We start from the raw sequence: 56752 nt of genomic DNA, 5'->3' as shown, positions 1-56752 counted from the left end.
GTCTGCTCGATCAGTTCAAGGTAACGGGGCGGGCCGGAGACATAGACCAGCCGATTATCCGCATCGGGGCGCCAGCCAAAGCGGGGCTCCCAGATCCCGGCTCGTTGCAGCGCCTGTTTGAGTTCTGCTGCGCCAGTCTGCTCAAGATTGATGAGACGGGACTGCACTTCGCTGTTCTTGAAGACGTAGAGCACATTGCCGTCGTAGTACCAGACCAGGTTGTAGAGGGAGGAGAGCTGCTGCAAAAAGGCGAGCGGCTCGTCATGCTCAAACTGACCGTTGACCTGATCGTTGACCTTGTCGCTGACCACCACGGAGACCTCGTAGTTGGCACCGAAGTTGACCAGCACGTCGCGCAGACTCTCCCCTTCTGCCACATAGCTGTAAGGCATGGGCACCCAGTCCAGCTCCTGTGCCATGGCGGGTCGCTGCCACGCCATCACGGCGAGGCAGATCCACAACAGGGGACGCAGCAGGGGTTGCACACTCAAGGGTGCCATATCATCTGTCTCCATTGGGGGGCCAAGGCGGCCTCGGTCAATTGGGGTTCCAACCGCTCCAGCAGGGCGATGTGCTGGCTCAAGCGCTCCGCCAGCAGCGCCTCGTCGAGCCACTCCAGCGCGAGCCGCGCCTCCAGCTGCAAATTGCCAAGATCATCCAGCACCAGGGCATGGGGGGCATGACGCCCCCAGGCCACCACCTGTTGCAACAGGCGCTTTAGCAGCGCCGGATCATGGGTCTCAGCGCCATTCCTCTGGCTGCTTGCAAGCGGGGTGCTCAGCAACAACTCACCGTTTCTGGGGGTCAGAAAAAGGGGATAACCATCGATCCGCAGATGGTACTTTCCCTGTGCGTCGGCAATAAAAGGCCCTTGGCCAAGGTTTGCGGCCAATCGATTCAGTAGCGTTTGCATAGTTCCTCGGGCTATCTAGGGCGCAGGAGGCTGCCAGTAGAAGTGATCCTGACCCAAGGCAATGCCCCGACCGGCCAGCCACTCATGCAGGGTTAGGGCTGCCTCGTCCTGATGGGGCAGAGCCTGCAGGGCATGCCAGAATGTGCCGAGCTCAAGCGGTACCGGCATCAGGTGAACCGGGTCCCCCTCCTTGCTCGTTTGCGCATACCAGGCAGGCCAGGCCAGCTGGAGACGTGTCTCACAATCAGTCTGCAGCCGGGTGAGCTCCTGCTCGCGCTGGTTCAACTGCTCAAGCTGATCGGCGATCCGGCTCTCCAGATCCGCCGGTACATCGACCACGGTCTGCCAGAACACAGCCTGGGCATTGAGCTGGCGGCGCATCACCTGCAACTGCTCCAGTTCGTTAAGCCAGGCGCCGTAAAGTGGTTCAAGACGCTGAACCCACCAGCGGTGCAAGGGATAGAGCACCCAGTGCCACAGCAAGGGACGATCCGCCAGATTGATACGGTCCCCCAGCTGCTGCATCCAGTCACAACGCTCACTGCCTGCCAGGCGCAAGATCTGTTGTAGCTCCTCACGCGAGACGGCCAGCGCGGCATCGAGACGGCGCTGAAACCAGATGGAGCCCAACAGGCTCTCCAGTCGGGTTCTGGGCAACAGTCGTTGCAACAGGGCCATCTGCTGCGAGGTGATCACGCCGGCATCCTGATAACGGAGCACGGACAGCTGGCCGACCAGACGATCCCGACTCAGGGTATCTGGCTGGACAACGGTAACCCGACGACCTGCAAACAGGCCCTGGTTAGGTGAATGGTGATCTTGCTGACTCATGCTATGCCTTGCTCATCTTGCTGCGGGCAATAATGGAATGATGTTTCGATATGCTGGCTATTCTATCCATTGCCTCGCTCCGCGGCTTATAAAAAACGTCAGATTATTTTAGTCCGGCGTTAATCTGTGCCGTGTCGGGCACGGCTTGGCGTACAGCCAAAACGACGACGATAACTCTGGGTAAAATAGGATTGGCTGGAGAAACCGGCCTCCATCGCAATATCGACGATGCTCATTTCACTATTGAGTAATAACTGATGAGCGAAAAGGATCCGCCTTTCACTGATCCAGGCGCGTGGAGAAACACCATATATCGAGCCAAACAGCTCCTTGAAAGTGGTCAATCCCATACCGAACTCTTTGGCGAATTCGCTGAGCTTCCACTCCATCAGATAGTGCTTTTCCATAAACTGTTGCAACCGCTCGACCTGGCGATTGCTCAGCTGGCGCAAAATAGACATCAGTTGAGGCCCCTGTTCGCCAAAAGCGAGCAGAAACAGCAACTCTTCGGTGCGTAATTGGGCCAGTGCGGGGGGATGTTCATGTTCGGTCAACCCGCGCAGCCCCTGAATACATTGGGTCAGCAAGGGGGATGAGTGAAACGGCAACAGCGTGGGGGCCATCCCCTCCAGCCGGGGGACTTCACTCAACAGTGAACCGAAACGTTGCAAGAAGCCTTGCAAAAAGGAGTTTGACAGAGGTAGCCAAAGCAGGCGGCAGGGGCCGTCACCGGTACAGACCGCGTAGTTGCCACGGCGCACGAACAGAAGTTCGTTGGGGGATAATTCATAGGTATCGGTACAGTCCTGCCACTTCATCGATCCTTCCAGGAGAATATAAATTCCCTCTTGCGGATGTTCGATAACGTTAAAAGCAGACATGCACCACTGGAGCAGGGCCATATCGCCCTTCTCTGTGGTAGTAATGCCCTTCATGTTTTATTTTCCTGAATCTGCGTGTAGTACCAGTAACACCTCCGGAAGCGGGTCGCTCTCGGGTGCTTTATTATTGCTGTTATTTTTATTTATTATTTTGTAATCAAGTCATTCGCTGGTGAATTCAAAAATTAATCACCATTGAAATGAGGGGGGGATCCTACAACAGTCACAAGCAGAAAAACCAGCCTAAAATTAGAGCTAACACACTATTTATCCATTGCGGCGACTCATACTTAATGGTGTGCTTACAGCAAAAGATACTTCGTTACAAAAAGAAACCTTCAATCTTAACTGACAAATTAATAAATGATTGATTTGAGGCTTTTTATTTAAACACAATCATTACTGACATTGTGGATAACAAGCTTTTGGCTGCAATTGAATAACCATTTTTTTGTCATTAAAAATCTTAAAAACTTTCTGCTGACTCATAGCCTGTACCGCGGTGCCATCCATAAATCGCAAGCGGGCACGCAGATAGATCTCCCCTTCCGCCAGTTGCAGAGGGGTCAAACGCAGATCAAACAGCAATGGCAGCATGGTCACCTCATAACGGGTGGCTGCCACTTGCAACGGACGCCCCCCGATCACGCTGAGCACAGCCACCTCCACTGTCGCCGGACGTGGCAAGGCTTGCGGGAAATGCACCTCGCCCTTGAGTTGCTGTTGCGATGGCTTCAGCTCCGGGGTGGTGACACAACCGGCCAGCATGGCCGACAACATCAGTGCCAGCAGACCTCTCATAACACTCGGATCCGCCGCTCACTCAGCGGTGTGTGCTCACCCTGCTGCAGTCGCTGCAGCGCCAGCTCCTGGACCTGATTGAGGGTAATGGAGCGTCGCAGCAGTGCCGACAGGGGAACCTGGCTCGCACTGGCTGACCGGGCACTCACGGTTCTGCCTGCAAATGCCCCCACCTTGCCCGCCTCTGCCCCATGCAGGGCCAGCGCACCTTGTGATTCCTGAATCTTCATGGTTATACCCGCACTCCCATCACCTGATCACTGCTGCCTGCCTCCCGAGTACCGGGTTGCAGCAACTCCTGCCAGAACTCGGCATGCTCCAGCATGCTGGCGAGACTCTCTTCAAGGTACGCCAGAGTCAACCGGCTTGCCGCCATCTGGCGATAGAGTTGCACCGTCAGACTCTCTTCATCGAAACCGAAGTGAAGATTGAACTGATACCAGTGACGATTGAAGCTGGCCAACTGACGGAAAATCCCCTCGCCCACCTGATGCAGCTCGGCCACGTCGGCCTGCAACACCAGCTGATCACGCTCCGGCACCAGGATCAGGCTGAGTTGCAACTGCTCGTCAAAGCAGAGCGCCGCAACCCCCTCCTGATTCAGAGCCAGGGATGGCAAACCATATTTGGTGGCAAATTCAGCGAGCAGTCGATTGATGATGACAGTTACATCCATGATTTCCTCCAGCAGAGAGGAAGGCATGTTAGCCTGCCACCGCCATGCAGGCTGTCACTCAAGGGCGGCACTTTTAAGAAAAATGGCCGGAAAACAAAAAGGCGCCCCAGTGGGCGCCTTGATTGCCATGACGTTTATGCAACGCCGAATGCCGCTTTCCAGGCCTGATTCTGGCTCTGGGAATACTGCTGCATCAGTTGCAGCAGATCTTTCATAAAGTTGGCATTGAAGGACATATTGTCCTCGGCCTTCTGCTTCTCGCTCTGACTGATGGTCGCCTCGACCTCGTCTTCTTTCGCATTGGCCTGGCTATCACCCTGCGCCACCTGCACCGCTGAGTTGCTCATTTGCCCCACAGACTGGGTTACGGTGTTGAACACCTGACCCCGTTCGGAAGTACGAGCAAATTTCTTGTCCAACAATCGGCTCGCATTACTGTCTGCAACTTGATCCTGTTTCCAGACTTTACCCACATCAGCACGGTCAACCTGTTGGCCCTGCTTGCTCAAGCTATCAACCTTGGCGTCAATCAAGGCCTCGCGACCGGCAATCTTGCCATCAAGGGATTGTTGCTGCTTGATAGTCTTGGCGCCCTTGCCCAGGCTGATCCCGCCCATAATGGCAGAGAACCCCGCCATCACGCCGGAGACCACCGCCATGGCGATCATCAGCTTGGCGCCGTGGCGCATCTCGTCAACCTGTGCCTGCTGGTTGCTGATGACCAGCTTGTTCTCGATATCCCGAACCTGTAACCCCTCCTCACGGGCCTGACGGGCCAGTTTGAACAGCAAGGACATCATATCCATCGCACTGTCCAGCTGCGCAACCATCTGGGTCACCCCTTTGGTATCGAAGGGGATGGAGGGACGTGGCAGGGTTGGAACGCTTTTGTTCTCTGACCCTTGCGGGCGAGTCGAAGCGGCGGCCTCATGGGCAGTGGTCGCACTGCGAACCTGCTGCGCCTCTCCGGCCTGCACCTCGGTCAGCGGGGCGGTACGGGTCACGCCATTTGCATAATCACTGTTAATCATGGTCGGTACTCCTTAGATAGCGGCAGGTCTGCGGGCCAGGTTGTTCATCATGTCGCCCTTGGCATTGATCATCTGGAAGATCATCTCCATGGTCTGCTGGAACGCCTCGATCATCTGGGCTATCGCCTCCTTGAGCTTGTCGATGACCCCTTGCAGTTCGGTCATCTCGCTCTTGCTCAAGGCAAGATCAGCCTGGGCATCGAGCGACTCGGACTCTTTCGCTGACTGGACCGTTTTGGCCACGCCACTGCTCACATCAATGAGGATATCGGCACCCTGGGTGGCCAGTTTGGCCACTTTCGCCATCTTGTCACTCACCTTCACCGCCTCAACGGTTGCTCTGGCACCAAATTTGGCGGCCACTTCACCCGCCTTGGCAGCGATTTTGGCGGTAACATCCGCAACCTTGCCACCAATCTTGGCGCCCAGTTTGGCAATCGCACCGCCAATGGTCGCACCGAAACTGACTGCGGCCGAAATCACTGCCAATGCAATCTCTATCCCCATCAGGGCTGGCCCCAGCTTCTCCATCACCTCCTTGGAGATAAGGCCATCAGCGGCAGCCTGCTGCACAGCCATGTTGACCACGCCAACGACGCCAGCTGCGATCATCAGGGCACCGGCGGCAGCACCAATCCCGGTTGCCACCATGATGGCACCGATCACCAGCGAGGCGATGGCACTGATCCAGCCAAAAATTTTGCCAAAGATGCCGGCCTTCTTGGCCTCCTGGGCACTCTCTTCTGCCTCTTTGATCTTCGCCTGATTCTCGCCGATCTTCTTCTCGTTCAGCGTGCGAGCTTGCCGGATATCATCAAGCTTCAGCTTGGTCTGGGTCTTCTCCAGATCGCTGGTGAGCTTGCCCAGCTCAATCTCGAACGCTTCGGGCGAGGTAAAGGCTGCGGTCACCAACCCGGTGGTGTGCGGCAGAATCAAGCGGGTGTTCTCTTTCACCGAAGCCACCAACTTGCCGATTTCACCAAGTTGCTGCGCACTGACCTGGCTATTGCTTACCGCCAGTGGTGGGTTCAGCGAGACCCCTGACTTGCGGGCCTGGCCGGTGACTTGCACCGTTGCAGCATCGAGCCGTGTTTCACTGCGAGGTTGGGTTACGGGCGCCAGGCCCGCAACATCACCTGTGTTTCCCAGCGGGGAAACCTGTCTTTCATTGCTGATCGGGTTCATCTTGCAGATCCCTTCTGATTGCGATGGCTTCCAACATGACCTTGGCGCTTGCCGCCAGGTCTGCCTGCCGGGGATCTGTGTCCGCCAGCAGTCGGGCCGAGTGGAAGCCACTCTCGGCCCCGTTCAAATCACCTTGTTGCAGCCGGCACTCGGCAGCATGAAACGGGAAACGGGGATCTTTCAGGTCGAGCATGGCGCCAAAGCTATAACTTTGAACCGCCGTTTCAAACTCCCCCATCGCCTGACGGCAGGCACCCAGCCCGAGGAAATAGCGCGGCTCGTAGTGATCCAGCATGCAGAGGGCCTGGAAGATCTTGTGAGCATCCTCCCATTTGCCAGCCTGATACTGGCCAAAGGCCAGGGCATAGAGCTGCTCCAGGGTGTCGCCTGAGATATCCTGCAGCATGGCCAGGGTGCCACCGTCAGCCATAAAGGCTTCCAGCTCTGCTTCATATTCCGGGGTCAGGGTGGTGTCGGTCTGCATGATCTCTCCTCAAATTGCGCCAAGAATGTCGCGCATGATGCTGTCGTATTTCTGGATAAAGCGGTTGAGTGCCTCGATGGCGGCGTTGTAGCGCGAGCTGACGTCGTTGAGGCGGGTGGTCTTTTCACTGACCTGATCGTTGAGCGGGCGAGAACGGTCGCTCACACTGGTGGAGAAGTTGCCAAGCTTGTTGTTGTCCTTGTCATAGCTGTAGCTGGCTTCGATATTTTTCATCGCGCCGCTCTTCTTTTGATCACTTTCGAGGAACGTTTTAACTGTGATGACCTGCGTTGCTACGATCTTCTCAAAATTGGCTTTTTTACGCTCATAATCGGCCTTGGCCTCCCCCAGCGTTTTGGGGTCGAGGCTGGCAGACGTTACTTTTTCCAGCTCGTTTTTAGCGTTGGTGAAATCTTGCTGTGCTTTTTGCACCGACCCATCGGTAAACATTTTTGACAACAGTTTGAACTCTGACCCATCCATAAATTCGGCCAGAGACTGATAGCCATAGAGTTTGTAATCCAGCAGATTGAAATTGGTGTTGAAGGTCTGGCTGGATGCCGCAGAGAGCACCTTGTTGATCTCGGACTGGATCACCCCGTAGATCTTCAGTTCACCGGTCATCTCTGCCAGCTCGTCCCGCAGCCCTTTACGCTGGTTGTCCTGAAACGCCATCACCCCGGTAAAGGTCGTGATGAGATCGTCATCGATGCGATCCATGGTCAGCGCACTGAGGGAGAGCAGCATAAATTCAGGGACGGTCCAGTGGGTGACTGGCGGGGTTTGTTTTGCTCCCCGCTCGATCATTCCCTTGATGGCGGCAATGGCCGCATCTTGCCCCCCCCGGAACTGGCCCATCGCCCAACCCCCGTTGATCGAGGCGGGATCCGTCAGATAGGCAGCCAGCAACTTCTCCAGCTGCTCCTTGCTCAGCGCAGTCGATGAGTCAGCACTGATGGTGATCTTGCCCTTGAGCAGCTCGACCAGTTCGGTCAACTTGGGGTTTTTATGGCCCGGCAATGCGTCCAGCGCTTGCCCATCAAGCCAGCCGACGAACGCACCAGGGTTGGTGTTGTAGTCAGGGATAGTGCTCATCACGACTCCTTAAATCATCAGTCCGCGCATCATGGTGGGACGGCGACTCTTGCGGCCCTCTCCCGGCTGTGCCGGCAGTAGCGCCTGTCTGCGCTGGATCTCAGCCAGCAACTCCTGCTCGGCCACGGCCACTTGCTCGGTCGGCGCATCGAATAGCAGCTGACAGGTCTGATCCGAGAGGGCTAGGCCAGCCAGCATCTCTTGCAACAGAGCGTTGCGGTGATCGCTGTCGGCAATGGCCTGCTCTGCCTGCGAAATGGTCTCGCTATGGTCGGCAAAACGCGGTTGTTTCATCTTGGCTCCTATTCTATGAGGCCCTTTTGGACATGCCTGTCACGCAAGGCCGTGCTTTTGTCGTTTTCGCATATCCCGCAGGGAACAAACCTGCTCGGCGGCCAGCATGAACCAGCCGGGCTCGGGTTCGCAGGCTCCCGTCCAGCGCAGGTAAAAGCGCCCGAGCCGCTCACTGCTCAGGCTACTGCCGCGAAAGACATCGACGTTGCCGTAGAGGTAATGGCCCGGCCCGAGTACAGCCAGAGTGGCTTCGGCCAGCAGATAGAGGGCGGCAAAGGGATTGGCCAGTCCGGCCCGCCCCTCCTCACGGCGCACCAGCAGGATCCAGACCCGTCGGGTCGCAGGATCAAAGCGCCAGGCGAGATAAATTTGGCGATAGCAGAAAGCGTGGCCGAGCTGGATGGGGGTTGCCCCCAGATGGTGAGGGGCCACCGCCACTCCCCTGGCTTGCAGCCAGGGGATCAGGGGGTCAGAGGTTAACGGGTCCCCCCTCACAGGCAGACCCTCCCGAGGGGCTGGATATTGATCTGCTGGGTCAGCTCCTGATAGGAGAGCACCGGCAGGGCATGGTAATCCCCCTCGATGAGCTTGCGCACATAGCGGCGGATATCCATGGAGACGATGAGCACCGGCTTGTTCTGCATCTGGGCCAGATCACCGACGGTATGGCGCACCTGATCGAGGAAGCTCTGGGTAATGGTGGGATCGAGCGCCAAGTAACTGCCCGCACTGGTCTGGCGAATGCCGCCGCGGATCTGCTCCTCCACCTGCTGATCGAGCAGATAGGCAGGCAAGATGTTGTTGCCGTTGGCGTACTTGTAGCAGATGTAGCGCTTGAGGCTGCTGCGGATGTACTCGGTGAGCTGCACCACATCCTTCTCTTTCTGGCCCCACTCCACCATCGCCTCGAGGATGGCGCGCATGTTGCGGATGGAGATATCCTCCCCCACCAGCCGCTGCAAAATTTCGGTCATCCGCTGCAGCGGGATGATGCGCTGCGCCTCCTTGACCAGCTCGCCATAACTCCCCTCCATCTGCTCCAGCAGGTAGCGGGTCTCCTGAATGCCGATAAAGTCCTCGGCATATTCCCGCAGCACATGGGATAGATGCCAGGTCACCACCTGATCGGTGGTGAGGGTGGCCAGCCGTGACTTCTCCAGCCGCTCCTGATGTTCATTAGCGACCCACAAGGTCGGCTGTCCCGGCAGTAACGGCGCCCCCTCCTCGTAGGGGATCCCCAGCAGATCGAGCTGGGAGGCGCTCTCCTGCACCAGTTGATGGCCCGGTCGCAGCAAACCGCGGGCGACCGGCACCTCTTGCAGCTGGATCAGGTATTCGCCGGGCCCCATCCCCTCGTTGAAACGCAGGTGAATACCCGGAAAGGGCACCCCGAGATCGAGATAGAGGGCGCGGCGCACCCGCACCAGTTCGTCGTTGAGGGCAATCGCCTCCAGCTCGGCCTGCAAAGCGGCATCCACATCGATCAGGAGCGGCACCGTCATGGCGAACTCCTCCTTCTCCCCCAACTTGCCCCGCGGCTTGCTGCCCGGTTTTGGCTTGCTGCGGGCGGCGGGGGCTCCCGCCCCCTGCGCCAGCACGGCAGGAAGATCCTGACTGTTGCTGCTTTGCGCCTTGCGTTGTCGCAAGCCGATAAAGTAACCGCCCGCCGTGACGATGGCCGCCAGCGCAAAGAAGGTGATCATCGGGAAACCTGGGATCAACCCAAACAGCACCAGCAGCAGACCGCCGATCAGCAGCGCCTTGGGCTGGGCCACCACCTGGGCGCCAATATCGGTACCCAGATCGGAAGACTCTTCAGAGGAGACCCGGGTAACGATGATCCCCGCGGTGATGGCGATCAGCAGCGCCGGCACCTGGGAGACCATGCCATCACCCACCGTCAGGATGGAGTAGAGCTGCAGCGCATCGGCGGCGGATAACCCCTTCTGGGTCACCCCGATGGTGACGCCACCGAGGATGTTGACGAAGATGATGATGAGGCCCGCGATGGCGTCCCCCTTCACAAACTTCATGGCGCCATCCATGGAGCCGAACATCTGGCTCTCCTTCTCGATGACCCCGCGGCGATCCCGCGCCTCGTGCACGTCGATCACCCCGGCGCGCATGTCACCGTCAATACTCATCTGCTTGCCGGGCATGGCATCGAGGGAGAAGCGGGCACTCACCTCGGCGACCCGTTCCGAGCCCTTGGTGATCACCAGAAACTGGACGATGGTGATGATGAGGAAGATGACGATCCCCACCACCAGATTGCCCCCCACCACGAAGTTGCCGAAGGTGTAGACGATCTGCCCCGCATCGGCCTGCAGCAGAATCATCCGGGTGGTGCTCACCGACAAGGCAAGCCGGAACAGGGTGGTGATCAGCAGCACCGCCGGAAAAGCGGAGAACTGCAGCGGCGAATTGATATAAACCGCCATCATCAACAGCACCACCGAGATGGTCATGTTGATGGCAATCAGAATATCGAGGGCCACCGGCGGCAGCGGCAAGACCATCATAAAGACGATGGCCAGCAGCAGGATCGCCAGCATGATGTCCTTGCGCTCGCCTATCCGGCGCAGCAGCTCAAGGGAGCGTTGATTCATTCTGCTCTTCCAGTTCGAGGTATTGTTGATAGGCAAAACGGGCTTCATCCAGCCGCCCTGCCAACTGGCAGGCCCGGCTGCGACAGAGCCAGAGCGGGCCGTCGGCCTCCCCTTGCTGCATCAGCTGATCGACATGGGCCAGCGCCGCCTCCCCCTCCCCCTGTTTGAGCAGGGCCACCAGCAGGGTCCGTCGCCCTCCCTGATGGTCGGGGTGGATCTGCAGCAGGGCGGCCAGCAGGACGCTCGCCTTGTCGGGGTGGCCATATTGCAGTTGCAGCCAGCCGGTGAGCAGCAGCGCATCCTGCTGCTGTGACGTAAGCACCATGGTCATACCTTGTGCAGCAGATGAAGGGTCATCTGCATCAGTTGTTCATCGGCGTGCATCTGTTCGAGCAGCGCAGCGGCCGCTCGCAATTCTGGGCTCTGCCCTTCTGCCAGCACACTGCGCAGCCCCTGCATCGCCTGATTGAAATCGACCGGTCGCAACAAATCGTGAAAGCCGCGCTCCGGGGTGGCGAAATCGAGCAGCACCCGATCCGCCAGCCGCTCGGGGTAGAGGCGGCTGATATGGGGTTCGATGGACTGGCCATCGGGCAACAGGGCATAACGCCCCGGCAGGCTTCGCTCCTGATCGTCAAGAGAAATGGCACTGAGCTGCTCGATACCGATATGCGCGGCAGTGATCCGACTCATGACGCCAGCACCTCTCGCTGCAACCGTGTCAGGGTGGTCACTGCCTGATGGAGCTGTGGCAGAGTCACGGCCCGCTCATCGAGAGTGACGAAGAGGATCAGCTGATCCTCCCCCAACCAGCCGCTGCGCACCGGCAGTGCCGGCCCTTGCGCCGCGGCAGTCAAGGTCATGGCGCGGCGGATCGCCTCGCCACTCTGATGCCAGGACACAGCGCGGGCCAACCAGAGGGTCAGTTGCCCCTGATGGCGCTCCAACTGCAAAGTGCCGCTCTGCTCCAGTTCAAGCTGGATCAGCGAATGAGGGTTATCCCCTATGGTGATGCCCAGATCCCGGCAAAACTGCACCAGCAGGGGTTCAATCCAGTTCATGACGACTCTCCAGACAACTCATCCTCTTCTCGCTCGATGGCGTTATCGAGCGCCCCCTGGCAGCACTGCAACAGGTTCTGGCGCTGCTCCTCCTCACTGAACAGCTCCACCGGCAGCAGGCGGATCAGCCGCTTGAGCTCCTGATAGAGCAGCACCTGCTGGCGACAATCTGACAGCTCAAGAGCCACACCGACCTGCTCCACATCCCGCACGCTGGTCCAGCGTTTCTCCACCAGGGCGATCAGATCGCCCATCAGATCAGAAGGCCCGTATGCCATGGGCCGAGCCCTCCTTCACCCGTTGCCACAGCTCGTCCACTTGCGCCGAGAGAGTGTTGAGCAGCCGCAGCTTGTGCATGTCGCTCATCACCCGCTCCAGCTTGACCGGATCGAGCCAACGCTGCTGGCTGTCGAGATCGGCGCTCAGGGCCTTCATCATGAAACCGGTCACCTTCTCCAGCGCACCGTTGCCAAAGCGGCTGTGAATATCACGCCAGGCGGCAGAAAGGGCACGGTAGTCCTGCACCGCATCGCGATAGAGATCCCGCAGATCCTGCTCGGCTCCCACGCCCGCTTTGGCCGCTTCGGCCGCGGGGCCGGTAATGCGCGCCCCCAGCACGATGGCACTGCCCTGCTCGTCCGCCAGCTTGGCCAGCGCCTGCTCCACCAGCGCCAGGGTGCCCTGCATCTCCGGTCGTCCGGCGAGGGCCTTGCGCGCCTGACAGAGCGCCTCGAACTGCTCGCTCACTTCCCCCGAATAGCTCTCGAGGTAGGCCAGCAGCTGGGAGAGATTGGCCAGCCGACCGCTGCCGAGGTGGCTCACCATCTCCTTGACCTTCTGCTGGCGTTCGAGCTCCGGCACTTTGTCGAGGTAGTCCCCGACCAGCGCCTCGATCTCGCTGATGCGGGCATGGCTGTCACTCAGCTTGCGCTTGGCGAGCGAAAGCTCAGCGCGCTCGGAAAAGACAAAGGTGAGCTCTTCGGCGGCATCGGCCAGCGACTGGGCGGCACTGGCCAGCACGACCCGCTCCCCCTGAAATTGCCCACCCTGCAGGGGAGCCGGACGGGATGCGACCTCTGCTCCGCGCAGCTCGGGCTGGGCGGCAGAGGCATAGGGGTTGCTCTGGATAATGGCCATGGAAACTCCCGTGACGAATGGATTGACGAGGATGGCATTATAAAAATCGCCCTCGTCCCCCTATGCCAAAATCGGCCGTGAATTTTTAGCCCGCCCCCAACGGTTTTCTAAAAAGTCCCGACTCGCGCTGAAATCCCCGTAGCCCCCCATCCCCTATAGTGGCCACCAGTTTCAATGGCGCAGATTGTTATGACCCTCTCCCTCGACCACATTCCCGGCCAGCTTCGTCATGCCATCGACGAGTGCCGCCTGATCCAGATCCGTGGCCGGGTCACCCAGGTGACCGGCACCCTGCTCAAGGCAGTCGTCCCCGGGGTGCGGATCGGTGAGCTCTGCCATCTGCGCAACCCGGACAACACACTCTCCCTGCAGGCAGAGGTGATCGGCTTTGCCCAGCATCAGGCGCTGCTTACCCCCCTTGGCGAGATGTTCGGCATCTCCTCCAACACCGAGGTAAGCCCGACCGGTGCCATGCATCAGGTCGGGGTCGGCGAGCATCTGCTCGGCCAGGTGCTCGATGGCCTCGGCAACCCCTTTGGCGGTGGCCATCTGCCGGAGCCCGAGGCCTGGTACCCGGTCTATCGGGATGCGCCCGCTCCCATGAGCCGCAAGCGCATCGCCGAGCCCATTTCGCTCGGTATTCGCGCCATCGACGGCCTGCTCACCTGCGGTGAGGGGCAACGGATGGGGATCTTCGCGGCCGCTGGTGGTGGCAAGAGCACCCTGCTGGCGTCGCTTATTCGCAGCGCCGAGGTAGATGTCACCGTGCTGGCGCTGATCGGTGAGCGGGGCCGTGAGGTGCGCGAATTTATCGAAGCGGATCTGGGGGAAGAGGGGCTCAAGAAGGCGGTACTGGTGGTGGCTACCTCGGATCGCCCCGCCATGGAGCGGGCCAAGGCAGGCTTTGTCGCCACCTCCATCGCCGAGTATTTCCGCGATCAGGGCAAGCGGGTACTGCTGCTGATGGACTCCGTCACCCGCTTTGCCCGTGCCCAGCGGGAGATTGGTCTGGCCGCTGGCGAACCACCAACCCGACGGGGCTATCCGCCGTCGGTGTTTGCCGCCCTGCCCCGCCTGATGGAGCGGGCCGGTCAGTCAGACAAGGGCTCCATCACTGCCCTCTATACCGTGCTGGTAGAGGGGGATGACATGACAGAGCCGGTCGCTGACGAGACCCGCTCCATCCTCGATGGCCACATCATACTGTCGCGCAAACTGGCGGCGGCCAACCACTACCCGGCCATCGACGTGCTGCGCTCCGCCAGCCGGGTGATGAACCAGATCATCGAGCCCGAGCATCAGGCTCAGGCCGGTCGACTGCGCAGCTGGCTGGCGAAATATGAAGAGGTGGAGCTGTTGCTACAGATCGGCGAATACCAGAAAGGGCAGGACAAGGTAGCCGATGAGGCGATCGCCCGCATCGAGACTATTCGCCAGTGGCTCAGGCAAGGCACTCATGAACCCAGCTCACTGCCGGAAGCCCTCTCGACTCTGGAGGCGCTGACCCGATGATTGGCCGCCTGCAACGAATAAAAGACCTGCGGCTGGATCGGGCCGAGCAGCAGCTCGCCGCCCAGCAGGCTCGGGTGCAACTCGCCCGCGTTCGCCAACGCGAAGCGGAGCAGGAGAGTCTCGACTATCGCCAGTGGCGCCTTGCCGAAGAGGAGCGGCTATTTGCCATCTGTCAGGCGGAGCAGCTCGATCGCAAGGGGCTCAAGGCGTGGCAACAGCAAGTGGCGCTGCTGCGGGAGAAAGAGGCCCAGCTTGAACAAACTGCGGCCGAACAGGCCGAGCGGGTCGCCGAAGAGCGCATCCGTTTGCAGGAGCGCCAGCAGGCGGTACACCGAGCCCGCCAGCAGCAACAGAAATTTGCCGAACTACACCGTCAGGAGCAGGCCTCACAGCAAGCCCTGCGTGACTACAACGAAGAGCAGGAACAGGAAGAGTTCCGCCAGCAGATCAGGATGTAACGAGTCATGAACCGAATCCTCCCGATACAGGGCACAGTGACAGCCCGGGGCGACACCCCGATGGCTGAAGCCAATCGGTCGCAACAGCAGCGTTTCGAGCAGGCGATGAGGCTTGAAGCGGAACAAAAGGCACCCGACAAGTACAGGGCGAATGGCCAGAGCAAGACCCAGGAGCCTCGGCCTCAGCAACTATTACAGACGCAGCAGCAAAAAAAACAGGCAGCCGATACTGTCCGGCAGTCTGATATTGCTGCTTCTCACAGCCAGCCAAAGCATTTACAGACACAACAGCTCATCACAAGAAAGGCATCCGGTTTATCCACCTTCCCGGAGGTGACCGAACGTGACCAGAAGGAAATCGAGAGCAAAAGATCGCAGCAAGTGCGGGATGCACAAGACAACGTGCACGAGGGCGGAACCAGAGATGTGGCGCTACCCGCCCCGGAAAACGCCTGTTCAGTGCCTTCATCAATGTTGAATACACCGGCCCCTCGCCCCCCCCTCGAGGGAGCTGGAGATTGGGCACCAGAGAGCGCTCTGTCAGCGATACCCTCTTTGATGAAAGAGCCATTGCACCACCCCGAGCAAAAAGAGAGTGGCTCGCGACAACATGATCTACAAACAATCGGGATCGCAGCCGGTATGGAGCTGCCGCTGAGCTCAGATCAAGCCACCCTTCAACAAGGTGAAGCCTCTCTTGCCCAAGTCTTCGAATTCGCCGAACGAAAGGTCTCCAACAGCGACACTGACATCAATGCGCTCACTCTGAACGACGAAATACCCGAAGCCAGCGGTCAACCGATCCCCCCACAGGTGAAAACCCCAGGGGATCTGCAGCTCGCCCGGCTGGCACCAGCCGAAAGTAATCGGGAACTGGGTCAACTGCTGGAGCGGCTGGCGGTGGGTATCTATCAGGAGCTGGGCCGCCCGGAGCGCCCGCCGCTGCTGCGCCTGACGTTGCCACAGCTGGGCGATCTCTCCATTCGTATCGCCCATCAGGGTGGCGAGCTGCAGATCGAGATTCTGGCAACCAGCGAAGGGCAACTGCTGCTCAATCAGGGGCGCAGCGATCTGGTCGACCGCCTGCAACGGCTCTATCCCGGTGAGCGGGTCGCCCTCGATCTCTTCGGCCAGCCTGACAGTGAGCAGGGCTCACGCCATAAACGATCCATCTACGAAGAGTGGGATGCCGACGCATGACACCGATTGCCCTCACCTCCGCCTCGCTGGCGGAGTTGACTTTACAGCAGACCCTGAGCCAATACCGCCAGCACTTTGGCTGGAGTGGCGGCGAGCTTCTCCTCGCCATCGGTTTGCCGCCTGCGACACTCGATACCCGGCTGCAACTGCACTGGCAGGGGCTCTCTTTGCCGCTGTTGTGCCACGGTGCCGAGCTGGCGCACTGGCTCGCGCCGGATCTACAACAGGCGGCACTATTCAGCCTGCCCGAGCCACTGCAACTGGCGTTGATCGAACGGCTGGGACAACCCCTCGGTGGCCTCACCTGCTCGGCGCTGACCCGACAGGAGAGTAACGTTCAGACCGATGAGCCAGCCCTGCAACTGCTGTTGCAACGGGAGGGGGGCAGTATCGCTCTCTGGCTGCCGCAGCCCGAGCCCTTGCTGAGCAAGCTGCCACCAAGGCCACGGCAGCAGCGGTTGCCGCTGCCCCTCACCCTCTCCCTGCTGTGGGGCGAAATGGGGCTGACCATGGATGAGCTCGCCCCCCTCGCTATCGGCGATGTGCTGCTGCCGCCACCCCATCCGCAACTCGGCCAGCAACTGCTGATCTGCGTGGAGGGTCGCCCCTTTGCCTATTGCCAACCCCATCAACAACATCTGGAATTGACTGCCATGCATAACGCTGCCTCCGCTGAACCCTTCGGCCCGACCGAACTGGATCAACTGCCGATCCAGGTGAGCTTCGAAGTGGGCCGCCAGACCCTGGACTGGCATACCCTCACCAGCCTGCAACCGGGCGCCCTGATCGATCTTGGCACGCCCCTCGATGGCGAAGTGCGCATCATCAGCAACGGCCATTCGCTGGGAGTGGGGCGACTGGTGGAGATCCAGGGGCGCCTGGGTGTACGGGTCGAACGCCTCGACAACGAGTCACAGTCATGATCCAGTTGCCAGACGAGCTAAACCTTATCGTCGGGCTGGCGCTGCTGGCTCTGCTCCCCTTTATCGCCGTGATGGCCACCTCCTTCGTCAAGCTGGCGGTGGTCTTCTCGCTGCTGCGCAACGCCCTCGGGGTGCAGCAGATCCCCCCCAACATGGCGATGTACGGGCTGGCGATCATTCTCAGCATTTATGTGATGGCGCCGGTCGGCTTTGCCACCCAGGATTACCTGCGCCAGAACGAGGTGTCGCTGGCGAAAGCCGAATCGGTGGAGAAGTTCCTCGATGAGGGGATTGCCCCCTACCGCGACTTTTTGAAAAAGCAGATCAAACCGCGAGAGCACGCCTTCTTTATCGACAGCACCAAGCAGCTCTGGCCCAGCAAATACGCCGATCGGCTGGAGCCCGACAGCCTGCTGATCCTGCTACCCGCCTTTACCGTGAGCGAGCTGAGCCGAGCCTTCGAAATCGGCTTTCTGATCTACCTGCCCTTTATCGCCATCGACCTCATCATCTCCAACATCCTGCTGGCGATGGGGATGATGATGGTCTCCCCCATGACCATCTCGCTGCCCTTCAAGCTGCTGCTGTTTGTACTGCTCGATGGCTGGGCCCGCCTGACCCACGGGCTGGTCATCAGTTACGGAGGCTAGCATGAGTCACGCCGATATCCTTCACTTCACAAGCCAGGCGCTCTGGCTGGTGCTGATCCTCTCGATGCCACCTGTGCTGGTGGCGGCGCTGGTGGGCACCCTTGTCTCTTTGCTGCAGGCGCTGACCCAGATCCAGGAGCAGACCCTGGGCTTTGTCGCCAAGCTGATCGCCGTGGTGATCACCCTGTTTGCCACCACCGCCTGGCTGGGTAACGAGCTCTACAGCTTTGCCGATATGGTGTTGTTCAAGGTGCCGCAGATCCAATGACGCTGGAGAGCCTGCAGGCCCAGATGCTGGCCTATACCCTGCTGCTGCCGCGCTTTATCAGCTGCTTCGTGATGCTACCGGTGCTGAGCAAACAGATGCTGGGAGGAGCGATGATCCGCAACGGCGTGGTCTGCTCGCTGGCGCTCTACGCCTACCCCACGGTCGCCGACACCTTGCCGGATCAGATCGACGGCATGGCGCTGGCCATGCTGATCGCCAAGGAGGTGCTGCTCGGCCTGCTGATCGGCTTTGTCGCCGCCATCCCCTTCTGGGCCATCGAGGCGAGCGGTTTTCTGATCGACAACCAGCGCGGCGCCGCTATGGGGTCCCTGTTCAACCCGAGTCTCGGCAGCCAGACCAGTCCCACCGGCCTGCTGCTGACCCAGACCCTGATCACCCTCTTTTTTGCCAGCGGCGCCTTTCTCGCCCTGCTGGCCGCCCTGTTCCAGAGCTACATCAGCTGGCCGGTGGCGCACTTTTTCCCCACCATCGACGAGCAGTGGGTCAACTTTTTCTACAGCCAGTTCAGCCATATGTTGCTGCTCTGCGCTTTGCTGGCGGCGCCGCTGCTGATCGCCATGTTTCTGGCCGAATTCGGGCTGGCGCTGATCAGCCGCTTCGCCCCTTCACTTAACGTCTTCGTGCTGGCGATGCCGATAAAAAGCGCCGTCGCCAGCCTGCTGCTGGTCATCTATATCAAGCTGATGATGGACCACGCCTATCAACAGGTGCTGGCGGTGATGGATCCGCTGCAACTGCTGATCCCCATTCTGGAGGCGCGATGAGCGGCGAGAAGACCGAACAACCCACCCCCAAAAAGTTGCGAGATGCACGCCAGAAGGGGCAAGTGGTCAAGAGCAAGGAGGTGGTCTCCACCGCCATCATTCTCAGTCTGGTGGGCATGCTGATGGCGATGTCCGACTACTACCTCGAACATCTGGGCAAGCTGATGATGATCCCGGAATCCCACATCAACCTCCCCTTTACCCAGGCGCTCAACCATGTGGTGGAGAACCTGATGCAGGAGGTGGCCTATCTCTGCATTCCGCTCCTCGCGGTCGCGGTGCTGGTGGTGCTCGCCTCCCACTTCGCCCAGTACGGTTTTCTGCTGAGTGGCGAGTCCATCAAGCCCGACATCAAGAAGATCAATCCGGTGGAGGGGGCCAAGAAGATCTTCTCCATCAAAAGCCTGATGGAGTTCGTCAAATCTCTGCTCAAGGTGAGTCTCCTGAGCCTCTTGGTGTGGGTCACCATAAAGGGCAATCTGCAAGCGATGCTCCAGTTGCCCGGCTGCGGCATGAGCTGCATCACTCCGGTCCTGGGGGGCATGCTGGGCCAGCTGATGGCAGTTTGCGCCATGGGCTTTGTGGTGATCGCCATCGCTGACTACGCCTTCGAACACTACCAGCACATCAAGCAGCTCAAGATGAGCAAGGACGAGGTGAAGCGGGAGTACAAGGAGATGGAAGGGAGCCCGGAGATCAAGAGCAAGCGCCGCCAGTTCCATCAGGAGTTGCAGTCGAGCAACATGCGCGCTGACGTCAAGCGCTCCTCGGTCATCGTCGCCAACCCGACCCATATCGCCATCGGTATCCGCTACGAGCGGGGAGAAACGCCGCTGCCGGTGGTGACCCTCAAGTTCACCGATGCCCAGGCGCTGCAGGTACGCAAGATTGCCGAAGAGGAGGGGATCCCTGTGCTGCAACGCATTCCACTGGCCCGTGCCCTCTATCGGGATGCCCAGCTCAACAACTACATTCCCGCCGACCAGATTGAGGCAACCGCCGAGGTTCTGCGCTGGCTGGAGCAGTGGCGCCAGAGCGAAGGGCCACAGTGGTAGGGCAGTACGCTGCCCGCCTGGCCAAACAAACTGCACAACACGCGAAAAACTGACAAATCCCCGACCGCTCCCTGATATAGCGCGCCGTCACGGCTCGGTATCATCCCCTTATCGTCAACCCTGTCGGGAATAACATCATGGCCTTACCAGCAATCGGTGGACACATTCACCTCAACCGCCCAGCATCACCCCAACAGACAGAGGCCAGCCCGCTGCTGGCCAAGGGTAACAAGCTGTTCGAACAATCCGTCAAGCGCGGCATCGGCCACTTCCAGAGCAGCGATCTCAAGCAGGTCGTCAGCGCCCTGCGCCAGTTGCAAAGCGCCCCCGATAGCGGCAAAGCGCAGCGGGTGCAGGATGCAATCCAGCACTGGGAGCAGCACCACCCCAAAGAGGTGGCAGCACGCGGCGCTCGTCTGACTGAACTGAAGCAGGCCCTGGCAGAACAGGGTGCCATCACCAGAGCCGCCCCGCGACATGAACCGAAAGTGATGGCGGGGGGCACCCAGGCCCTGCTGCAAAAGAGCATGGCAGGACTGGAAAAACTGGGCAGTTACGCCTGTACCGATGCCCAGACCTTTGTCCAGCCCAACAACCCGAGCTATCAGAAGATCATCGGCAAACTCAACGCCTTCGGGCAGGATCCCCAGCGTCTGGCAGCCAACCAGCGCGCCAACAACAGCGCCAATATGGCCGCCATCCAGATAACCAGAAACAAGCAGCCACTATCCTTGCGCACCATGGAAAACATCGCCAAGGCGGTGGATGACGCCAAGGCCGGTTGCTGCTCGACCCTGGCCTATTCGGCGGCGGCCGAACTGCTGCGCCACAACAGTGACCAGCGGATCGAAGTGCTGGCCCATCGTGGTGCACAAGGTCACGCCCAGACCCACTGCTTTGTGGTGATTGGCCGTGCTGAGGGGAGCGAACTTACCAAGCCGGAAAGCTGGGGGCCACACGCCAAGGTAGTCGACCCCTGGGCCGCGACCATAGGGGCGCCACTGGTCGGTACCCCAGCCCGCCCCCCTATCGCCAACCTGTGGCCGCCCACAGAGTCGGTCTTTGATAACACCCATCGGGAGGATTAATGATGTTTCATGCCATGCTATCAACCCTCGTTCGCCAGCTATCCCTGCCGCAGGAGTGCCTGCACGAAGAGGGGCTGGATCTGCAGGCGGGCCCCTTCAGCCTCCATATTCGCGAACGGGATCAACTGGTGACCCTGTTTATTCCGCTGGGGGATATCCAGACCCCCTCCCTCGCCGCCATGGCCGACTGGCCTGTGCTGCAACTCAGTAGAGACAGCGAGCAGAGCACCCTGCTCTGGTGTCGCGAGTGGCTGGACAAGCTGGATGTGGATCTCCTGACCGATATGGTCAGCCGCATGCTGCATCAGGCTGAAGCCCTGACCCAAGGCACTGCACTAGCAGCTACCGAGCTCAGCGAGCCCGCAATCGAACCAGCCATGTCACGCCCGAACAGCGCTATCCCGACGACCATTCGCGCCTGATATCGGCGTCTGCTCATAAGGGAAAACAGCGCAACCAAAACGGGGCCATCACTGATGGCTCCGTTCTATTTCTCACCTTGAATGGATTTGCCCTACCCCACCTCCCCCAGTGCGCCGATCAGGGCGTCGAGTCCTTGATCTACTTTCGAGCGCGGGCAGCCGACGTTGAGGCGGATATAGCCTGTGCCTTCCGGGCCGTAGGTGTCGCCGCGCATGATGGCGACCCGATATTTCTCCACCAGCAAGGCTTGCAGCGCATCCATCCGTTCGGGGGAGTCGATGCCAAGGCCGTTCAAGTCAATCCAGGCGAGATAAGTTCCCTCGGGCACCCGATAGTCAATGGCGGGGAAGGCGGCGTTGAGCCGCGCCGCCACATGGGCGAGGTTGCCGTGCAGATAGCTTTTCAGGGCATCGAGCCAGGCAGCGCCATCGCGATAGGCACTGATATGGGCCAGCACCCCGAGAATGGGCGGCGATGATAGGCCATGGGCCGCCTTGAGCCGTTGCAGATAGGCGGCCCGCGCCGCGGCGTTGGCAATAAAGGCATAGGCACCGCCAAGGGCGGGGATATTGAAGGATTTGGAGCCCGAACTCACCAGCGCCCAGTGATCGTCCGGCGCCACCTCGCTCCACGGCAGGTAGCGAGCAAAGCTCACATCCATATGAATGTCGTCCGAGATGACCTTGACCCCGTGGCGCTGGCAGATAGCGGCCATCCGGCCCAGTTCATCCCGCGTCCAGACCCGCCCGGTGGGGTTGTGGGGGCTGCAGAGCAGCAAAATCCGGCAATCGGGGCGGGCTGCCTGTTGCTCGAAACATTGCCAGTCGATCTGGTAGCTCCCCTCTGCTTTTTTGAGCGGGCAAGGCAGCAGCACCCTGTCGTTGGCGGCCAGCATATTGCCGAAGGCGTCGTAAGCGGGGGTATGCACCAGCACCCCCTCCCCCGGCGCCGACCAGAGGCTCACCAGCTGAGCAATCACATAGATGACCGAGGGGCCATAGACCAGCGTCTCGGGGTCGAGGCTCGCCCCGTAGCGGTGGGCAAACCAGTCGCTTACCGCCCCCTTGAAGTCGTCGTGATTCCAGCGGCTGTAGCCAAATACCCCGTGCTCAAGGCGGGTTGCCAGCGTCTGGCGAATGCAGGGGGCAGTCTCGAAATCCATGTCGGAGATGGTAAAGGGGAGCAGATCGGCATGGCCAAAACGGTCGGCTACATAGTCCCACTGGGTGCAGTAGGTGCCGTGGCGGTCGACCACGCGGTCGAAATCATAAATATCGTGCATGAAGTTTCTCCCTCCATAAACAGGAGACATATTGGGAGAGGCAAACAAGGGGGGCTTGCGCCCCCCGTTCGGATCTTATTGGCCGGTTCAGGCCTCCATCAGGCTCTGCAACTGGTTTTTTACCAGATGCACCTGCGGGCCAATCACCACCTGCAGGTTGTGCTCATCGAGCTTGATCACCCCGATGGCACCGTTCGCTTTCAATACCTTGTCATCGACCCGGCTCATGTCCTGCACCGACATCCGCAGGCGGGTGATGCAGTTATCGAGCGCGAGAATGTTATCGGCCCCGCCCAGGGCGTTAAGGATGATTTCACCGTTGTAACCGCTGTTGCCGGCCTTCTTGCCTGCGGGCTGGGCAGTCTCGCTGGTCTCGATTTCACGACCGGGGGTTTTCAGGTTAAAGCGCACGATGGCGAAACGGAACACGCTGTAGTAGATGGCAAACCAGATAGCGGCCGCGACCGGCACCAGATACCACTTGGTGGCGGTGCCCTGCAGCACGCCGAACACCAGAAAATCGATGAGGTTGCCGTCGGTGTTGCCGATGGTGACGCCGAGCAGCCCCATGGTCATAAAGCCCAGACCGGTCAGGATGGCGTGAATGACGTAGAGCACCGGTGCCACGAACAGGAACAGGAACTCCAGCGGCTCTGTGATGCCGCCGATGACGCAGGCCACCACGCCGGAGACCAGCAGCGCCTTGATCTTGCCGCGATTTTCCGGGCGAGCGCAGTGATACATGGCGAGCGCCGCGCCCGGCAGGCCGCCGAGGAAGGCAGGCATCTTGCCCTGAGAGAGGAAGGAAGTGGCAGAGACCGAGAAGCCGCTGGTGTCGGCGCAGGAGAGCTCGGCGTAGAAGATATTGAGGGCGCCGCTCACCTCGTGACCGCATACCAGCTGGGTGCCGCCCGCTTCGGTAAAGCGAATGAGCGCCACCAGAATGTGGTGCAGGCCGAGCGGCAGCAGCAGGCGCTCACCGGTACCGAACAGGAAGGGGCCGAAGGGACCAGCGTGGGAGATGAGCGCCCCGATACCGTTGATACCGGCAGCAAACCAGGGCCAGACGAACGGCACGACCAAGCCGACCACACCCAGCACCAGCGCTGTGATGATGGGCACGAAGCGGGCACCGCCAAAGAAGGCGAGCGCATCGGGCATCTTGTAGGTGTAGAAACGGGCGTGGAGCTTCGCGACGATCACCCCGACGATGATGGCCCCCAGAATCCCGGTGTCGATGGAGCTGATGCCGAGGATCGATTTCACCCCGTAGGCCTTCTCCGCCGCCGCGTCACCGATGACGTTGGCCACGGTCAGGTAGAAGTTGATGGAGAGGTTGAGCGCCGCATAGCCGACGAAACCGGCAAAGGCCGCAACCCCCTTCTCTTCCCGCGCCAGCCCGAGCGGAATGGCCACCGCAAACATCACCGGCAGATAGATAAAGGCCACCAGCCCCACCTTGGTCATCCAGAGGAAAAGCAGTTGCAGCACGGTATTGTCGAGGAAGGGCATGCTCTGCTTGACCGCATCGCTGGTGAGCGAGCTGCCGACACCGAGCAGGATGCCCGAGAAGGCCAGCAGGGCGACCGGCAACATAAAGGTCTTGCCGAGGCTCTGCAGGAACTCCCAGATGGTGGATTTGGCTTGAGGCTTGGCCATGAAACGGCTCCTTGTGAATAGACAGCAATATCTGCGGCTTTCCCCGTGGCTGCTCGTAGCAATCTCGACGCAGAGGCGCGGGTCAGCATCAGGTTTTGCCGGATGATAAAACGTTTTATCAACTTACAAGTGCCGACAGGATCACAGAATAAGGGGGCTGGCTGGCAGCAGGATCCAAATTTGTGAGCCGGATCGGCCAGATGGTGATGTAACGTTTCACTTGGGCATATGAGCAGGTATGCTGGGGCCTCGCTTTCAACTGTCCGTCGTCCATTCGCCCTATGTCGCCCAAATCCCTCTCTGCCAAAGCCACCAAGATCACCGATGTCGCCCAGCGGGCTGGAGTGTCGGTCACCACCGTCTCCATGGTGCTCAACGGCAAGGGGCGCATCTCGCCGGCCACCGCCGAGCGGGTGCAGCAGGCGATAAAAGAGCTCGACTACGTGCCCAACAGCGCCGCCGCCAACCTGCGCAGCCAGCAGTCCAATCTGGTGGGGCTGATCCTGCGCGACATCACCGACCCCTTCTATACCGAGGTGACCGCCGGGGTGAGCGAGGTGCTGGAGCAGCAGGGCTATCTGCTGTTTTTGACCCAGTGCGGCCACAGCCCGGAGCGGCTGCAGCAGAGCATCCACTCCCTGTCACGGCAGGGGGTGGCGGGCATCATCTTCAATCCGGTGCGCGGCGCGGCGGCCAAAACCCTGGAGACCCTGCTCGATTCCGAGCTGCCGGTGGTGTGCGCCGCCCGCTCCTACTATCGGGATGACGTGGACTTTATCGGCCCCGACAACACCCACGCCGCCAAGCAGGCCACCACCTACCTGATCGAACAGGGCCACCGCCATATCGCCTACGTCGGCGGGCGGGCCGACTCCCTCACCCGCGCCGAGCGGATCGGCGGCTACTGCGCCAGCCTGCTGCAATATGGCCTGCCCTTCAAACCGGAGTGGGTACTGGAGTGCGATCGCACCCAGCGCAGCGCCGCCGACACCATCGCCCAGCTGCTGCACCAGCACCCCAAGGTGACCGCCGTGCTCTGCCACTACCCCGAGGTGGCGCTCGGCGCCATCTATGGCGTCGAGGCGAGCGGCCGCACCGTGGGCAAGGACAACTACATCGGCCAGCAGGTGGCCCTGCTCGGTTTTGACGACGTGGCGGAGGCCGAACTCACCTCCCCCGCCCTCACCTTTGTCAGCTCACCGGCCCGCGAAATCGGCCGTCAGGCGGCAAGACGACTGCTGACCCGGATGCAGCAACCCGAACTCGCCCCCAACCGCCATATCATCACCCCCAACCTGCAAAAACGGGAGTCGGCCTGAGTTGTGGTGCACAGGTAGGGGCGACGTTCTACCTGCGGTCACTGTACCAAATGGGCAGATATCACTCGTTTAATAAGTAATTTATTGATCTTTGGCAGGTTTTTACTGGGCAGCGGTTTTACCCAGCGGCTCTCTCGACTAATATGCTCCACTTGGCAACCACTCTTGCAGAGATAACCCTGTGCAGCCGTTTCGCCATCCACCACATCGCCGGATAACCGCAGCAGGCTGGAGGCTGTAATCCACGGGCGGTAGCGTTGTTTTTTCCCATTGCCCCCCCCTAAAGAGATGAAATACCACCAGAAATCTTCTGACCTCAATCTTGAATTATTAGAGAGTTAACAGGATAATTTAATTATCAATGCTTGAATTTTTAATACAGTCTTTATTTATATTATTAGCATCCGTAACAACTAACTAGTTGACACCCCATCTAAACATTTCTTACTAAAAGGATTAGGATTAGCATGACTACTCTAAGCGAAAAAAAGATCCCAATAGAATATTTTTCTATAAATGGTCTGCATGGTGAGCGAGATATTACGATTAACTTCAAAGAAAAAATAAAAATATTCGTGGCAGAAAATGGTTACGGTAAAACAACAGCCTTGAGAATATTTAATAACTTTTTTTCAAAAAACCACAAGATATCTGAAGATAATTTCAAAAATATAACATTAAAAAAACATGGCACCCCTGCATATACATTCCACAAGGAATTAACAGGGCTTTTGTTTGGTGATATTTTACAATCCATTGTAAGGGATAACAGCTATCAAGAGGATGCTTTTTTTGAATATCTTCGTGTCAGGGCTAAACTATTAGCGCCATTAGACATTCCTTTTGCAATTTCAATATTATTATCATATTCCGCTGACGAGACCCTTTCTGAAAAGGATATTATAAAATCAATAACAAATGACTTTAAAGATCTACATTTTAATGAAACCTACATATCTAATTATGCCTCAATTATAAGGAAAATATATGATGAGCATTTCGATATTTTCTTTTTAGAGCGAAATCAAAAGAAAAATGTACGTGGATTGTACAATGAAATAAACTATATATATAGAAAAGAAAAAAATAATAACTATGATTTTACACCTATTAGAAAATGGCTTATTGATGCTTTAGATTACATCGAAATATTTCAAGATTTTGAGCTCATATATCTTCCTACGTATAGATTAATTGAAAGTAACATTATACAGTTCAAGGATGATAACAATATATTTTTCGACGAAGCAAAAGAGATTTTCGACACACATCCAATAATTAACTTTGGCACTGAAAAAATAGAAAGAACATGGGAAAGATATTCCAATCAAATCAGAGAGGCAACAACAACCGAATTCCAGAGGCTATCATCTAAATTGCTAATGGATTTCGTGGAAGACAACATAGAAATAATAAACAATAAAAATGCAAAGAACAAAATCATAAAGTCATCCTTAAGTTCAATAACAAAGCTCAATGACAAAATCTATAGTGACAGTGACAAAGAAAAAATTCGTAACTTTATTAAAGGTGAATATAATGAAGGCGCATTTATAAAAAACAACTCTGCCTTTTTTTATGTTTTAAACTATCTATCAACCATTCACGATAAACAAAGAACGACTTTAGAATTGCTTAACAAATATTGCAATGCGATTAACTCATTCTTTAATAACAAAAAAGTTATTATTGACGATTTTAGCGCTGATATTTATATAGAAAAGAAAAAATCAAATAAAAGAATTAGTCCTGAGAGTCTTTCATCAGGTGAAAAACAAATCCTTTCTCTTTTTACTAGGCTGTTTTTAGAAAAAGAAAACAAAGAAGAAAAGTCATATTGGATAATATATGATGAACCAGAACTGTCATTATCTATTGAATGGCAAAGTATTCTACTCCCTCAAATAATGAGTTCAGGAAAGTGTTCATTTCTATTATGTGCTACACACTCACCTTTTATCTTCGATAATGATTATGCAAAGTATGCCAGTGATCTATCTCTCCACTCAAAGGAGTTGGAAAATGGAAAATAGTTCTCGCGTAGATGAAATGCAAAAAAGAGGAAGAAGAGTACAAACAACTTTCCTTCGATTTACAAGAATATTTAACCCCAATAAAATAGGAAGTAAGTTTTACTTTTTTATGGAGGGTGTGGATGATCCAGTGTACTATCAGAACGCAATAAGAAAAATCATACCTCCCTATGATTGGGAGGTTATTAATTGTGAAGGTAGAAAATATGTCACAGAAATAATAGAATTTTTATCAACTCATACTGAAGACACTTACAAAAATAGCTTGTATTTTGGTTTCATAGACAGAGATCATTTCGAAGTAGATGATAGCAGAAATGCTCGTATTTATACCATTCCAAGTTATTCGATTGAGAATCAATATGCAACAGATGAGTTCATGCAGGAAGTGCTAAAGATTCAATTTTATCTATCGCCAGAAAATAGTGAAAATAATGATTTTAATTCATGTATGAATCATTTTATAGAGGCGAGAAATAGTTTTTGTTCTGCTATAAAAAACTTGGACTGTTATATTCGCTCCACTCATCTAGAACATATTAATAACATTAAGAAGCACACATTACACCTGTCCAACATAAAATTGAATGATTTTTTAAAAATTTCTTTGAAAGACCATACCCAAATAAAGAAGAATCCTGATTCTTGGCATCTCGAAGCCATGGGCTTATCAACGTTAGAAGTCCTTCCTGAAACATTTCAAGAATCTATACAGACTTATAATGAATTATCAGATAAGCATCTCTTTGTGAGAGGTAAGTTTGTTTTATGGTTTATGAATAAGTATATTTCCGAACTTATTGAGGAGCATAAGAAAAACAACATAAAATTATTTCATGACTCTCGAAAAGACACTCTTGGATTTAAACAGACAAGGTTAACATCAAATGGTTCAGAAATAGATTTCATATCTAAATTTTCTATATATTCGACATATCCAAATTGTCTTATTCAATTTTTAACTACAGCAAAAAACATGGCTATCAACTAAAAGTCCATAAAAGATGAAACGTTCTTAAATTAGAAAGAAGTTATAATAGCCAAGATAAAGTGGTGTAATTAACTTTGTTCATTGCACCCTACGGTGCGCCGATGGCTGTGGTTTCATTTGCTCACTACTGTGGTGGGCTGTCTTGCACCGATGGCGCACCCCATTTATCCAGCTTGTTCTGCTCACGCCTCCCCTGCGCCCCCTCTCGCTTCCCGCCAACGAAGCCATTTCTGTGCGTTGGCTCACATCCCGCCACCGTTTTTCACCTCACAAATTTATAGAAAGAGCGCTCCCACCCACTGAGTAAAAACTCACCGCATGGCCAAGGCGCTGAACCACACATAAACACAACCAATTGATTTTAATCATCAATAAAAACATGAGCGATTCAATCCGCCCCCAAGTCGGCAGCTGTTCAGCTTTGCGATCAGGGTCACACTCGAGGTAATGGCGCACAAAAATCCAGTTATTCGCACATTTGTCCGATAGGGTGACCTCTGCCCCGGCGCGATAATAGTCGGGTCAATTTTGTCTGCATGCCGGCCTGCAAGGGCGGCATGCCAACAGGCTCCGGCAACGGAGCGGGGAGAGCGCCATGATCACCACCTTGATCAATGAACATCTGATCAACCTCGATTTGAAAGCGACGCGTAAGGAAGAGGTCTTCACCGAGATGGCCCGCCTGCTGGCGTCGCAAGGCAAGGTCAGCGACGAGCAGGCCTTTATCAAGGATCTGTGGGCCCGCGAAGAGCTGGGCAACACCGGCTTTGAAGAGGGCGTGGCCCTGCCCCACGCCAAGAGTGCAGCGGTATGCAACCCGGCGGTCGCCATCGGCATCAGCCGCAACGGCATCGAGTACGGCGCCGAAGATGGCAAGCCATCCCATATTTTCTTCATGATCGCCTCCCCCGATGGCGGCGCCAACCACCATATCGAGGTGCTGGCCGAGCTCTCCGGCAAGCTGATCGAAGAGGGCTTTATCGCCAAGCTGCTGGCGGCCAACACCTCGGCCGATGCGCTGGCGCTGCTGCTGGCCAAGAAAGAGGAGCAGAGCGCGGCCCCTACCACCAGCAAAGGCTTTATCATCGGTGTCACCGGCTGTCCAGCCGGTATCGCCCACACCTATCTGGCGGCCGAGTCGCTGGAGCGCGCCGCCAAGGAGCTGGGTTATGAGGTGAAGGTAGAGACCAACGGCTCCATCGGCGTCAAGAACAGCCCGACCGCAGACGAGATCGCCCGCGCCAGCGCCATCGTGGTCGCCTGTGACAAGCAGGTGGACATGGCCCGCTTCTCTGGCAAGCCGCTGATCAAGACCGGCGTCAAGGCCCCCATCAAGGATGGCAAGGGTCTGATCGAGCAAGCCCTGAAAGCCCCCGCCTATGTGGCGGACAAGGATGAGAAGCAGGGTGACGAGAAGCGCACCAGCGGCGGCAGCTCGGATCTCTATCGCTACCTGATGAACGGCGTATCGCACATGATCCCGTTTGTAGTGACCGGTGGTCTGCTTATCGCCCTGTCACTGGCCATCGGCGGCAACCCGACCCCGAGCGGCATGCAGATCCCCGAAGGGAGCATGTGGAACCAGATCCTCAACGTGGGTGTCGCCGCCTTCACCCTGATGATCCCCATTCTGGCGGGCTATATCGCCTATGCCATCGGTGATCGTCCGGCACTGGCACCGGGCTTTATCGGCGGCTGGATCGCCAACAACGGCAGCTTCTACGGCGCTGACGCCGGTACCGGCTTTATCGGTGCCATCATTGCGGGCCTGTTGGTCGGCTATCTGGTGCGCTGGATTGCCACCCGTCAGTACCACAAGATGGTACAACCGCTGGTGCCAATCCTGATCGCTCCCATCGTCGGTTCCCTGTTTATCGCTGCGGTATTCATCTTCATCATCGGCGCTCCCATTGCCGACATGATGACCGGCCTCAACGCCATGCTGCTCTCCATGAGCGGTGGCAGTCTGGTGCTGCTGGGTATCGTGCTGGGTGGTATGGCTGGTTTTGATATGGGTGGCCCGGTCAACAAGGTGGCCTTCCTCTTCTCCGTCGGCATGATCGCCTCCGGTCAGACCCAGTTCATGGGTGCCATGGCTTGCGCCATCCCGGCCGCTCCCCTTGGCATGTCGCTGGCTACCGTACTTGGTCGCAAGCTCGGCATCTTTGACGAGTCCGAGATCGAAGCGGGCAAAGCCGCCGGTGCCATGGGTCTGGTGGGTATCTCCGAAGGTGCGATTCCGTTCGCCGCCCGTGACCCGCTGGCCGTTATCCCGGCCAACATTCTGGGCAGCATGACCGCCGCCGTGATGGCCTTCCTGTTCGGCATCACCAACAGCGTTGCCCACGGTGGCCCCATCGTGGCCCTGCTGGGTGCGGTCAACAAGCCGCTGCTGGCCCTGCTCTGCATGATCTGCGGTGCCATCGTCACCGGCGTGGTGGCGGTTGCCCTGAAAAAACTGCGGGTAAAAAAGAGTGACGAGGTTACCCTGGCCAAGGCGGCCTGAGTGCCCCTCGCCATCGCGGCTCGTCGAGCATAAAAGAGGCCACCCCATGGGGTGGCCTCTTGTTTTTTGGGATGGCTGGTGGGCCGTATTTCCCAATATCTCCCCCCGAGAAATAGTGGTCAACAAGCACTCTTCCTCGTCTCTCCCTTCACCTCTCTCCTTGCCTTTCCCTTGCTCCCTTCTGGCCTCTCCCCTCCTCAGCCCAGCACTCACACAGAGCGCCAAACTGGCTGAAATGGCAGCAATCCGGCGTCAGCGGTGTGATGTTTCTCACGCTTTGTCCGCGAAAGCGCAAAAACTAGGAAAATTTCCTAGCCCCACTAGGGATGGCTCTCAAGCCATTTTTTGCCCCTCTTATTAGAGTCACCTCACCTGATGTCGTGACCCGCACCGCGACGGGCAATGTGCCCCGTCATCCCGTGCCGGGCCCGGGTTTATATGGATGGAGCGTCGAGCGCAGCAACGGCTGACAGCCCCGACGTTCCGTTCCCCCTTCCGTGGCGTGACCTCGAACAACCTATCTACAAATGAGGGGCGCGGCGGAAATACCGTCTATCTCGCAGAGGATGAACGAAGATGTTGAAATTGCTCCAACAGGTCCGGGTCCCCACCCTCGACCTGCCGGTCGAAGCCCGGCGCAAGCTCTGGTTCAAGCCGTTTATGCAATCTTATCTGGTTGTATTTATTGGCTATTTGACCATGTATCTGATCCGCAAAAACTTCAACATTGCGCAAAATGACATGATCCAGGAGTACGGTCTCTCCATGACCGAGCTTGGCATGATCGGCCTTGGCTTCTCCATCACCTACGGGGTGGGCAAGACCATCGTCTCCTACTACGCCGATGGCAAGAACACCAAGCAGTTCCTGCCGCTGATGCTGATCCTCTCCGCGCTCTGCATGCTGGGCTTCAGTGCCAGCATGGGCGGCACAGGTTTTAGCCTCTACTTCATGATCTTCTTCTATGCCCTGAGCGGTTTCTTCCAGAGCTGTGGCGGTTCCTGCAGCTACTCCACCATCACCAAGTGGACCCCTCGCAACAAGCGCGGCACCTATCTCGGTATGTGGAACCTCTCCCACAACGTGGGCGGTGCCGGTGCAGCCGGTGTGGCGTTGTTCGGTGCCAACTACCTGTTTGATGGCAACGTGCTCGGCATGTTTATCTTCCCCTCCATCATCGCGCTGATCGTCGGCTTTATCGGCCTGCGCTTTGGTAGCGATTCACCGGAAGCCTATGGCCTGGGCAAGGTGGAAGAGCTGTTTGACGAAGTGGCGAGCGAAGAGGATATCGCGACCGAAGAGCAGCAGCTGACCAAGTGGCAGATCTTCGTGAAGTACGTGTTGCTCAACAAGGTGATCTGGCTGCTCTGCTTTGCCAACATCTTCCTCTACGTGGTGCGTATCGGTATCGACCAGTGGTCTACCGTCTATGCCCACCAGGAGCTGGGCTTCTCCAAAGACGTAGCTATTCAGGGCTTTACCTTCTTCGAAGTGGGCGCACTGGTCGGCACCCTGATGTGGGGTTACCTCTCCGATCTGGCCAATGGCCGTCGTGGTCTGGTGGCTTGCGTGGCGCTGGCGCTGATCATCGCGACCCTGGGTCTCTACCAGCATGCGACTACCCAGTTTATGTTCCTGGGTTCCCTGTTCACCCTGGGCTTCCTGGTGTTTGGTCCGCAACTGCTGATCGGTGTCGCCGCCGTGGGCTTCGTCCCCAAGCAGGGCATCAGCGTAGCCGATGGCGTCAAGGGCACCTTTGCTTACCTCATCGGTGACAGCTTCGCCAAACTGGGTCTGGGCATGATCGCCGATGGCACCCCCATCTTCGGTCTGACCGGCTGGACCGGCACCTTCGCGGCGCTGGATATCGCAGCCGCCGCCTGTCTGGTGCTGATGGGCTGTGTCGCGGTCGCCGAGGAGCGCAAGATCCGCCGCATCAAGCGCGAACTGAAAGCCGCCGAGCTGGCTGCCCAGACCGCCTGATAGCCATAACAACAGACGCAGATTGTTCAGGGCCACCCACAGGGGTGGCCCTTGTTGTTTGGAGCAACCAGACACCCGACTGGCCCGGCATGAGCCTGCACAGCCGTTCAAGGGACGGGCATATCCCCATCAAGATCCCACTTTTCATATGGACTTTTGGTAAAAGCCCCCCACTGACGCTATCTTGTTGCTCCCCCTTGTCAGCATCACAGAGAGCAGATGAAGATCGTTGCCGTCACCGCTTGCCCGACCGGTATTGCCCATACCTATATGGCTGCCGATGCCCTGCAAAAAGCCGCCACTGGGCTGGGACTCAAGATCAAGGTCGAGACTCAGGGCGCCATGGGCATGGAGAACATGCTGACCGCCCGCGATATTGCCAGCGCCGACCTGGTGCTGATTGCCTCCGATATCGAGATTGAGCAGAAAGAGCGCTTCCTCGGCTGCACCATCCATCAAGTGAGACTGGAAACTGTGTTGCTGGATGCCAACGCCGTACTCAAGGCCCTGCCGATCCCGGCCTGATGCTGACCAGCGAAATCACCTTCTACTGCCAGCAGGGGTTGAGCATCACCCAGGCCAAGCAGTTGAACCGGCTGGCGGGGATGTTCAAATCCACCATCCGCTGCGCCAACCTTACCCGGCGTCAGACCGTTGCCGCCAGCAACCAGCTCTCCCTGTTGACCCTCGCCACCCAGCCCGGCGACCTCTGCCAGTTGCAGATTGAAGGGTGCGATGCCGAGCTCGCCCACATGGCCTTCACCTGCTGGTGCGGGGAGCTGGGTCAACCGCTGGTGCGCCCGCGCACCGCCGCGCTGGCGGAGTTGCGACTGGCCAACGCGCTGCCCGACTACCATTTTGCCCTGCGCCAACTGGCCCATAGCCCAGAGCCGCTGACCAAGGCCGAAGCCCTCGAGCATCTGATCGATCTGCTGCCCGCCGAGCTGATCACCGACCGCGCCACACTGACCGCCGCGGTGGAGCGGCGCGAGCAGGTCTCGGCCACCATCATCCGCCCCGGCCTTGCCATGCCTCATGTATTGAGCGAAGGGATCAGCCAGCCAACGCTGGCCCTGCTTAGCTGCAAGGAGCCCATCGAGTGGGGCTCTCAAATCGGGCCGGTGCAGACCATTATTCTGCTGGCGGTGCCGATTGGTAGCGGACGGGAGACCCTGCGCCCCCTTACCCGACTGGCACAGGCGATGATCGACGATGTGGTCAGCCACGCCCTGCTGTTGGCGGGCTCGGCCCCCGCCCGTCAGGCTATCGTCATCGAGAGCCTGCTAAGCTAGGCGAAGTGGCTCTGGGCGCTGCTTGCTGTAACGCCAGCCATTCATCCAGCCCTCAGCACCCTGTGGTACACTCGCTGCCATCGTCTGTCTGAAGTGTGTATCCGATGAAATCTCCCCGCTCCCGTCTATCTATCAACCGTACGCCGCGCGATAACGCTCCGCGCACGGCGGCCAAACCAGCCGCACCCCGCCATGCATCCCCCCGCAAACCGGAGCTACCCCCAGAGGATCGCAAATTACTCCTGCTGAACAAGCCCTACATGGTGCTCTGCCAGTTCACCGACGAGGCGGGCCGCGAGACCCTCAAGGATTACATCAAAGAGCCCGGCATCTATGCCGCAGGGCGCCTCGATCGCGACAGCGAGGGGCTATTGCTGCTCACCAACGATGGCAAGCTGCAGGCGCGCCTCACCCAGCCGGGGGAGAAGACCCCCAAGACCTACTGGGTGCAGGTAGAAGGCATCCCGAGCGAGGAGAAACTGGCCGCCCTGCGCGCCGGGGTGGAGCTCAATGACGGCATGACACTGCCCGCCGGGGCGCGCATCATGGATGAACCTGCGGTGTGGCCGCGCAATCCGCCGATCCGCGAGCGCAAGGAGATCCCCACCAGCTGGCTGGAGATCAAGATCATCGAGGGGCGCAACCGCCAGGTGCGGCGAATGACCGCCCATATCGGCCACCCCACCCTGCGCCTTATTCGCTACGCCATCGGCGACTGGACCCTCGATGGTCTGGCACCCGGCGAGAGCCGCAGCCTGCCCGCCCCCGAGCTGGTGCCGAGCTCCAGCAGCCGCCCGCGTCCCTCCTCATCCCGTTCAGGCGGTAACGCCAAACCGACAGGGGATGCGCCACGGCGAGCCAGCCAGCCGAGACGGGACGAGCGCCCCCGCACCACTCACCCAACCGAGCGTTCAACTTCAAACCCGATCGGCGGCAAACCCCGCAGCAGCGGGCGAGGAACGGCACGCCGACCGGCCCGTGCGGGCAATCCCGATAGCAACGACAAGGAGTCATGATGAGCAATCAGGCAGAGCAATCGACCACCAGTCACGCCCGCATGGAGGCGCGCCTGACAGTCGCCGCCCTGGTGCAGTGGCAGGGGCGCTTTCTGGTAGTGGAAGAGGAGATCAAGGGCCAGCGCCGTTTCAACCAACCCGCCGGCCATGTGGAGCCGGGGGAAAACCTGCTTGAAGCGGCTTGCCGCGAGCTCAAAGAGGAGACGGGTCTGACCGCCATGCCGACCGCCTGGCTTGGTACCTATCTGTTCAAACCGGCCGACAGCGATGCCACCTATGTGCGCACCGCCATCATCTTCGACCTTGAAAAAGCGCCGGGTCAGCACCATCCAGAGGATCCTGACGGCGATGTGCTGGCTTGCCACTGGCTCACTCTGGAAGAAATAGCGGAATGCAAACCGGCTCTGAGAAGCCCCTTGGTGTGGCAGTGTATTCAGGATTATCTGGCGGGTACACGGCTGCCACTGTCGGCACTCAAGGCCTTCATCTGAAAGCCTGCCCACGCTCTTACTACGAGGCCGTGATCAAGGCTCATGTGCTGCTCGGAATCCTCACGTATATATATACGCTCCGGTTCCTGCGCTGCTCTTTACCTTGCTGACGGCCTCTCGTGACAGATCGTGAACAGGCTATACGATATCGTTTGGCACCACTTTTTCATCATGGTGCTGACAAACAGAAAAACGATTTCCTGCTATCAGGCTCCTGATGGGAACTGCGGCATGGATATGTGACCGGGGGCGCAAAACTCTGGTAGAATACGCCCCGTTTAAACGAACTGGTAACTTCGACTAATGACAGACAACAGCCAAATCAAGGTGATCGTCGGCATGTCCGGCGGCGTGGATTCTTCCGTCTCGGCCTACCTGCTCCAGCAGCAGGGCTATCAGGTCGAAGGCTTGTTCATGAAGAACTGGGAAGAAGACGACACGGACGAGTACTGCTCTGCCGCCCAGGATTTGGCTGATGCCAAGGCCGTCTGCGACAAGCTGGGGATGAAACTCCACACCATCAACTTCGCGGCCGAGTACTGGGACAACGTGTTCGAGCACTTCCTCGAAGAGTACAAGGCTGGCCGCACGCCAAACCCCGATATCCTGTGCAACAAGGAGATCAAGTTCAAGGCGTTCCTCGAATTTGCCGCCGAAGAGCTGGGTGCCACCTACATCGCCACCGGCCACTATGTGCGCCGTGACGACAGCACCGGCCGCCCGCGCCTGCTGCGCGGTCTCGATACCAACAAGGATCAGAGCTACTTCCTCTACACCCTGAGCGAAAAGCAAGTGGGTCAGAGCCTGTTCCCGGTTGGCGATCTGGAAAAGCCGGAGGTACGCCGCATCGCCGAGCAGCTGGATCTCATCACCGCCAAGAAGAAAGACTCCACCGGTATCTGCTTTATCGGCGAGCGCAAGTTCAAGGACTTCCTGGCCAAGTTCCTGCCCGCCCAACCCGGTAAAATCGAGACCGTGGATGGCAAGGTGATCGGCGAGCATCAGGGTCTGATGTATCACACCCTGGGCCAGCGCAAGGGGCTTGGTATCGGTGGGCGCAAAGACGCCACCGAAGAGGCCTGGTATGTGGTCGACAAAGAGGTCGAGCGCAACGTGCTGGTGGTGGCGCAGGGCGAACATCCCCGCCTCTACTCCGATGGCCTGATTGCCAGCCAGTTGCACTGGGTGGATCGCACCCCCATTCGCGAGCCGCGTCGCTGCACCGTCAAGACCCGCTACCGCCAGCAGGATATCCCCTGCCTGATCCAGCCCATCGACGACGAGACCATCCGGGTCATCTTCGACGAGAAACAGGCTGCGGTGACCCCGGGCCAATCCGCCGTCTTCTATGACGGGGAAGTGTGTCTGGGCGGCGGCATCATCGAACAACGTTTCAGCCATCCGGTTTGAATCCTTAACAGAAGGCAGCAGACGTGAGCGATAAATTCCAAGACAGAACAATGGCCTTTGCCGGCATCTGCCAGGCCGCGTATCTGGTGCAGAAGGTGGCCCGAGACGGCAGCTGTGACGAGGCCGCCCTGCGCGAGAGCCTCTCCAGCATTCTGGTGACCAACCCGAGCCAGCCGCTCGAGGTGTTCAACAACACCCATCTGGCCATTCGCGACGGCTACCGTGCGCTGGTCGAACAGCTGGGTGCCGACGGCAGCCAGAAGAATGCCGAGCTGACCCGCTACGTGGTGAGCCTGATTGCACTGGAGCGCAAGCTGGCCAAGCGCAAGGACATTCTCAATATGCTGGGTGAGCGGATCAGCCAGATTGGTCGCCAGCAACAGCACTTCGATCTGCTCGACGAGCAGATTTTGGCCAACATGGCGAGCATCTACAGCGATCTTATCAGCCCCATCGGGCCGCGCATTCAGGTGGCGGGTACCCCGCTGTTCCTGCAGCAACCGCTGGTGCAGCACAAGGTGCGCGCCCTGCTGCTGGCGGGCATTCGTGCCTGCGTGCTGTGGCGTCAGCTCGGTGGCAGCCGCACCCAGATCATCTTCGCTCGCAAGAAGATGGTGGAGCTGGCCAAACGTTACTAATCATCGGCTCGCGCGCGGGCAAGCGAGGTCGACATCAGGGTGAACAGCCGCACATCCGCCTTGATGACAACTCAGCCCCACGCGCGAGTGGATACGGATCCCCCACACAAATCATCAGGAGTTCACCCCATGGAGCTGTCCGCGCTGACTGCTGTTTCCCCGATTGACGGTCGTTATGGCGACAAGGCCGATGCCCTGCGCCCTATCTTCTCCGAATTCGGCCTGCTGCGTTTTCGCGTCGAAGTCGAGGTGCGCTGGTTGCAAAAACTGGCCAGCCACGCCGGGATCCCGGAAGTCCCTGCCCTGAGCGCGGCCGCCAACGCCCTGCTCGACGGCATCGTCAGCAACTTCAACGAGAGTGACGCCGCCCGTATCAAACAGATCGAGCGCACCACCAACCATGATGTGAAAGCGGTGGAGTACTTCCTCAAAGAGAAGGTCGAAGTGAACCCGGAGCTGGCGGCTGTCAGCGAGTTCATCCACTTCGCCTGCACCTCGGAAGACATCAACAACAACTCCCACGGTCTGATGCTGAAAACCGCCCGCGAAGAGGTAATCAAGCCTTATTGCGAAAAGTTGATCGGCGAGCTCAAGCGCCTGGCCCACGAGTACCGTGACATGCCGCTGCTCTCCCGCACCCACGGCCAGCCGGCGACCCCGAGCACCATGGGCAAGGAGATGGCCAACGTCGCCTACCGTCTGGAGCGCCAGTTCAAGCAGATCATGGCGGTGGAGATCCTCGGCAAGATCAACGGTGCGGTCGGCAACTACAACGCCCACCTCAGCGCCTACCCGAATGTGGACTGGCACCAGTTCTCCGAGGAGTTCGTTACCTCCCTGGGTCTGACCTGGAACCCCTACACTACCCAGATCGAGCCGCACGACTATATCGCCGAGCTGTTCGACGCCATGGCCCGCTTCAACACCATCCTGATCGACTTCGACCGTGATGTGTGGGGTTACATCTCCCTGGGTCACTTCAAGCAGCGCACCATCGCAGGCGAAATCGGCTCCTCCACCATGCCGCACAAGGTCAACCCCATCGACTTCGAGAACTCCGAAGGCAATCTGGGTCTGGCCAACGCCGTGTTCCAGCATCTGGCAAGCAAGCTGCCCATCTCCCGCTGGCAGCGTGATCTGACCGACTCTACCGTGCTGCGCAACCTCGGTGTGGCGGTGGGTTACTCCCTGATTGCCTATCAGGCGACCCTCAAGGGCATCTCCAAGCTGGAAGCCAACGACGCCGCCATGGCCGCCGATCTGGATGCCAACTGGGAAGTGCTGGCCGAGCCGATCCAGACCGTAATGCGCCGCTACGGTATCGAGAAGCCCTACGAGAAACTCAAGGAGCTGACCCGTGGTCGCCGCGTCGATGCCGAAGGGATGCGTACCTTTATCGACACCCTGGAGTTACCGGAAGCGGTCAAGGTCGAGCTGAAGAAGCTGACCCCGGCCAACTACATCGGTGACGCCCAGCGTCTGGTTGATCTGCTGAAGTAAGCCAACCGGCAGTGACGAAGGGGCCCTGTGCACGATACGCCACAGGGCCCCTGTTATTTTCCCTGCCACGGCAGGATCCCGAGTGGCTTTTCCCAAGCCCGCCTTGGGCAAAACCTCTTTGCGAGACACGAGAAACAGCATGTACGAACTCAATCTGGATATCGCTCACTTCCTCGAGCACTACTGGCAGAAGCGCCCGCTCCTTATCAAGGGTGGCTTCAAGGACTTTCAGGATCCCATCAGCCCGGATGAGCTGGCAGGTCTGGCCATGGAAGAGGTGGTCGAGTCCCGCCTCGTCACCCGTTTCGACGGCAAGTGGAATGCCGCCCACGGCCCCTTCGAATCCTATGACCATCTGGGCGAAGAGAACTGGACCATTCTGGTACAGGCTTGCAACCACTGGGCTCCCGAGGTGAACGAGCTGGCCGTGCCGTTCCAGTTCATCCCGGGCTGGCGCTTTGACGATGTGATGGTGAGCTTCTCCACCCCTCACGCGGGTGTCGGCCCCCACATCGATAACTACGATGTATTTATCACCCAGGGTCTGGGCAAACGCCACTGGCGAGTCGGCGATGCCAAGCCCCTCAACGAGTTTGCCGCCCACGCCGCACTGCTGCACTGCGAGCCGTTCGAGGCGATCATCGACGTCATCATGGAGCCGGGTGACATCCTCTACATTCCGCCCGGATTCCCCCACGAAGGCTACGCCATCGAGCCCTCCATGAACTTCTCGGTGGGTTTCCGCGCACCGGATGCCAAGGCGCTTATCTCCTCCTTTGCCGATCACCTGATCGACAACGAGGTGCGTACCGAGCGTTACGGCGATGCCGATCTCAAGCCCCGCGCCCGTCACGGCGAGATCCAGCCCCACGAGCTGCACCGTCTGCGCGAGCTGATGCAGCAGGCCCTCGATGACGAGACCCTGTTCAAGGAGTGGTTCGGCACCATGATCTCCGAGGCCAAGCACGATCTCGACGTCAATCCGGTCGAGCCGGACTACAGCGCCGAGGAGGTAGCCGACCTGCTGACCCAGGGCGAGCCCGCCATCAAGGTGCCGGGTCTGCGCACCGTCTGGTTTAGCGGCGAGAGCCAGCAATGCTTCATCGACGGCGAAGCCTGGACTCTGCAGAGCGAAGACGCGGCCGCCATTTCGCTCTTGTGTGACAAAGACATCATCACTCAGGCCGATATGGTGGAGCTGGCCGATCAGGCTGGCTTCCTGCAACTGCTGACCCGTCTGGTCAACCGCGGTTACTGGTTCTTCAACTGAGCAGGTGGTAAGCGAAGGATAAATGGGCGCCTTATGGCGCCTTTTTTCACTCAGAGGCGGTTCAATTAACAATCGATGCGTGAAGCTGAACCCACTCTTGATGAACCGACAAGTGGTGATTTATTGAGCTAACATGGATGGGTATCATGCATCCGTCCCTGTTCACAAGAGAAGCGCCACCATGCAAATCACCTCTAGGCCCATGCCGCTGCCCGATTACGGCAAATCCCCCTCCTCTCCCGCTGTCACACCCGAGCAGGTCAATCAGGCCCGTAACGAAGCGCTGATCAAGAAGGATGAAGTGCAGGCACAGAGTGAAGAGAAAGTAACGGCTCGCAGAACCCTGGCGGTCTCTTATACGGCTAACCAGCAAGATAAAGCCGTGGTGGAGCGCTACCTGGAGGCCAGCGGTCAGGAGAGCGACAGCAAATCGGGCCCGAACACGGCTGATATGTATCAGGCAGCGAATCGCTACCAGCGCCAGCAGAATCTGAGCGACTACGTGCAATTCCAGCAGAGCCCGCTCGCCCAGCAGATGGGTGACATGGTGGGCGAAGATAATCGCAAGGGCACCCAGCTCGATATCATTGCCTGAGCCAATTTGCTCGAATAAGCCCGGCAGGGACTGATATAAACTGAAAAAGCCCTCAATGAGGGCTTTTTCGTTATGGCATGTCGCTGCGACTTCTCGTTATAACGTCTCGCTATAAATGGGACACTTCTGCCTGCGCATCCGGCAGCTCGTCGGGGAGTTCATCAAACAGGGGGTGATAGAGCACCTCACCCTGCACACCCGCAAAACCGCGCTCCTGTAGCTCCATCGCCATAAAGCAGTCGGCAGGCACCTCATAGATGCAGTGGAGGCCAAACTCGCTAGCCGGGCGGAAACCGAAACGGCTGTAATAGGCCGGATCCCCGAGTACTACCACCCCTTTCCAGTCCATCTCGAGCGCCGTATCAAGCCCTTCACGGATGAGATCAGAGCCAATCCCCTGGCCTTGCCAGTCGGGATGAACCGCAACCGGCGCCAGACCAAGCCAGGGCCCTTCCATGCCGTTAATGGTGATCGGGCTTAGCATCAGGTGCCCCATGAACTCGTACTCTTCCTCTTCGACCATGGTCACTACGGCAGCACCACATTCGCGCAGGCGGTTGACCAGTTCGGCCTCATCGGAACGACCGAAGGCGGCACTCAGCAGCTCATAAACCGGCAGCATGTCACCGGGGCGCTCGGTTCTCAACATCAGGTATTACTCCTCGTACAGCAGAGCGGGCATTATTCCACACAACGGCTGGTCATTCTGAGTACCTTTGTCCAAAAATGGGAGGGTGCACTCAGGAAAACGAGCTGCAAACTGCTGCTGTAAGGCGGTTAGCGTCGCCGGGGTGACCCTGTTCATCGCCTCGCGGTAGGCCAGCCAGAGGGCGGGAGCCTCCCGCGCCAACCGCTCAAAGGTCAGTTCGGGCGTTTGATGCCAACAGCCATCCAGCTCGTCGACCAGCTCCGGCAGTTCCACCAGCAGCCGTAACTGCTGATAGCGTATCTGCGGCGAGTCACCGTTGCCACCCAGCGCCTGCGCCATCAATTGGTTGAACCAGTGGCGCCGTGATGCGCGCTCCTCGCGGCTGAGCAGCTCTGGCCCCTGCCGCTGCAGCGCGGTCAGTTGCAGCAGCCATGCCAGCCCCTGCTCATCCCTATCTTTCAGCAAGACGCTACCAAGATGGGACAACTGCTCCGGTTCGGCCTGCGCCAGCAGATCAACAGGGTAGCAGTACAGCTCCAGCAACCGCTCAAGATGCGGCGGGCAGCGAATAGAGCAGGACTCCTCCCCCGCGCCCCTCTCATCCACAAAGAGCGAGATGGCCAGCTTGCCGTTGGCACTCTGCCGATCCAACGTTACAGGATCGCGCAGGATCACCACGGCGATCCGCTCATCAGCAAGCCAATGGGAAATCTCCTCGGGCAAAGGATTGGGTAAGGAGAGGGCACGATCCAGCCGCCAGTAACTCACCTCACACGGCTGACGACCGCTGATATGGCGCTGACCGCGATAGTACATCCCCATTTTTGCCATCACCCGGCCGGAGGCGAGGTTGTCCGGCATATGGCGGGCCGTCAGCGCAGGCAGTTGCAGTTGGTCAAAGGCAAACCCCTTGACCAGCTCGGCCGACCGGGTCGCCAGACCGCGATTCTGCCAGGGCACACCAACCCACCAGGCGAGCTCGCCATTCCAGTGCAAGGAGATCACCCCAAGCAACGCCGCACCTTGCTCCTCTGGCAAGGTGATGGCCCAGCTCCAGCCAAGGCCAAACGCCGCCTTGCGCCAGCTGAGCGCCAGCCAGTCGCGGGCCCCCTCCGGCGGATAGGGGTGAGGAATATTGAGGGTGTAGCGCGCCAGCGCCTCGTCGCTGCAGTAGCGCACTATCTCGCGCTCATCGTCGGCCTGCAGTTGTCGCAGCACGACGCCTGATAGCGGATGCCCCTCAGCCAGGGTCGGCACCGTCACGCGGCGCGCCAGCAGGCGATTGAGCACGGCGCCCAAATCGGCCTCGGGGGTAAGCGGCAGATCGGCCCCCACAGGACCAAGGGTAAGCAGCCCCTGCTCTCTGGCGAGGGTCAGTAGCGAGGTGGAGGCACTGATCAGAACCTGGCGGCTGGGATCAACATGAAAATCCGCCAGCAGATCCCCATCGAGCCAGGCGGCCAGCAGGGCTCCCGGGCAGAGCACCCCGTCTGGAGGGCTGCTCGCCCAGGGTGCATCGGTTTGATCGAGGGCGGCCGCCGCCTCTTTGCCGAGCAGCAACTGCCAGCGATGACCTTGCTGCTGCCAGTGCAGCAACGGCGCAGCCCACTGCGGTTGCCACAGACTGGCCTCGATCAACAGTTCCATCAGCTGGCCTGACAGGCCGCTGGCAGCGTCAGGTGACGGGGATGGGCTTCGATACGGGCGATCCAGCTACGGATAGCTGGCCACCCCTGCAGGGAGAAGATCCCCTCCTCTGCCACGTGGGTGTAGGCATAAAGGGCGATATCGGCGATGGTAGGCGCATCACCGCACAGATAGGGGCTCTGTTTCAGCTGCTGCTCCATTACCGCCAGCGCCTTCTCGCCACCGGCTTTCAGCCCGTCGAGACGCGCCTCCTGGGACTCGGGTCGGCCGAGATAGTGAACGATAAAGCGGGCCACCGCGATATATGGCTCATGGCTGTACTGCTCGAAGAACATCCATTTGAGCACCTCGGCCTGCTGGCGCGGATCGGTTGGCCACAAGGCACTGCCTTGCGCCAGATAGAAGAGGATGGCATTGGATTCCGCCAGCATGTCGCCTTGGCCAATCTCCAGCACCGGGATCTTGCCGTTGGGGTTCATGGCCAGAAATGCGGGGGTACGGGTATCCCCCGCCTGAATATCGACCTCTACCCACTCAAGGGGCAGATCCAGCCAGCGGGCCAGCAGCCACACCTTGTAACAGTTGCCGGAACGCAGATCACCATACAGACGCATACACACTCCTTGTGAAAACAGAATTGAACAGAGCGCTCAGGGTGCCAGACGCTCGATATGCCAGCCATCCCCGTCGCGGGTGTAGTAGAAGCGGTCGTGCAGCCGGTGCTCGCCCCCCTGCCAGAACTCCACCGTCTCGATCACCACCCGGAATCCGCCCCAGAAGCTCGGCAGCGGCACTTCGCCATTGGCAAACTTCTGCTTGAGCTCGAGGAACTTGGCCTCCAGCACGCCACGGGCCGAGATGCGGGTCGACTGTTTGGAGACCCAGGCAGCGATCTGGCTATCCTTGGGACGGCTGTGGAAATACTTCATCACCTCGAAAGTGCTCATCTTCTCCACTCGGCCGGTCACATGAACCTGTCTGTCCAGCGTGTGCCAGGGGAAGAGCAGGCTGATACGGGGGTTGCCTTCCAGCTGCTGCGCCTTTCGGCTACCCATGTTGGTGTAAAAGACCATCCCCTGGGCATCGTAGTGCTTGAGCAGCACAGTGCGCTGCCAGGGCTGACCATCGGCATCCACCGTCGCCACCACCATGGCGGTGGGATCGGTCAATTTGGCTTCACAGGCCTGCGCCAACCACTTCTCGAACAGCACCAGCGGCTCGGCCGGCAGATCGGCCCGGTGCAGCCCGCCACGGGAATATTCACGGCGCAGATCAGCAACATCCATCATCTTGATTTTCCTTCAAATAAATAATGGTTCCACGACCATCAAGAGAGTGACGCAGGCATTGTGCGCTCGATAAAGCGACCTTGTAAACCATACAAAAAAAGCGAAGAGGCTAACGCCTCTTCGCTTGGTTCATCAATTTACCAAAGATGGGTAATCTCACCCTTGGGTTATCTTGTTTAGTAGCTCATGATCTCACGACGACGCAGCAGCGCAGCGATACCAAGGCCCAACAGCACGAACAGACCGGTCGAACCGCCACCACCACCGCCGCCATTGCTTTCAGGCTGGGGAGCCGGTGTATCACTGCTCTTGGTCGCCAGTTTTGGCGTAATGGCATAGAAGATATTGTCGCTACAGGCCAGCTTGAGGCGAACAGCGCTGCCAGCATTGGCCGGAATGGTCACCTCATGGGCGCCATTGTTGTTCACGCCATTGACCAGCGGCTGCCAGCTCTTGCCTTCATCGTTGCTATAACTGATATCGACCCGCTGACAGTTGACAGGATGACGGTCCGTGCCAGCTACTTGCCAATTCACTGTGGTCGGGCTACCAACCAGCATACGCTGGTCAGATGCCGATTCAATCTTGAAGGTTTGTGCGCCTGTATCGACCACCTCGACCGAGGTCTCACCATAGGCACCACCGCCTTTGCCATCACGGGCGACCAGACGGAAGTTAAGGGTGCGCGGCACATTGACCCAGACATCACCTTTCTCAGCTTCCCCTTTCAACTGGGTAGCCAGCGAAGGAAAGTGACGAACCGGGGAAGTGGTCGGCGCGGTGTAACGATACAGGGGGCCGGTTGCAAGGCGACCTGAACTCAATTGATCGCCACTCGTCGTTGCATCCCCCAGATCGACCTGCTCCCAGGTATAGGTAAGGGTATCGCCGTCAATATCATTACCCTTGCCACTCAGACTAAATGCCACCCCTTTGGGGATCACATGTTCTGCTGGCACATCGGTAATTTCTGGCGCCTGATTATCACCATTTTGGTTCGGGATAGCAGTGCCACAACGCGAGGAAAAAATAGGAGCAAGCACTAATGGCGCACCAACAAATAGGATCTCACTCTTCTTTGCTTGAGCTTCACGGTTGTTGATATGCTTGCGCATCATATCAATCGACTTGCTATGAAAATAGGCATCGCTGTTGAGCTGTACGTTTTGCTCCCCCATCAGTCCCGCATAAGCCATAATGGAGCTACCACTGCCAGGCTCCCATGCCATGGAGGACTCTCTCTGTCCCTGATCAGCGTTATAGGTATGGTCCGCGCCAAATTGATGACCAATCTCATGCGCCACAAAATCAATAAAAAATGCATCGCCAACAGGATTTTTGTTTCCTGTAACAGCGTTAGACCTATATGAGGCATATGAATCTATTTCATCACACAATGACCCTAGGATTGCACTCCCTGCATTTTTTTCCGTTTGCGTTACTACATGACCAATATCGAAATAGCCAAGCTCATTACTATTCAGTTTCTCTCTCTGAACCACAGCATTTATAGTGCTGATGCTTTTAAACTTTGGATATTTACCGTTCACAAAAGGGTCGTCAACAGGATTTTCGAATATAACATTGTCATTCCCATCTGCCAATTCGAAACGAACCCCTAAATCCCTTTCATATACCTCGTTTAAACGGTTAACCAAGTTTGCCAGTGATGCCAATGCTTGCACCTTGCCGCCAAAGTGCGCGGTATATTGGCTAGTTGTAGAGAATGCAATTTTATACTTGGTAAGCTCTGGCTTGCTATAGCTAGTCTCGTTACGAGCCGCTTCAGTTTTGTGTGCTAGCTTTTTTTTCAGCTCGGATTTTTCAATGATCTCCTTGATATTCTTGCCATTCATTGAATGTGCATCTTTTTTGTAATAGACAGCGTAGGTACCGTTACGCTGAATATCGACAAATATCTGCTCTCCGGCATGCATAAACATGCCGTTAAAACCACGCGAAGAAATATCAAAGCGACCGGTATTGCTGGGTGTGCCCACTTCATGTCCTTTATAGGTCATGATATCTGGGTATTTTGCTGCCAACGCAGGCGGCAATACGGAATAGGCTTCCAACTCATATTGCACCATCTTGCCATCAGGCAATGGTAGCGTAATCACGGTTTGGCCCAAGCGCAGATTTTCTAAAAAATCCGGTTCTACCTCGAAGATATTGTATGCGCGAGCCCTTACAGGTTCATCGGCCTGCTTGCTGCGTTTTTCGACCATATGCCATGGGGATGCCAGCACGATATTGGCTGACATTGCGATGACAACTGAGATTGCATTTATTGTGAACTTCATCATTATTAATCACCTGACTGAACAGCCGGCGAGAATAACGTGATGCACATCACAATTCAACTTTTTAAATAAAAAATAAATTAATTTTATTTTATTTAAAATCATATAGTTAGTGAGCTAAGATTTATAAACAGCTCATTTTGTTAGCATTTTCAGCAGTTCTTTTAATAGAGTTAAAACTCCAAAAAAAGTATATGGGGGCTCATATGTGAGTCATCGAATCATTCCCATGAGACTATCACTATGTTTGGAATATTAGAGTTATAACTCCAATCATGTCGATTTACACGCCGTTGTTGAACAGCCACTACGGCCTTGAAATCGCCTCCGGCATGCATTTTTCCAGCATCTGTCGGTTATATCGGGTGGCATAGTCAATCCGCTGCTCAAACTCCGACGCCTTACCCATCTCAATCACATCACCGAACCCTTTCAGATAACGGACTCCGCACCGGGTTCTCGCTTCTGCTTGCAATGACTCCACAACCCCCGGAGCCATACCGCCGCGCCCGCCACGCACGATGAGCCGATAATCCTGAGCAGCAAGACTTTCATCTATTGCCTCGGTCAGTGATGCGGCCACAACAGGTGCTGCGCAGATATATAGAAACAGCAAATTGACGGCTAACAGTAATACCTGCGCCATCCGGCTGCCCCTCCCATCAGGAGGATCACGATAAGATTCACTGCACCACCGCCACCACCCGCATTGTTGTCGGTAATAACAGTTGCACTTTCCGTAGTGGCAGACGCATTACCTCTTATCCCATTGATAGAGAAAAAAATATTATTGCTGCATGCCAGCTTCAGCCTGGCCGAACTGGTCAACAGTGCAGGCAACACCACACTGGCCGAACCGTTATTGGCAAGCCCGCTTGCCAGCGTAGTCCAAGTAGAACCACCATTCTGTGTCAGTGCCAAATCCACGCTGGGACAATTGATAGGAGGCTGATCGGTCCCGGCAACATTCCATGTCACTAGCTGAGTGCTACCCGCCATCATGGCGCCGATCTGCGGAGCTGTGATGGCAAATGCCGCGCCGGTATTGATCACCTGAACCACCATTTCATCACTGCTCACCGCCCCCTGACCATCACGTACGGTAAGGCGGAACTGGAGATTGCGATTGGTCGCAGGCCACGCCTCTCCTTTGGCCAAGACACCCGATATCAGAGAGCTCATGGCGGGCAATGTTCTATGGGGATCCGATGTTGGTGAAACAAAGCGAAACAGCGGGCGGGTACCATCATCCACCATGGTTGCCACGCTGTAGGATGCATTGCCAAGATCAACCTGCTCCCAGGTGTAACTGAGGGGATGACCATCCAGATCCAGCGCACTACCGACAAGAGTGAAAGGCGTATTGGCGGGGGTCACCCTATCGCCCCCCGCATCCACAACCGGCGCGTAATTGGCAAGCGCCAGGTCGGTGCCGCAGGAGGGCAGAGAGGCCATCAGAGCCCGCATCTGCTCGATCGACTTGCTGTGAAAAAAAGGTGTGCTGTTAACCTGCAGATTCTCCTCACCACAGATCCCGGCATAGGCCATGATGGTCGAGCCACTGCCGGTTCCCAGGCTGAGCTAGCCTTGCGACCTGTTGCACAACTGTCGGCCATGCCATTGAAGGAGTGCTCGGCCCCCAGCTGGTGCCCCAATTCGTGAGCCACATAATCAATAAAGAACGCATCACCGATAGGCTGTGAGCCTCCGGTCATGCCCCGTGAACGGCTGAAAGGGTTGCATAAAGATCTCAGGGTCGCCACCCCGCCGCCTGATGTCGCCAGCAGATGGCCCAGATCAAAAGAAGGATTGAGCAACACCCCCTGTTGGGTCTGGTTGATTGCGATATCCTGGGTCGAGTTGGTGAAGGGATCCGTAGCAGGATCGGTGAAAATCACATTGTCCGTATCAGCTGCAAGCTGAAACTCGGCCCCCACATCACGGCGATAGACTTCATTGACCCGATTAAGCAGTGTTGCAATAGCCGAGAGTGCTGCAACCTTGGTACCACCGTGATACTGGGTATATTCCCCGGTTGCCGAGATGGCGATGGTGTAGCGCTTGCGCAAATTTCCATCGACCAGCACAGCTCGCTCACGTTCGATACCATGAGGATCAATCACCTGATCCACATCCTGTCGCCGCCAGGCATCTTGCTGTTCATAAACGGCATAAGAGAAACCGTCCTGAAGCGGATCGACATAAAAGGTACGCCCCTGATGGGTAAACATACCGTGAAAACCATGTATGGTGACATCAAATCGGCCTGTATCCGCCGCCCGATCGATAGCCTTCCCACTGTAAGTATTGATAGAAGGGTAGCGCTGGGCCAAAGGCTCCGGGAGCAAGATATTGGGATGAACATCAAACTGCACCGTAGTGCCATCCGGCAATGGCAAGGTCAATACACTGGCGAGATGCCCGGGTTCAAAAGGCTTGTCAGGAACCACCACTCTGACCTTTTCAGCTCGCACATCATAGCTCCCTCCCCTTTCCAAGTTTTCATCCATGAAGGTCCACTGTGGTTCTGCTGCAACCTGAACAGACAAACTGGTGATAATCACCGCAATGCCATGCTTCATAGAGCCTCCTTGCCCAACCTTGGTGACAACAAGTATGGTGCAGCGTCAATTGACGATCTGCGTGACAGACAGAAAAGAAAATTCGCACAAAACTTCTGTCACGCTGAAAAATCGTGCTGCACCCGCGCTCCCCATCTCAGGCAATACAGACTGGCCCCATTCAACAACGGAAAAAGTGAAGGCGCCATTGGCGCCTTCACGGATAGATAGGGGGATGAATATCCCCTCCATTTGGATTGGTTCGTTGGCGTATTACTGCTTATCCGCGCCCGATGCTATTGGGCAATGAATCACCATACGCTGATTATACTCGTTGGCGTAAGCGCTCAACTTGGCATGTATCTCTTGCTGACCGGGCCTTATCACATCGCCCAATCCATCCAGATAACGCTTGCCACAGCGCGCCTTGGCCTCTGCCTGCTGCTCGGCTGCAATACCGGGGGCGAACTCTCCCCGCCCGGCTATCACTATCAGGCGGTAATCCTGCCTGGCGAGGTTTGCACTCAGCTCCTGTTCCAACGTGCTGGCATCGGCCTGACAACCGCCGAGCATGACAAGCAGCAACAGAGGGACTCCCTTCATTTGCGCCTCCGTTGCCAGCCGAGCAGCGCCAGAGCGAGCGTACACAATCCGAGCGCCCCGCCACCACCGCCGCCACCTGAAGTCGAGCCACCTTGCACCAGAGGCAATTTAAGGGGACTGATGGCAAAGAAGATATTGTCGCTGCATGCCACTTTCAGCCTGACGCTGCTGGTGAGATCGGCAGGCAACGTTACCGTTGCTGCGCCGTTATTGGGTTGTCCGGCGGCGAGCATTGTCCAGCTTACGCCCTCATTCTGGGTCACCGAGATGTCCACCTTGCTGCAACTGATCGGCGCCACAGTTGTGCCCGCCACATCCCATCCCACTGCCTGACTGGCCCCCGGAGTGAGAGTCACCCCGTAAAACGGGTTGGTGATGCGAAATGCCGCGCCGGTATTGATCACTTGCACTTTCATGTCATCACTGGCAACGCCACCCTGACCATCACGCACCGTCAGTCTGAAATTGAGATCCCGGTTGGTAGTCGGCCAAGCATCCCCTTTGGCGAGAGTGCCGGAGAGCAGGGATGGCAAACTCGGCAGGATCCGCTCCGGCGATGCCGTGGGAGAGACAAAACGAAACAGCGGCCGGGAGCCATCGTCAATCATGGTGGCGGCACTGCTCGATTCAGTACCCAGATCGATCTGCTCCCAGTTGTAGAGCAGAGAATCATTATCCAGATCTCCACCAGCCCCTTTTAACATAAAGGCCGTATTGGCAGGGATCACATAGTCCCCCCCTGCAGCTGCCTGCGGGGCATTATTGCTCAACGAGAGTGTGGTTCCACAAGTCGATACGGTCGCCATGTGCGCACGCATCTGCTCGATGGACTTGCTATGAAAATAGGGGTCGCTGTGAGTCTGGATATTCTCATCACCACAAATACCGGCATAGGCCATGATGGAGCTGCCACTACCTGGCTCATAGGCTTTATTCGCAACCCGGGTACCAGCACCGCAACTCCCGGTAGTGCCGTTGAAGGTATGATCGGCACCAAACTGGTGGCCAATTTCATGAGCCACATAGTCAACGAAGAAGGCGTCTCCCACCGGTGTGGGTGAACCCGACATCCCGCCAGACTTCTGATTGGTGCAGAGCACTGCCAAACCGGCCAGACCACCGCTACCGGTATTGAGTACATGGCCGATATCAAAATTACCGAGCTGCATATTGGTAAAGTAATAAGCCTGTACCCCGATATTGGTCTGCGCATCCGAATTATCATTGGCAAACAAGTCGCTGGCCGGATCGGTAAAGATCAGGTTGTCATTGCCACTGGCCAGCACGAATTCGGCGCCCACATCCCGTTGATAGACCTGATTGACGCGGTTGAGCAAGGTCGCAATCGCCGCCATGGTAAGCGCTTTGGAGCCACCGTGGTATTGGGTAAATTCTCCTGTCGCCGAAATGGCAATGACGTAGCGCTTGCGAACATTGCCATCCACTTGCACCTTGCGCACCAGTTTGCTGAGCTTGGACCCTATCACCTCATCCGCATCCTCTTCCAAGCGGCTAAAGGCATCTTGCTGATAATAGACGGCGTAGCCTTCGGCATTGCGCAGCGGATCGACAAACACCATCCTGCCCTGATGGCTGAACATGGCGTGGAAACCTTGCGGCCCCAGATCGAAGCGCCCTATCTCTATCGGATGTGCCGGGTTGTGACCCTTGAAGGTGCGGATCTGCGGATACTTGGCGGCAAGATCTGCAGGCAGCAAGTCGTAGGCTTCCAGAGCAAAAGTTACCTCCCCCCCATCGGGCAGCGGCAGGGTCAGCTCACTCGCCCCGGCTTGCAGCCCGGCAAAATAGTCGAGCGGCACCTTGGCCACCCGAAACTGATTGGCCCGCACCTCATAACCTTGCTCCGCAGTCGCTCTGGCGGCTACTGTGCTCCACTCGCTGGCCATCAGGCTGGTTGACCCCAACAAACTGGCCACCACCAGGGCCAACGAACACTTACTGGTCACATGCATCTTTGTCATCCTTGTAGTCATGCACTTTTTTGAACCATTACCGGCATCATTATCCCGCCGAATCAAGAAGCCCGGCGCCACTGTTTCAGCCACTCGCCCATGGGGAGTGTTGCGCCAACCCCGTCTAACCCCTATCATTGCGCGGATTTGTCAATTTTAGAACTGCCCCTCTTCACAAAGGTGCGGTTCATCTTTATCTGGCCAAGGTTAATCTCATGCTCAAATCCCCACTGTTGCCCCGTTTCGGGGATCTGGTCGTTGCCATTGTTGACGATGTGCTCGGTCAGGGTCTTACCCTCGACCGCGCTTATGCCCGTCACTTCTCCGGCATCGAACTCAAACCGCAAGAACAGGCAAGGATTGCCCTGGTCACCGGCGACCTGCTGCGCCGTCTCAGCCTCTATTGTTTCCTCACCGGTATTCAGGTGCGTCAGGCCGAAAAGAATGTCTGGCCGCTGCTGCACAGCTGGCATGCCTTCCACAAAATTGCCCAGCCCAACCACCCGACCCTGGATCGCTTCAATGAAGAGGCATTCCGCCGCCGTCTGACCGAGGCGAAGAAGAACCCGGTATTGATGGATGGTTGCCCGAGCTGGCTGGAGAAACTGGGTAGCGAGCAGCTGGGTGAAGCCTGGCCTGCCGAGCGTGCCGCCCTGGCCTGGATGCCCAAGCGTTACCTGCGGGTCAACACCCTCAAGTGCACCCGTGATGAGCTGCAGGCCATGCTGGCCAAAGAGCAGGTCACCACCATTCCGGTTGAAGGTGTGGAGACTGCCCTGCAGGTCACCTCCGACGCCGCCCTGTTCCGTACCAAGGCCTTTGCCGATGGTTGCTTCGAACAGCAGGACGCAGGCTCCCAGCTGGTTGCTGCCGCTTTGGAAGTTGCCCCAGGCATGCGCGTTATCGACGCCTGCGCCGGTGCTGGTGGCAAGACCCTGCATATCGCCGCCATGATGCAGGGCAAAGGCCGTCTGCTGGCAATGGATGTGGAAGAGTGGAAGCTGGAGAACCTCAAGCAACGCGCTCGTCGCGCCGGTGCCCACAACGTGGAGACCCGGGTCATCACCAGCAGCAAGACCGTCAAGCGCCTCAAAGAGAGCGCCGACCGCGTACTGCTGGACGTGCCCTGCTCCGGTCTGGGCGTACTCAAGCGCAATCCGGATGCCAAGTGGCGTGATACCGCCGAGCGTCTGCCGGTGCTGGTCGCGCTGCAAGAAGAGATCCTGCAGCGTTACAGCCAGATGGTGAAAGTCGGCGGCCTGCTGGTCTATGCAACCTGCTCCATCCTGCCCGAGGAGAACCGCCAGCAGGTGGACAAGTTCCTCGCCGCCAACGAAAACTTCCGTCTGCGTGACGATCACACCGTGAGCCCGTCCGAGACCGGCTTCGACGGCTTCTACATGGCTCGTATCGAACGGATCGCCTGATCTGCCCGATGACCATATAGACAAAAGCGGCTGCCATTGGCAGCCGCTCTGTTTTGGCTTGCTGACACACTCCCGATGGGGTTACAGCGCAGCAATCGCCTCTATCTCGATCTTCACATCCTTCGGTAACCGAGCCACTTCTACGCAGGAGCGAGCCGGATACATGGCATCGTGCTCGGTGAAGAAGTCGTTGTAGACCTGATTCACCGTAGCAAAGTCGTTCAGATCCGAGACAAACACCGTGGTCTTGAAGATGTTGCGCACCTCGCCGCCTGCCGCCTCGACAATCGCCTGTACGTTTTGCAGCGAGCGCAGGGTCTGCGCTTCGATCCCCTCCGCAACGTCGCCGCTCACCGGGTCCAGCGGGATCTGACCGGAGGTGTATAGGATGTTGCCAATCCGGGTGGCCTGCACATAGGGGCCGATGGCGCTCGGCGCCGCCTTGGTAGTGATAACCTGTCGCATCTGTTACTTCCTCGTGCTGACAAACAAAAAGTAGGCCCGGAGCAAGCCTGCTCACCCCGGGCATGAGAGTTACATCATGTTGGTGAAGGTTCTGGAGATGACGTCCTGCTGCTGCTCGCGGGTCAGGGCGTTGAAGCGCACCGCATAACCGGAGACCCGGATGGTCAGGCTGGGGTACTTGTCCGGATTCTCGATGGCATCCTGCAGCATCTCGCGGTTCATCACGTTGACGTTGAGGTGCTGACCCCCTTCCACATCCCGCTCATGGTGGAAGTAGCCATCCATCAGCCCCACCAGATTGTTCTCGCGATTCGCGGGCTCCTTGCCGAGCGCCCCCGGCACGATGGAGAAGGTGTAGGAGATCCCGTCCTTGGCATATTTGAACGGCAGCTTGGCTACCGAGGCGAGCGAAGCGACCGCCCCCTTGCGATCCCGACCGTGCATCGGGTTGGCTCCCGGTGCAAACGGCGCACCGGCGCGGCGGCCATCCGGGGTGTTGCCGGTCTTCTGGCCATAGACCACGTTGGAGGTGATGGTCAGGATCGACTGGGTCGGCACCGCATTGCGGTAGGTCGGCAGCGCCTGGATCTTCTTCATGAAGCGCTCGACCAAATCGCAGGCGATGGAGTCGGCCCGCTCGTCGTTGTTGCCGTACTGGGGATACTCCCCCTCAATTACGAAATCGACCGCCAGCCCGTCAGCATCGCGCACCGGCTTGACCCGGGCGTACTTGATGGCCGCCAGCGAATCAACCGCCACCGACAGACCGGCAATGCCGCAGGCCATGGTGCGATAGACGTCGCGATCGTGCAGCGCCATCAGTGAGGCCTCGTAGCTGTACTTGTCGTGCATGTAGTGAATAAGGTTGAGCGCGCTGATGTACTGCACCGCCAGCCAATCCATAAAGCAGTCGAGGCTCACCATGACAGTGGCGTAATCCAGCACCTCGTCCATGATGGGCGCCACTTTCGGGCCAACCTGGATCTTCAGCTTCTCGTCCACGCCACCGTTGATGCAATAGAGCAGGGTCTTGGCGAGGTTGGCGCGGGCACCGAAGAACTGCATCTGCTTGCCGATCACCATGGGGCTCACGCAGCAAGCGATGGCGTAGTCATCGCTCTCGAAGTCGGTGCGCATCAGATCATCGTTCTCATACTGCAGGGATGAGGTATCGATGGAGACGCGGGCCGCATAGGTCTTGAAGGCCCGCGGCAATCCTTCCGCCCAGAGGATGGTGAGGTTGGGCTCGGGCGCCGGCCCCATGGTCTTGAGGGTGTGGAGATAACGGAAGGAGTTCTTGGTCACCAGAGTACGACCATCCAGCCCCATGCCACCGATCACCTCGGTCGCCCAGATGGGGTCGCCGGAGAAGAGGGAGTCAAACTCCGGAGTACGCAGGAAGCGCACCATGCGGATCTTCATGATGAAGTGATCAACCAGCTCCTGGGCATCCTGCTCGCTGATAAGCCCCGCTTTAAGATCCCGCTCGATATAGATGTCGAGGAAGGTGGCGGTACGACCGAGGGACATGGCCCCGCCATTTTGCGACTTCACCGCTGCCAGATAGGCAAAGTAGAGCCACTGCACCGCCTGCTGGGCAGTGCGCGCCGGCCCTGAGATATCGAAGCCGTAGTTGGCAGCCATCTGCTTGATCTGCACCAGTGCCCGCTTGTGCTCTGCCAACTCCTCGCGCTGACGGATCACCTGCTCCAGATTCTCGCCACGCTCGAGGGCCGGTTGCAGATCGGCGAACTGCAGCTCCCGCTCACGGATTAGATAATCTATGCCATAGAGCGCGACCCGACGATAATCTCCGATAATGCGACCACGACCGTAACCATCCGGCAAACCGGTCAAAATTCCCGATTTTCGGCAGCGCAACATCTCGGGAGAGTAGACGTCGAACACTCCCTGGTTATGGGTTTTGCGCAATTCGCTGAAGGTATATTCAAATTCGGGATCCATCTCCCGGTCATATGCTTCAAAAGAGCTGCGGATCATATTTACACCGCCAAATGGGTGCAGCGCTCTTTTAAGGGGCTTGTCGGTTTGCAGGCCAACAATCTTTTCCAGCCCCTGCTCGATATAACCTGGCCCGTGGGCAGTAATGGTCGTGGCAATATTGGTATCAAAATCGACCGGTGCGTGGGTAGCGTTCTCGATACGGATCCCCTCCATCACCTTGTTCCACAAAGTGGTGGTCGCTTCTGTGGCATCCGCTAAAAACTGTTCGTCACCTTCATAGGGGGTGTAGTTCTGCTGGATAAAATCACGGACGTTGATCTCGAGCTTCCAGTTTTCACCGGCAAACCCTTGCCATGCCTGACGGAATTTATCCTGATCCAATTGCATATCAACTTTCATCAAATAAACCTCATTCACTACTCATGACACTACAGTGGAAGATGTCAGACGCACTCGGCCTGACGAACCTGCTGCCCCAGACGAATGGCATCCAGCGCGATCATTTTCTCTTCATTGGTGGGAATA

General features: G+C 57.6%; 58 protein-coding genes and 2 pseudogenes (2 of these 60 only partly in view). 26 read left to right on the top strand and 34 right to left on the bottom strand.

The features are described from left to right. From ascC to aopN, 19 genes are all read right to left on the bottom strand, one after another. A protein-coding gene (gene ascC, locus AB5Y83_RS10215) for a SctC family type III secretion system outer membrane ring subunit AscC (RefSeq protein WP_174218988.1) crosses the window boundary here: on the bottom strand, nt 1-515 show its start. 1339 nt of this gene lie to the left of the window's left edge; only the first 515 of its 1854 coding nucleotides appear in the window; it begins with the start codon at nt 513-515; the stop codon falls past the left edge of the window. Further along, nucleotides 488-913 carry a YscB family type III secretion system chaperone AscB gene (gene ascB / locus AB5Y83_RS10210; RefSeq protein WP_005334542.1) on the bottom strand — a complete coding sequence of 142 codons (426 nt, stop codon included), beginning with the start codon at nt 911-913 and terminating at the stop codon, nt 488-490. The genes ascC and ascB overlap by 28 nt, the downstream gene beginning before the upstream one ends. 15 nt (nt 914-928) lie before the next feature. After that, nucleotides 929-1744 carry a type III secretion system negative regulator ExsD gene (gene exsD, locus AB5Y83_RS10205; RefSeq protein ID WP_005334544.1) on the bottom strand — a complete coding sequence of 272 codons (816 nt, stop codon included), beginning with the start codon at nt 1742-1744 and terminating at the stop codon, nt 929-931. A 119-nt stretch (nt 1745-1863) separates the two neighbouring features. Then, nucleotides 1864-2679, bottom strand: a complete 816-nt coding sequence (locus AB5Y83_RS10200) for an AraC family transcriptional regulator (RefSeq protein WP_019446814.1) — start codon at nt 2677-2679, stop codon at nt 1864-1866. 345 nt (nt 2680-3024) lie between these two features. Further along, complete coding sequence (locus AB5Y83_RS10195; RefSeq protein WP_040065240.1) at nt 3025-3426, bottom strand: YscW family type III secretion system pilotin; 402 nt, start codon at nt 3424-3426, stop codon at nt 3025-3027. Continuing rightward, nucleotides 3423-3656 (bottom strand): T3SS regulon translocated regulator ExsE family protein, encoded by a 234-nt coding sequence (locus AB5Y83_RS10190; RefSeq protein ID WP_005334547.1) that lies wholly within the window; start codon nt 3654-3656, stop codon nt 3423-3425. The genes AB5Y83_RS10195 and AB5Y83_RS10190 overlap by 4 nt, the downstream gene beginning before the upstream one ends. Before the next feature lie 2 nt (nt 3657-3658). After that, complete coding sequence (locus AB5Y83_RS10185; RefSeq protein WP_021229946.1) at nt 3659-4102, bottom strand: type III secretion system chaperone; 444 nt, start codon at nt 4100-4102, stop codon at nt 3659-3661. Between the two features lie 134 nt (nt 4103-4236). Further along, nucleotides 4237-5133, bottom strand: coding sequence for a type III secretion system translocon subunit AopD (gene aopD / locus AB5Y83_RS10180; protein ID WP_139477294.1), 897 nt, complete (start codon nt 5131-5133; stop codon nt 4237-4239). Between the two features lie 12 nt (nt 5134-5145). After that, the gene (aopB, locus tag AB5Y83_RS10175; RefSeq protein ID WP_279488148.1) at nt 5146-6318 is read right to left on the bottom strand and encodes a type III secretion system translocon subunit AopB; all 1173 of its coding nucleotides are present in this window, start codon (nt 6316-6318) and stop codon (nt 5146-5148) included. Further along, nucleotides 6299-6802, bottom strand: coding sequence for a SycD/LcrH family type III secretion system chaperone AcrH (gene acrH, locus AB5Y83_RS10170; RefSeq protein WP_042054069.1), 504 nt, complete (start codon nt 6800-6802; stop codon nt 6299-6301). The genes aopB and acrH overlap by 20 nt, the downstream gene beginning before the upstream one ends. 9 nt (nt 6803-6811) lie before the next feature. Further along, entirely contained in the window at nt 6812-7897 is a 1086-nt protein-coding gene (locus AB5Y83_RS10165) for a virulence-associated V antigen (protein ID WP_139460398.1), read from the bottom strand. A gap of 9 nt (nt 7898-7906) precedes the next feature. After that, nucleotides 7907-8191: an LcrG family type III secretion system chaperone AcrG gene (gene acrG / locus AB5Y83_RS10160; protein ID WP_005334559.1), complete on the bottom strand. Its 285-nt coding sequence runs from the start codon at nt 8189-8191 to the stop codon at nt 7907-7909. Between the two features lie 39 nt (nt 8192-8230). Then, nucleotides 8231-8686, bottom strand: coding sequence for an LcrR family type III secretion system chaperone (locus AB5Y83_RS10155; RefSeq protein ID WP_263085829.1), 456 nt, complete (start codon nt 8684-8686; stop codon nt 8231-8233). Next, entirely contained in the window at nt 8683-10848 is a 2166-nt protein-coding gene (gene ascV, locus AB5Y83_RS10150; RefSeq protein ID WP_272868880.1) for a SctV family type III secretion system export apparatus subunit AscV, read from the bottom strand. The genes AB5Y83_RS10155 and ascV overlap by 4 nt, the downstream gene beginning before the upstream one ends. Next, entirely contained in the window at nt 10781-11131 is a 351-nt protein-coding gene (ascY, locus tag AB5Y83_RS10145; RefSeq protein WP_020379598.1) for a type III secretion system chaperone AscY, read from the bottom strand. Before ascY ends, ascV begins: the two co-directional genes overlap by 68 nt. After that, nucleotides 11128-11493, bottom strand: coding sequence for a type III secretion system protein AscX (gene ascX, locus AB5Y83_RS10140; RefSeq protein WP_368175111.1), 366 nt, complete (start codon nt 11491-11493; stop codon nt 11128-11130). The genes ascY and ascX overlap by 4 nt, the downstream gene beginning before the upstream one ends. Then, entirely contained in the window at nt 11490-11861 is a 372-nt protein-coding gene (gene acr2 / locus AB5Y83_RS10135; RefSeq protein WP_368175110.1) for a SycN family type III secretion system chaperone Acr2, read from the bottom strand. The genes ascX and acr2 overlap by 4 nt, the downstream gene beginning before the upstream one ends. After that, nucleotides 11858-12139: a type III secretion system gatekeeper subunit Acr1 gene (acr1, locus tag AB5Y83_RS10130; protein ID WP_368175109.1), complete on the bottom strand. Its 282-nt coding sequence runs from the start codon at nt 12137-12139 to the stop codon at nt 11858-11860. Before acr1 ends, acr2 begins: the two co-directional genes overlap by 4 nt. After that, nucleotides 12120-12998 carry a SctW family type III secretion system gatekeeper subunit AopN gene (aopN, locus tag AB5Y83_RS10125; protein ID WP_368175108.1) on the bottom strand — a complete coding sequence of 293 codons (879 nt, stop codon included), beginning with the start codon at nt 12996-12998 and terminating at the stop codon, nt 12120-12122. The genes acr1 and aopN overlap by 20 nt, the downstream gene beginning before the upstream one ends. A gap of 189 nt (nt 12999-13187) precedes the next feature. Here aopN and ascN point away from each other — a divergent pair, with 189 nt between their 5' ends. The 10 genes from ascN (at nt 13188) to AB5Y83_RS10075 (ending at nt 21359) form a co-directional block, all read left to right on the top strand. Then, complete coding sequence (ascN, locus tag AB5Y83_RS10120) at nt 13188-14510, top strand: SctN family type III secretion system ATPase AscN (RefSeq protein WP_005334580.1); 1323 nt, start codon at nt 13188-13190, stop codon at nt 14508-14510. Beyond that, entirely contained in the window at nt 14507-14968 is a 462-nt protein-coding gene (gene ascO, locus AB5Y83_RS10115) for a type III secretion system central stalk protein AscO (protein WP_058055778.1), read from the top strand. The genes ascN and ascO overlap by 4 nt, the downstream gene beginning before the upstream one ends. A 6-nt stretch (nt 14969-14974) precedes the next feature. After that, entirely contained in the window at nt 14975-16168 is a 1194-nt protein-coding gene (locus AB5Y83_RS10110; protein WP_368175107.1) for a type III secretion system needle length determinant, read from the top strand. Continuing rightward, complete coding sequence (ascQ, locus tag AB5Y83_RS10105) at nt 16165-17091, top strand: SctQ family type III secretion system cytoplasmic ring protein AscQ (protein ID WP_368175106.1); 927 nt, start codon at nt 16165-16167, stop codon at nt 17089-17091. The genes AB5Y83_RS10110 and ascQ overlap by 4 nt, the downstream gene beginning before the upstream one ends. Continuing rightward, a complete protein-coding gene (ascR, locus tag AB5Y83_RS10100; protein WP_005334585.1) occupies nt 17088-17741 on the top strand; it encodes a SctR family type III secretion system export apparatus subunit AscR in 654 nt (217 codons plus the stop codon). Before ascQ ends, ascR begins: the two co-directional genes overlap by 4 nt. 1 nt (nt 17742) lies before the next feature. Further along, nucleotides 17743-18009 (top strand): SctS family type III secretion system export apparatus subunit AscS, encoded by a 267-nt coding sequence (gene ascS / locus AB5Y83_RS10095; RefSeq protein ID WP_005334586.1) that lies wholly within the window; start codon nt 17743-17745, stop codon nt 18007-18009. Beyond that, nucleotides 18006-18794: a SctT family type III secretion system export apparatus subunit AscT gene (gene ascT, locus AB5Y83_RS10090; RefSeq protein ID WP_019446797.1), complete on the top strand. Its 789-nt coding sequence runs from the start codon at nt 18006-18008 to the stop codon at nt 18792-18794. Before ascS ends, ascT begins: the two co-directional genes overlap by 4 nt. Continuing rightward, nucleotides 18791-19849 (top strand): SctU family type III secretion system export apparatus subunit AscU, encoded by a 1059-nt coding sequence (gene ascU, locus AB5Y83_RS10085; protein WP_368173625.1) that lies wholly within the window; start codon nt 18791-18793, stop codon nt 19847-19849. Before ascT ends, ascU begins: the two co-directional genes overlap by 4 nt. A gap of 137 nt (nt 19850-19986) precedes the next feature. Continuing rightward, the gene (locus tag AB5Y83_RS10080; RefSeq protein WP_309506997.1) at nt 19987-20937 is read left to right on the top strand and encodes a hypothetical protein; all 951 of its coding nucleotides are present in this window, start codon (nt 19987-19989) and stop codon (nt 20935-20937) included. Then, on the top strand, nt 20937-21359 hold the full coding sequence (locus AB5Y83_RS10075; RefSeq protein WP_181497150.1) for a hypothetical protein: 423 nt from the start codon (nt 20937-20939) through the stop codon (nt 21357-21359). Before AB5Y83_RS10080 ends, AB5Y83_RS10075 begins: the two co-directional genes overlap by 1 nt. Nucleotides 21360-21451: 92 nt before the next feature. On the opposite strand, the gene AB5Y83_RS10070 is transcribed toward AB5Y83_RS10075, so the two are convergent. Next, entirely contained in the window at nt 21452-22642 is a 1191-nt protein-coding gene (locus AB5Y83_RS10070) for a MalY/PatB family protein (RefSeq protein ID WP_368175105.1), read from the bottom strand. Nucleotides 22643-22729: 87 nt separating this feature from the next. Further along, nucleotides 22730-24301, bottom strand: coding sequence for a maltose/glucose-specific PTS transporter subunit IIBC (gene malX, locus AB5Y83_RS10065; RefSeq protein ID WP_139493458.1), 1572 nt, complete (start codon nt 24299-24301; stop codon nt 22730-22732). 281 nt (nt 24302-24582) lie between these two features. Between malX and AB5Y83_RS10060 the strand changes: the two genes are divergently transcribed. The 14 genes from AB5Y83_RS10060 (at nt 24583) to AB5Y83_RS09995 (ending at nt 41345) form a co-directional block, all read left to right on the top strand. Continuing rightward, nucleotides 24583-25620, top strand: a complete 1038-nt coding sequence (locus AB5Y83_RS10060; RefSeq protein ID WP_058055769.1) for a Mal regulon transcriptional regulator MalI — start codon at nt 24583-24585, stop codon at nt 25618-25620. A 467-nt stretch (nt 25621-26087) separates the two neighbouring features. Next, on the top strand, nt 26088-27653 hold the full coding sequence (locus AB5Y83_RS10055; protein ID WP_368175104.1) for an AAA family ATPase: 1566 nt from the start codon (nt 26088-26090) through the stop codon (nt 27651-27653). After that, entirely contained in the window at nt 27643-28644 is a 1002-nt protein-coding gene (locus tag AB5Y83_RS10050) for a DUF4435 domain-containing protein (RefSeq protein WP_368175103.1), read from the top strand. The genes AB5Y83_RS10055 and AB5Y83_RS10050 overlap by 11 nt, the downstream gene beginning before the upstream one ends. A 595-nt stretch (nt 28645-29239) precedes the next feature. After that, complete coding sequence (locus AB5Y83_RS10045; RefSeq protein WP_368175102.1) at nt 29240-31150, top strand: fructose-specific PTS transporter subunit EIIC; 1911 nt, start codon at nt 29240-29242, stop codon at nt 31148-31150. Between the two features lie 576 nt (nt 31151-31726). Then, on the top strand, nt 31727-33133 hold the full coding sequence (uhpT, locus tag AB5Y83_RS10040) for a hexose-6-phosphate:phosphate antiporter (protein ID WP_005353611.1): 1407 nt from the start codon (nt 31727-31729) through the stop codon (nt 33131-33133). Nucleotides 33134-33352: 219 nt separating this feature from the next. Beyond that, nucleotides 33353-33658 carry a PTS fructose transporter subunit IIB gene (locus AB5Y83_RS10035; RefSeq protein WP_005334611.1) on the top strand — a complete coding sequence of 102 codons (306 nt, stop codon included), beginning with the start codon at nt 33353-33355 and terminating at the stop codon, nt 33656-33658. Then, nucleotides 33658-34425, top strand: coding sequence for a PTS sugar transporter subunit IIA (locus AB5Y83_RS10030; protein WP_368175101.1), 768 nt, complete (start codon nt 33658-33660; stop codon nt 34423-34425). Before AB5Y83_RS10035 ends, AB5Y83_RS10030 begins: the two co-directional genes overlap by 1 nt. Nucleotides 34426-34529: 104 nt before the next feature. Next, nucleotides 34530-35441, top strand: coding sequence for a 23S rRNA pseudouridine(2457) synthase RluE (gene rluE / locus AB5Y83_RS10025; RefSeq protein ID WP_368175100.1), 912 nt, complete (start codon nt 34530-34532; stop codon nt 35439-35441). After that, entirely contained in the window at nt 35441-35932 is a 492-nt protein-coding gene (locus tag AB5Y83_RS10020; RefSeq protein ID WP_368175099.1) for an NUDIX hydrolase, read from the top strand. The genes rluE and AB5Y83_RS10020 overlap by 1 nt, the downstream gene beginning before the upstream one ends. A gap of 303 nt (nt 35933-36235) precedes the next feature. Beyond that, entirely contained in the window at nt 36236-37342 is a 1107-nt protein-coding gene (gene mnmA, locus AB5Y83_RS10015; RefSeq protein WP_005353619.1) for a tRNA 2-thiouridine(34) synthase MnmA, read from the top strand. 23 nt (nt 37343-37365) lie between these two features. Further along, on the top strand, nt 37366-37980 hold the full coding sequence (hflD, locus tag AB5Y83_RS10010; RefSeq protein ID WP_005334622.1) for a high frequency lysogenization protein HflD: 615 nt from the start codon (nt 37366-37368) through the stop codon (nt 37978-37980). 129 nt (nt 37981-38109) lie between these two features. Continuing rightward, nucleotides 38110-39480 (top strand): adenylosuccinate lyase, encoded by a 1371-nt coding sequence (gene purB / locus AB5Y83_RS10005; RefSeq protein WP_368175098.1) that lies wholly within the window; start codon nt 38110-38112, stop codon nt 39478-39480. 139 nt (nt 39481-39619) lie between these two features. Then, nucleotides 39620-40750, top strand: a complete 1131-nt coding sequence (locus tag AB5Y83_RS10000) for a cupin domain-containing protein (RefSeq protein WP_267511595.1) — start codon at nt 39620-39622, stop codon at nt 40748-40750. A gap of 181 nt (nt 40751-40931) precedes the next feature. After that, nucleotides 40932-41345 carry a hypothetical protein gene (locus AB5Y83_RS09995; protein WP_304520674.1) on the top strand — a complete coding sequence of 138 codons (414 nt, stop codon included), beginning with the start codon at nt 40932-40934 and terminating at the stop codon, nt 41343-41345. 109 nt (nt 41346-41454) lie between these two features. Here the strand turns inward: AB5Y83_RS09995 and AB5Y83_RS09990 are convergent, their stop codons facing one another. After that, nucleotides 41455-41994, bottom strand: a complete 540-nt coding sequence (locus AB5Y83_RS09990) for a GNAT family N-acetyltransferase (protein ID WP_005344037.1) — start codon at nt 41992-41994, stop codon at nt 41455-41457. Nucleotides 41995-42279: 285 nt separating this feature from the next. Between AB5Y83_RS09990 and AB5Y83_RS09985 the strand changes: the two genes are divergently transcribed. Further along, the gene (locus AB5Y83_RS09985) at nt 42280-42360 is read left to right on the top strand and encodes a polyketide synthase docking domain-containing protein (protein ID WP_368175128.1); all 81 of its coding nucleotides are present in this window, start codon (nt 42280-42282) and stop codon (nt 42358-42360) included. 459 nt (nt 42361-42819) lie between these two features. On the opposite strand, the pseudogene AB5Y83_RS09980 reads toward AB5Y83_RS09985, so the two are convergent. The 9 genes and pseudogenes from AB5Y83_RS09980 to AB5Y83_RS09940 all read right to left on the bottom strand — a co-directional run. Then, nucleotides 42820-43641, bottom strand: a pseudogene (locus tag AB5Y83_RS09980) (GNAT family N-acetyltransferase); the annotation flags it as partial. Beyond that, on the bottom strand, nt 43641-44255 hold the full coding sequence (locus tag AB5Y83_RS09975) for a glutathione S-transferase family protein (protein ID WP_368175097.1): 615 nt from the start codon (nt 44253-44255) through the stop codon (nt 43641-43643). The gene AB5Y83_RS09975 and the pseudogene AB5Y83_RS09980, both read right to left, overlap by 1 nt. Nucleotides 44256-44291: 36 nt before the next feature. Next, nucleotides 44292-44930, bottom strand: coding sequence for a pyridoxamine 5'-phosphate oxidase (gene pdxH / locus AB5Y83_RS09970; RefSeq protein ID WP_069529067.1), 639 nt, complete (start codon nt 44928-44930; stop codon nt 44292-44294). Between the two features lie 176 nt (nt 44931-45106). Continuing rightward, on the bottom strand, nt 45107-47236 hold the full coding sequence (locus AB5Y83_RS09965; protein WP_368175096.1) for a reprolysin-like metallopeptidase: 2130 nt from the start codon (nt 47234-47236) through the stop codon (nt 45107-45109). Between the two features lie 304 nt (nt 47237-47540). Next, entirely contained in the window at nt 47541-47879 is a 339-nt protein-coding gene (locus AB5Y83_RS09960) for a hypothetical protein (protein ID WP_064335805.1), read from the bottom strand. Continuing rightward, nucleotides 47858-49815 (bottom strand): annotated as a pseudogene (locus AB5Y83_RS09955) (reprolysin-like metallopeptidase). The gene AB5Y83_RS09960 and the pseudogene AB5Y83_RS09955 overlap by 22 nt, the downstream one beginning before the upstream one ends. Before the next feature lie 45 nt (nt 49816-49860). Then, complete coding sequence (locus AB5Y83_RS09950; RefSeq protein ID WP_019444745.1) at nt 49861-50046, bottom strand: hypothetical protein; 186 nt, start codon at nt 50044-50046, stop codon at nt 49861-49863. A 21-nt stretch (nt 50047-50067) separates the two neighbouring features. Next, nucleotides 50068-50397 carry a hypothetical protein gene (locus AB5Y83_RS09945; protein WP_043820964.1) on the bottom strand — a complete coding sequence of 110 codons (330 nt, stop codon included), beginning with the start codon at nt 50395-50397 and terminating at the stop codon, nt 50068-50070. Then, nucleotides 50394-52370 carry a reprolysin-like metallopeptidase gene (locus AB5Y83_RS09940; protein ID WP_368175095.1) on the bottom strand — a complete coding sequence of 659 codons (1977 nt, stop codon included), beginning with the start codon at nt 52368-52370 and terminating at the stop codon, nt 50394-50396. The genes AB5Y83_RS09945 and AB5Y83_RS09940 overlap by 4 nt, the downstream gene beginning before the upstream one ends. Before the next feature lie 215 nt (nt 52371-52585). Between AB5Y83_RS09940 and AB5Y83_RS09935 the strand changes: the two genes are divergently transcribed. Further along, on the top strand, nt 52586-53797 hold the full coding sequence (locus tag AB5Y83_RS09935; RefSeq protein ID WP_047434271.1) for an RsmB/NOP family class I SAM-dependent RNA methyltransferase: 1212 nt from the start codon (nt 52586-52588) through the stop codon (nt 53795-53797). Nucleotides 53798-53878: 81 nt separating this feature from the next. Here the strand turns inward: AB5Y83_RS09935 and AB5Y83_RS09930 are convergent, their stop codons facing one another. From AB5Y83_RS09930 to tdcD, 3 genes are all read right to left on the bottom strand, one after another. After that, the gene (locus AB5Y83_RS09930) at nt 53879-54262 is read right to left on the bottom strand and encodes a RidA family protein (protein ID WP_216949027.1); all 384 of its coding nucleotides are present in this window, start codon (nt 54260-54262) and stop codon (nt 53879-53881) included. Nucleotides 54263-54331: 69 nt separating this feature from the next. Beyond that, on the bottom strand, nt 54332-56626 hold the full coding sequence (gene pflB / locus AB5Y83_RS09925) for a formate C-acetyltransferase (protein WP_368175094.1): 2295 nt from the start codon (nt 56624-56626) through the stop codon (nt 54332-54334). A 44-nt stretch (nt 56627-56670) separates the two neighbouring features. Further along, nucleotides 56671-56752 carry the final stretch of a propionate kinase gene (gene tdcD / locus AB5Y83_RS09920; protein WP_368175093.1) on the bottom strand. Its footprint extends 1127 nt past the window's final position, so 82 of the gene's 1209 nt are visible here — the last part of the coding sequence; its start codon lies beyond the right edge, outside the window; it ends in the stop codon at nt 56671-56673.

Origin of the sequence: Aeromonas sp. R5-4, assembly GCF_040908215.1 — a bacterium.
Lineage (GTDB): Bacteria > Pseudomonadota > Gammaproteobacteria > Enterobacterales > Aeromonadaceae > Aeromonas > Aeromonas veronii.
Note: the sequence above shows the minus strand (reverse complement) of the source record. Positions and strands in the feature narration are given on the sequence as shown.

Coding starts and splice junctions, on each gene's coding strand:
- ascB (WP_005334542.1), bottom strand. CDS start 913: ATGCAAACGCTACTGAATCGATTGGCCGCAAACCTTGGCCAAGGGCCT.
- exsD (WP_005334544.1), bottom strand. CDS start 1,744: ATGAGTCAGCAAGATCACCATTCACCTAACCAGGGCCTGTTTGCAGGT.
- AB5Y83_RS10200 (WP_019446814.1), bottom strand. CDS start 2,679: ATGAAGGGCATTACTACCACAGAGAAGGGCGATATGGCCCTGCTCCAG.
- AB5Y83_RS10195 (WP_040065240.1), bottom strand. CDS start 3,426: ATGAGAGGTCTGCTGGCACTGATGTTGTCGGCCATGCTGGCCGGTTGT.
- AB5Y83_RS10190 (WP_005334547.1), bottom strand. CDS start 3,656: ATGAAGATTCAGGAATCACAAGGTGCGCTGGCCCTGCATGGGGCAGAG.
- AB5Y83_RS10185 (WP_021229946.1), bottom strand. CDS start 4,102: ATGGATGTAACTGTCATCATCAATCGACTGCTCGCTGAATTTGCCACC.
- aopD (WP_139477294.1), bottom strand. CDS start 5,133: ATGATTAACAGTGATTATGCAAATGGCGTGACCCGTACCGCCCCGCTG.
- aopB (WP_279488148.1), bottom strand. CDS start 6,318: ATGAACCCGATCAGCAATGAAAGACAGGTTTCCCCGCTGGGAAACACA.
- acrH (WP_042054069.1), bottom strand. CDS start 6,802: ATGCAGACCGACACCACCCTGACCCCGGAATATGAAGCAGAGCTGGAA.
- AB5Y83_RS10165 (WP_139460398.1), bottom strand. CDS start 7,897: ATGAGCACTATCCCTGACTACAACACCAACCCTGGTGCGTTCGTCGGC.
- acrG (WP_005334559.1), bottom strand. CDS start 8,191: ATGAAACAACCGCGTTTTGCCGACCATAGCGAGACCATTTCGCAGGCA.
- ascV (WP_272868880.1), bottom strand. CDS start 10,848: ATGAAGCCCGTTTTGCCTATCAACAATACCTCGAACTGGAAGAGCAGA.
- ascY (WP_020379598.1), bottom strand. CDS start 11,131: ATGACCATGGTGCTTACGTCACAGCAGCAGGATGCGCTGCTGCTCACC.
- ascX (WP_368175111.1), bottom strand. CDS start 11,493: ATGAGTCGGATCACTGCCGCGCATATCGGTATCGAGCAGCTCAGTGCC.
- acr2 (WP_368175110.1), bottom strand. CDS start 11,861: ATGAACTGGATTGAACCCCTGCTGGTGCAGTTTTGCCGGGATCTGGGC.
- acr1 (WP_368175109.1), bottom strand. CDS start 12,139: ATGGCATACGGGCCTTCTGATCTGATGGGCGATCTGATCGCCCTGGTG.
- aopN (WP_368175108.1), bottom strand. CDS start 12,998: ATGGCCATTATCCAGAGCAACCCCTATGCCTCTGCCGCCCAGCCCGAG.
- ascN (WP_005334580.1), top strand. CDS start 13,188: ATGACCCTCTCCCTCGACCACATTCCCGGCCAGCTTCGTCATGCCATC.
- ascO (WP_058055778.1), top strand. CDS start 14,507: ATGATTGGCCGCCTGCAACGAATAAAAGACCTGCGGCTGGATCGGGCC.
- AB5Y83_RS10110 (WP_368175107.1), top strand. CDS start 14,975: ATGAACCGAATCCTCCCGATACAGGGCACAGTGACAGCCCGGGGCGAC.
- ascQ (WP_368175106.1), top strand. CDS start 16,165: ATGACACCGATTGCCCTCACCTCCGCCTCGCTGGCGGAGTTGACTTTA.
- ascR (WP_005334585.1), top strand. CDS start 17,088: ATGATCCAGTTGCCAGACGAGCTAAACCTTATCGTCGGGCTGGCGCTG.
- ascS (WP_005334586.1), top strand. CDS start 17,743: ATGAGTCACGCCGATATCCTTCACTTCACAAGCCAGGCGCTCTGGCTG.
- ascT (WP_019446797.1), top strand. CDS start 18,006: ATGACGCTGGAGAGCCTGCAGGCCCAGATGCTGGCCTATACCCTGCTG.
- ascU (WP_368173625.1), top strand. CDS start 18,791: ATGAGCGGCGAGAAGACCGAACAACCCACCCCCAAAAAGTTGCGAGAT.
- AB5Y83_RS10080 (WP_309506997.1), top strand. CDS start 19,987: ATGGCCTTACCAGCAATCGGTGGACACATTCACCTCAACCGCCCAGCA.
- AB5Y83_RS10075 (WP_181497150.1), top strand. CDS start 20,937: ATGATGTTTCATGCCATGCTATCAACCCTCGTTCGCCAGCTATCCCTG.
- AB5Y83_RS10070 (WP_368175105.1), bottom strand. CDS start 22,642: ATGCACGATATTTATGATTTCGACCGCGTGGTCGACCGCCACGGCACC.
- malX (WP_139493458.1), bottom strand. CDS start 24,301: ATGGCCAAGCCTCAAGCCAAATCCACCATCTGGGAGTTCCTGCAGAGC.
- AB5Y83_RS10060 (WP_058055769.1), top strand. CDS start 24,583: ATGTCGCCCAAATCCCTCTCTGCCAAAGCCACCAAGATCACCGATGTC.
- AB5Y83_RS10055 (WP_368175104.1), top strand. CDS start 26,088: ATGACTACTCTAAGCGAAAAAAAGATCCCAATAGAATATTTTTCTATA.
- AB5Y83_RS10050 (WP_368175103.1), top strand. CDS start 27,643: ATGGAAAATAGTTCTCGCGTAGATGAAATGCAAAAAAGAGGAAGAAGA.
- AB5Y83_RS10045 (WP_368175102.1), top strand. CDS start 29,240: ATGATCACCACCTTGATCAATGAACATCTGATCAACCTCGATTTGAAA.
- uhpT (WP_005353611.1), top strand. CDS start 31,727: ATGTTGAAATTGCTCCAACAGGTCCGGGTCCCCACCCTCGACCTGCCG.
- AB5Y83_RS10035 (WP_005334611.1), top strand. CDS start 33,353: ATGAAGATCGTTGCCGTCACCGCTTGCCCGACCGGTATTGCCCATACC.
- AB5Y83_RS10030 (WP_368175101.1), top strand. CDS start 33,658: ATGCTGACCAGCGAAATCACCTTCTACTGCCAGCAGGGGTTGAGCATC.
- rluE (WP_368175100.1), top strand. CDS start 34,530: ATGAAATCTCCCCGCTCCCGTCTATCTATCAACCGTACGCCGCGCGAT.
- AB5Y83_RS10020 (WP_368175099.1), top strand. CDS start 35,441: ATGAGCAATCAGGCAGAGCAATCGACCACCAGTCACGCCCGCATGGAG.
- mnmA (WP_005353619.1), top strand. CDS start 36,236: ATGACAGACAACAGCCAAATCAAGGTGATCGTCGGCATGTCCGGCGGC.
- purB (WP_368175098.1), top strand. CDS start 38,110: ATGGAGCTGTCCGCGCTGACTGCTGTTTCCCCGATTGACGGTCGTTAT.
- AB5Y83_RS10000 (WP_267511595.1), top strand. CDS start 39,620: ATGTACGAACTCAATCTGGATATCGCTCACTTCCTCGAGCACTACTGG.
- AB5Y83_RS09995 (WP_304520674.1), top strand. CDS start 40,932: ATGCAAATCACCTCTAGGCCCATGCCGCTGCCCGATTACGGCAAATCC.
- AB5Y83_RS09990 (WP_005344037.1), bottom strand. CDS start 41,994: ATGTTGAGAACCGAGCGCCCCGGTGACATGCTGCCGGTTTATGAGCTG.
- AB5Y83_RS09975 (WP_368175097.1), bottom strand. CDS start 44,255: ATGCGTCTGTATGGTGATCTGCGTTCCGGCAACTGTTACAAGGTGTGG.
- pdxH (WP_069529067.1), bottom strand. CDS start 44,930: ATGATGGATGTTGCTGATCTGCGCCGTGAATATTCCCGTGGCGGGCTG.
- AB5Y83_RS09965 (WP_368175096.1), bottom strand. CDS start 47,236: ATGATGAAGTTCACAATAAATGCAATCTCAGTTGTCATCGCAATGTCA.
- AB5Y83_RS09960 (WP_064335805.1), bottom strand. CDS start 47,879: ATGGCGCAGGTATTACTGTTAGCCGTCAATTTGCTGTTTCTATATATC.
- AB5Y83_RS09950 (WP_019444745.1), bottom strand. CDS start 50,046: ATGGAGGGGATATTCATCCCCCTATCTATCCGTGAAGGCGCCAATGGC.
- AB5Y83_RS09945 (WP_043820964.1), bottom strand. CDS start 50,397: ATGAAGGGAGTCCCTCTGTTGCTGCTTGTCATGCTCGGCGGTTGTCAG.
- AB5Y83_RS09940 (WP_368175095.1), bottom strand. CDS start 52,370: ATGCATGTGACCAGTAAGTGTTCGTTGGCCCTGGTGGTGGCCAGTTTG.
- AB5Y83_RS09935 (WP_047434271.1), top strand. CDS start 52,586: ATGCTCAAATCCCCACTGTTGCCCCGTTTCGGGGATCTGGTCGTTGCC.
- AB5Y83_RS09930 (WP_216949027.1), bottom strand. CDS start 54,262: ATGCGACAGGTTATCACTACCAAGGCGGCGCCGAGCGCCATCGGCCCC.
- pflB (WP_368175094.1), bottom strand. CDS start 56,626: ATGAAAGTTGATATGCAATTGGATCAGGATAAATTCCGTCAGGCATGG.